40 protein-coding genes, 1 tRNA gene and 1 riboswitch (1 of these 42 running past the window's edge) are annotated in these 57,671 nt (G+C 45.6%); of the genes, 20 read left to right on the top strand and 21 right to left on the bottom strand.

The annotated features are described in order from the left end of the window. Nucleotides 1–115, top strand: partial view of an HhoA/HhoB/HtrA family serine endopeptidase gene (locus tag QUB26_RS10480; protein ID WP_333241550.1) — the end only. The gene continues 1,175 nt to the left of window position 1, outside the view; 115 of the gene's 1,290 nt are visible here — the last part of the coding sequence; the start codon falls outside the window, past its left edge; it ends in the stop codon at nt 113–115. A gap of 206 nt (nt 116–321) precedes the next feature. Beyond that, nucleotides 322–1,194, top strand: coding sequence for an MBL fold metallo-hydrolase (locus QUB26_RS10475; RefSeq protein WP_333317820.1), 873 nt, complete (start codon nt 322–324; stop codon nt 1,192–1,194). A gap of 110 nt (nt 1,195–1,304) precedes the next feature. On the opposite strand, the gene QUB26_RS10470 is transcribed toward QUB26_RS10475, so the two are convergent. Both QUB26_RS10470 and QUB26_RS10465 read right to left on the bottom strand, forming a co-directional pair. After that, the gene (locus QUB26_RS10470; protein WP_333241546.1) at nt 1,305–1,541 is read right to left on the bottom strand and encodes a hypothetical protein; all 237 of its coding nucleotides are present in this window, start codon (nt 1,539–1,541) and stop codon (nt 1,305–1,307) included. Nucleotides 1,542–1,545: 4 nt separating this feature from the next. Then, nucleotides 1,546–2,907: a protein kinase domain-containing protein gene (locus tag QUB26_RS10465; RefSeq protein WP_333317818.1), complete on the bottom strand. Its 1,362-nt coding sequence runs from the start codon at nt 2,905–2,907 to the stop codon at nt 1,546–1,548. A 187-nt stretch (nt 2,908–3,094) separates the two neighbouring features. Between QUB26_RS10465 and QUB26_RS10460 the strand changes: the two genes are divergently transcribed. Beyond that, nucleotides 3,095–4,462 carry an IS4 family transposase gene (locus QUB26_RS10460; protein ID WP_333240266.1) on the top strand — a complete coding sequence of 456 codons (1,368 nt, stop codon included), beginning with the start codon at nt 3,095–3,097 and terminating at the stop codon, nt 4,460–4,462. Between the two features lie 650 nt (nt 4,463–5,112). Here the strand turns inward: QUB26_RS10460 and QUB26_RS10455 are convergent. From QUB26_RS10455 to gcvH, 4 genes are all read right to left on the bottom strand, one after another. Then, on the bottom strand, nt 5,113–5,514 hold the full coding sequence (locus tag QUB26_RS10455; protein WP_333317816.1) for an endonuclease domain-containing protein: 402 nt from the start codon (nt 5,512–5,514) through the stop codon (nt 5,113–5,115). Between the two features lie 509 nt (nt 5,515–6,023). Beyond that, nucleotides 6,024–7,397, bottom strand: a complete 1,374-nt coding sequence (locus tag QUB26_RS10450; protein ID WP_333317814.1) for a serine/threonine-protein kinase — start codon at nt 7,395–7,397, stop codon at nt 6,024–6,026. 357 nt (nt 7,398–7,754) lie between these two features. Then, entirely contained in the window at nt 7,755–10,700 is a 2,946-nt protein-coding gene (gcvP, locus tag QUB26_RS10445) for an aminomethyl-transferring glycine dehydrogenase (protein ID WP_333317812.1), read from the bottom strand. Between the two features lie 565 nt (nt 10,701–11,265). Next, nucleotides 11,266–11,655 (bottom strand): glycine cleavage system protein GcvH, encoded by a 390-nt coding sequence (gene gcvH / locus QUB26_RS10440; RefSeq protein WP_333241536.1) that lies wholly within the window; start codon nt 11,653–11,655, stop codon nt 11,266–11,268. Nucleotides 11,656–11,715: 60 nt separating this feature from the next. On the opposite strand from gcvH, the gene QUB26_RS10435 reads away from it, so the two are divergent. Then, nucleotides 11,716–12,549, top strand: a complete 834-nt coding sequence (locus QUB26_RS10435; RefSeq protein WP_333241534.1) for an alpha/beta hydrolase — start codon at nt 11,716–11,718, stop codon at nt 12,547–12,549. 179 nt (nt 12,550–12,728) lie between these two features. Here QUB26_RS10435 and gcvT read toward each other — a convergent pair whose 3' ends face one another. Further along, on the bottom strand, nt 12,729–13,880 hold the full coding sequence (gcvT, locus tag QUB26_RS10430) for a glycine cleavage system aminomethyltransferase GcvT (protein WP_333241532.1): 1,152 nt from the start codon (nt 13,878–13,880) through the stop codon (nt 12,729–12,731). Here gcvT and QUB26_RS10425 point away from each other — a divergent pair. After that, nucleotides 13,805–14,050: a hypothetical protein gene (locus QUB26_RS10425; RefSeq protein WP_333241575.1), complete on the top strand. Its 246-nt coding sequence runs from the start codon at nt 13,805–13,807 to the stop codon at nt 14,048–14,050. The two genes, gcvT and QUB26_RS10425, sit on opposite strands and share 76 nt — an antisense overlap. A 67-nt stretch (nt 14,051–14,117) precedes the next feature. Here the strand turns inward: QUB26_RS10425 and QUB26_RS10420 are convergent. Beyond that, nucleotides 14,118–14,190: transfer RNA gene (locus tag QUB26_RS10420), tRNA-Ala, on the bottom strand. A gap of 153 nt (nt 14,191–14,343) precedes the next feature. Further along, nucleotides 14,344–14,547, bottom strand: a complete 204-nt coding sequence (locus QUB26_RS10415; protein ID WP_333085722.1) for a hypothetical protein — start codon at nt 14,545–14,547, stop codon at nt 14,344–14,346. Nucleotides 14,548–14,927: 380 nt separating this feature from the next. On the opposite strand from QUB26_RS10415, the gene QUB26_RS10410 reads away from it, so the two are divergent. Next, nucleotides 14,928–18,311, top strand: a complete 3,384-nt coding sequence (locus QUB26_RS10410; RefSeq protein WP_333317810.1) for an Eco57I restriction-modification methylase domain-containing protein — start codon at nt 14,928–14,930, stop codon at nt 18,309–18,311. A gap of 303 nt (nt 18,312–18,614) precedes the next feature. On the opposite strand, the gene QUB26_RS10405 is transcribed toward QUB26_RS10410, so the two are convergent. Both QUB26_RS10405 and QUB26_RS10400 read right to left on the bottom strand, forming a co-directional pair. Continuing rightward, the gene (locus QUB26_RS10405) at nt 18,615–19,016 is read right to left on the bottom strand and encodes an endonuclease domain-containing protein (RefSeq protein WP_333241528.1); all 402 of its coding nucleotides are present in this window, start codon (nt 19,014–19,016) and stop codon (nt 18,615–18,617) included. Nucleotides 19,017–19,447: 431 nt separating this feature from the next. Then, entirely contained in the window at nt 19,448–24,175 is a 4,728-nt protein-coding gene (locus QUB26_RS10400; RefSeq protein WP_333317808.1) for a glutamate synthase-related protein, read from the bottom strand. A gap of 1,274 nt (nt 24,176–25,449) precedes the next feature. Between QUB26_RS10400 and QUB26_RS10395 the strand changes: the two genes are divergently transcribed. The 4 genes from QUB26_RS10395 to QUB26_RS10380 all read left to right on the top strand — a co-directional run bounded on the left by QUB26_RS10395 (nt 25,450) and on the right by QUB26_RS10380 (nt 35,219). Then, entirely contained in the window at nt 25,450–30,933 is a 5,484-nt protein-coding gene (locus QUB26_RS10395; protein WP_333317806.1) for an AAA family ATPase, read from the top strand. A 115-nt stretch (nt 30,934–31,048) separates the two neighbouring features. Continuing rightward, on the top strand, nt 31,049–33,310 hold the full coding sequence (locus QUB26_RS10390) for a phosphodiester glycosidase family protein (protein WP_333317804.1): 2,262 nt from the start codon (nt 31,049–31,051) through the stop codon (nt 33,308–33,310). 546 nt (nt 33,311–33,856) lie between these two features. Beyond that, nucleotides 33,857–34,717 carry a 3-deoxy-7-phosphoheptulonate synthase gene (gene aroF, locus QUB26_RS10385; RefSeq protein ID WP_333317802.1) on the top strand — a complete coding sequence of 287 codons (861 nt, stop codon included), beginning with the start codon at nt 33,857–33,859 and terminating at the stop codon, nt 34,715–34,717. Between the two features lie 304 nt (nt 34,718–35,021). Continuing rightward, nucleotides 35,022–35,219 carry a heavy-metal-associated domain-containing protein gene (locus QUB26_RS10380; protein ID WP_333107044.1) on the top strand — a complete coding sequence of 66 codons (198 nt, stop codon included), beginning with the start codon at nt 35,022–35,024 and terminating at the stop codon, nt 35,217–35,219. Nucleotides 35,220–35,347: 128 nt separating this feature from the next. On the opposite strand, the gene QUB26_RS10375 is transcribed toward QUB26_RS10380, so the two are convergent. Then, nucleotides 35,348–35,758 carry a metalloregulator ArsR/SmtB family transcription factor gene (locus tag QUB26_RS10375; RefSeq protein WP_333317800.1) on the bottom strand — a complete coding sequence of 137 codons (411 nt, stop codon included), beginning with the start codon at nt 35,756–35,758 and terminating at the stop codon, nt 35,348–35,350. 146 nt (nt 35,759–35,904) lie between these two features. Here QUB26_RS10375 and QUB26_RS10370 point away from each other — a divergent pair, with 146 nt between their 5' ends. Next, nucleotides 35,905–36,072, top strand: coding sequence for a metallothionein (locus tag QUB26_RS10370; RefSeq protein WP_333241518.1), 168 nt, complete (start codon nt 35,905–35,907; stop codon nt 36,070–36,072). A gap of 289 nt (nt 36,073–36,361) precedes the next feature. Beyond that, nucleotides 36,362–36,622, top strand: coding sequence for a DUF7219 family protein (locus QUB26_RS10365; protein WP_333241516.1), 261 nt, complete (start codon nt 36,362–36,364; stop codon nt 36,620–36,622). A 113-nt stretch (nt 36,623–36,735) separates the two neighbouring features. On the opposite strand, the gene QUB26_RS10360 is transcribed toward QUB26_RS10365, so the two are convergent. Continuing rightward, on the bottom strand, nt 36,736–37,836 hold the full coding sequence (locus QUB26_RS10360) for a metal ABC transporter solute-binding protein, Zn/Mn family (RefSeq protein ID WP_333317798.1): 1,101 nt from the start codon (nt 37,834–37,836) through the stop codon (nt 36,736–36,738). Nucleotides 37,837–37,902: 66 nt separating this feature from the next. Between QUB26_RS10360 and QUB26_RS10355 the strand changes: the two genes are divergently transcribed. Next, entirely contained in the window at nt 37,903–38,622 is a 720-nt protein-coding gene (locus QUB26_RS10355) for a metal ABC transporter ATP-binding protein (RefSeq protein ID WP_333241512.1), read from the top strand. Between the two features lie 288 nt (nt 38,623–38,910). Then, nucleotides 38,911–39,747 (top strand): metal ABC transporter permease, encoded by an 837-nt coding sequence (locus tag QUB26_RS10350; RefSeq protein ID WP_333317796.1) that lies wholly within the window; start codon nt 38,911–38,913, stop codon nt 39,745–39,747. A 158-nt stretch (nt 39,748–39,905) separates the two neighbouring features. Here the strand turns inward: QUB26_RS10350 and QUB26_RS10345 are convergent, their stop codons facing one another. The 5 genes from QUB26_RS10345 to QUB26_RS10325 all read right to left on the bottom strand — a co-directional run bounded on the left by QUB26_RS10345 (nt 39,906) and on the right by QUB26_RS10325 (nt 44,360). After that, nucleotides 39,906–41,012, bottom strand: a complete 1,107-nt coding sequence (locus QUB26_RS10345) for a WD40 repeat domain-containing protein (RefSeq protein WP_333241509.1) — start codon at nt 41,010–41,012, stop codon at nt 39,906–39,908. Beyond that, nucleotides 40,987–41,241: a hypothetical protein gene (locus QUB26_RS10340; RefSeq protein ID WP_333302635.1), complete on the bottom strand. Its 255-nt coding sequence runs from the start codon at nt 41,239–41,241 to the stop codon at nt 40,987–40,989. The genes QUB26_RS10345 and QUB26_RS10340 overlap by 26 nt, the downstream gene beginning before the upstream one ends. Before the next feature lie 98 nt (nt 41,242–41,339). Continuing rightward, nucleotides 41,340–42,311, bottom strand: a complete 972-nt coding sequence (locus QUB26_RS10335) for a GTP-binding protein (protein WP_333241507.1) — start codon at nt 42,309–42,311, stop codon at nt 41,340–41,342. A gap of 238 nt (nt 42,312–42,549) precedes the next feature. Next, on the bottom strand, nt 42,550–43,584 hold the full coding sequence (cobW, locus tag QUB26_RS10330) for a cobalamin biosynthesis protein CobW (RefSeq protein ID WP_333241505.1): 1,035 nt from the start codon (nt 43,582–43,584) through the stop codon (nt 42,550–42,552). Nucleotides 43,585–43,949: 365 nt separating this feature from the next. Next, complete coding sequence (locus tag QUB26_RS10325; RefSeq protein ID WP_333241503.1) at nt 43,950–44,360, bottom strand: DUF1636 domain-containing protein; 411 nt, start codon at nt 44,358–44,360, stop codon at nt 43,950–43,952. A gap of 22 nt (nt 44,361–44,382) precedes the next feature. Next, nucleotides 44,383–44,529, bottom strand: a riboswitch (cobalamin riboswitch). Between the two features lie 91 nt (nt 44,530–44,620). Here QUB26_RS10325 and QUB26_RS10320 point away from each other — a divergent pair. Together QUB26_RS10320 and QUB26_RS10315 are read left to right on the top strand one after the other, a co-directional pair. Continuing rightward, complete coding sequence (locus tag QUB26_RS10320; protein WP_333317794.1) at nt 44,621–46,534, top strand: serine/threonine-protein kinase; 1,914 nt, start codon at nt 44,621–44,623, stop codon at nt 46,532–46,534. A 135-nt stretch (nt 46,535–46,669) separates the two neighbouring features. Further along, nucleotides 46,670–48,013, top strand: a complete 1,344-nt coding sequence (locus tag QUB26_RS10315) for a serine/threonine-protein kinase (RefSeq protein WP_333317791.1) — start codon at nt 46,670–46,672, stop codon at nt 48,011–48,013. Here QUB26_RS10315 and QUB26_RS10310 read toward each other — a convergent pair. From QUB26_RS10310 to cynS, 3 genes are all read right to left on the bottom strand, one after another. Further along, a complete protein-coding gene (locus tag QUB26_RS10310; protein ID WP_333241497.1) occupies nt 48,005–48,589 on the bottom strand; it encodes a type IV pilin-like G/H family protein in 585 nt (194 codons plus the stop codon). The two genes, QUB26_RS10315 and QUB26_RS10310, sit on opposite strands and share 9 nt — an antisense overlap. A gap of 180 nt (nt 48,590–48,769) precedes the next feature. After that, complete coding sequence (gene clpX, locus QUB26_RS10305) at nt 48,770–50,149, bottom strand: ATP-dependent protease ATP-binding subunit ClpX (RefSeq protein WP_333241495.1); 1,380 nt, start codon at nt 50,147–50,149, stop codon at nt 48,770–48,772. A 359-nt stretch (nt 50,150–50,508) separates the two neighbouring features. Further along, nucleotides 50,509–50,952: a cyanase gene (cynS, locus tag QUB26_RS10300; RefSeq protein WP_333241493.1), complete on the bottom strand. Its 444-nt coding sequence runs from the start codon at nt 50,950–50,952 to the stop codon at nt 50,509–50,511. A gap of 455 nt (nt 50,953–51,407) precedes the next feature. Between cynS and QUB26_RS10295 the strand changes: the two genes are divergently transcribed. The 4 genes from QUB26_RS10295 (at nt 51,408) to QUB26_RS10280 (ending at nt 57,572) form a co-directional block, all read left to right on the top strand. Beyond that, on the top strand, nt 51,408–51,752 hold the full coding sequence (locus QUB26_RS10295) for a slr1659 superfamily regulator (protein WP_333241491.1): 345 nt from the start codon (nt 51,408–51,410) through the stop codon (nt 51,750–51,752). Nucleotides 51,753–51,899: 147 nt separating this feature from the next. After that, the gene (locus tag QUB26_RS10290) at nt 51,900–54,035 is read left to right on the top strand and encodes an ATP-binding protein (RefSeq protein WP_333317789.1); all 2,136 of its coding nucleotides are present in this window, start codon (nt 51,900–51,902) and stop codon (nt 54,033–54,035) included. A gap of 544 nt (nt 54,036–54,579) precedes the next feature. Further along, on the top strand, nt 54,580–54,855 hold the full coding sequence (locus tag QUB26_RS10285; RefSeq protein WP_333081403.1) for a hypothetical protein: 276 nt from the start codon (nt 54,580–54,582) through the stop codon (nt 54,853–54,855). Nucleotides 54,856–54,986: 131 nt separating this feature from the next. Next, nucleotides 54,987–57,572 (top strand): PAS domain S-box protein, encoded by a 2,586-nt coding sequence (locus QUB26_RS10280; RefSeq protein WP_333317786.1) that lies wholly within the window; start codon nt 54,987–54,989, stop codon nt 57,570–57,572. Nucleotides 57,573–57,671 lie beyond the last annotated feature (99 nt).

The following is a 57,671-nucleotide window of genomic DNA, read 5'->3' as shown; positions in this document are numbered from 1 at the left end:
AATTGTCGAGAAAAGTACAGTGGGCAGCGATCTGCAGCTTGAATTAAGCCGCGGCGGACAACCTGTTACTGTGGCGGTGAAAGCGGGTGCTTTTCCAGCGGATCAGCAGCGGTAGTAACACCTAAAAAAATAGAATGCCCAGAGCCCAGACTTCTTTAAGAATTCTGGGTTCTAACATTTCAAAACCTCTTTGATACTCGGCGGTTGAAACCGCTACTACACAAACAAAGTCCGCCTACGCGGACTAAGAAATAAAAGGAGATTTAAGCCAAATTTGGTATAATTTACAATTATTTCTATTGGTTATTAAAAGGTAGAAAAATGGCTCACATCAATCTGCGGCGTACTGAAAATATCAGCGGTAATTTTTATGTAGACAGTAGCTGCATTGACTGCGATACTTGTCGGTGGATGGCACCGGAAGTATTTGGTCAAGCGGGAGAACAGTCGGCGGTTTACCAGCAGCCAACAAACGAGACTGAAGAAATGCGATCGCTCGCGGCTCTTTTGTCTTGTCCCACAAGTTCGATCGGCACTGTAGAAAAACCCAAAAGGATCAAAGAAGCCCAGCAACTGTTACCCGCACTCGTAGCAGAAAATGTCTATCACTGCGGCTACCACTCAGAGACATCCTACGCCGCAGCCAGCTATTTAATTGTCCGTCCCGAAGGCAATATTTTAGTTGATTCTCCCCGTTTTGTGCCGCCGCTAGTTAAAAATATCGAAGCAATGGGCGGCATTCGCTATATGTACTTGACTCACGGCGATGATGTGGCAGATCATCAACTATACCACGACCATTTTGGGTGCGATCGCATCATTCATTATGACGAAATTAACGCTGATACTTGCCGTGTAGAAATGCAATTGTCGCCCACAGAACCGTATCAACTAGCAGATGATTTGTGGATTATATCGGTGCCAGGTCACACGAAAGGTCACACAGTTTTGCTTTACAATAACAAGTTTTTGTTCACCGGCGATCATCTTGCTTGGTCGGAAAGTTTGCAGCAGCTAGTTGCCTTTCGCGAAGTCTGTTGGTATTCTTGGCCCGAACAAATCAAATCTATGCAGAATTTGGCTAATTACTCGTTTGAATGGGTGTTGCCGGGACACGGCCGCAGGTATAATGCCGATCGACAAACAATGAGCAATCAAATGCAAAAGTGTATTGCTTGGATGGTCGATGCTTAATAGCTTAAAACCCCTTTTATACTGAAACCAATCCTACACACACTTTCGTCCGATAACCAGTTGTAGCGGCTGGTGTGATGAGCCCCCCAGCGTTCCACCGGAATTGGCAACTATTTGGCGAGGGCGGCTTCTAGTCCATCATCGTTCATACCGTAGATATCGGGACTTATCGGATGTCGATCGGCTTTAACGTCTACACATAAGGTGGGATTGGCTGTTTGGGCGATGCCATTTGTGATGTAAGCTGTTGTTGTGGCGATTGCCAAAGTCGTGATTAAACCCAATAAAAATAGGACAAGCCAACGAGGTTTATTTTCGAGAGACTGCAATAAAAATCGTGGATTCATTAATTTATGATATAGTGTTTAATAAGGCTTCTTTAAAATCTGCTGCACTTTTATAATAAATTTCAGGATTGTCAACTAAAGCGCGATCGATCACGGTGGCTAGCGGTTGAGGGATGGACGAAGTGCGATCGCGAATAGGAACTGCATCATTATCCAAAACAGCACGAAACGGGTCTAATCCTGCAAAATTGCGAGGCGAATATCCCGTAATCATCACGTACAAACAAGCCGCCGCCGCCCACACATCAACCTCCGGTTTCGCATACTTATAATCAAGCACTTGCTGTCGCGGCATAAAATACGGCGTACCGACAGCATTACCAGTCATCGTTTGGCCACTTAAACCTGCTTGGTCAAAAGCCTTGGCTAACCCATAATCCCCAATTTTGGCAACTTGTTTCCCACCCACATTCGCCAGAAAAATATTCCCCGGCTTCAAATCCCGGTGAATCAAACCCCGTCCCTTGGCAAAACTACCATCAGCCAATCTTACATTCGGAATTTCCGCATTATGTGTATAAGTCAAACCATCTAAAACTTGCACAATAATAGCTACAGATTCAGCGATCGGCAAAGTGCTGACAGCGCGTTTTGCCATCAAATCAACAACACTACCACCCTCACAGAATTCCATCGTGAAAAAGAAAGTATCATCAGCATAACCAGACTCTTTAAATCCTACCACATGAGGATGTTTCAAACATTTAGTATTATCAACTTCCCGCAAAAACCAATTCACAGCCCGCTGATTCGCAGCAACTTTTGGTAACATCACTTTCAGGGCGACTTCTTCATTTGTTTGTTTATGTCGCGCCAAATAAACCAAACTAAAACCACCCTTACCCAACTCTTTTAGTAAAACATAATCACCGAGAACTCCGATATTATTTTTACCACCGACAGCTTTGAACAGAAAAGCTTTCAGCATCTCCCACAAATTCTCTTGATTTGAGGGAATAATTGGGGGTGATTGTTGTTTGAGATTTTTCGCAATTTCCGGGTCAAGAGCAACAGCAACTCGAAAAGAAGTATCGCTGAGTGTAAATTCATCTCCCCCCTGCAAGTCGTATTCTGGGAATTGAATTTGAGCCGCGTCTTCGGGAGTTTGATGTGGTTCTCGCTGACCGATTTTTTCGCCATTAACAAAAGTGCCATTTTTGCTACCGAAATCGCGCACCCGGATATCGGGAGGATTGATATCCAGCAAGCAGTGATAGCGGGAGATGGTGCGGTGTTTTTCGTCGTCGGGAATATTGGGATAGCAATCTTTAGCGCGGCCGATAATACAAGTAGTGCGGGTATCAAAGGTGAATTCTTTGCCTTTGAGATTACCTGCGGTGATAGTGAGGGTAACTTTTGAAGTCATATAAATTGTAAATTATGAATTTTGGATTATAGACACTTTTGCACCCACCCTTAGTAAAATGCTAACTCTTGCTCCCCCCCTTAGCAAGCTATGCTTTATAAGGATCTTTCTTAACAAGAAAGTTGACAAAAATAAACATCTATGCTGTTAAACGATCGGGTGATTGCCCAGGAGTCAGGTTAAAATGATCGAGCAATGGGTAAGACAAGAATTAGAAAAAACTGACTTAGGAGATCCAAGAAGGACAAATAGATTCATGAAAATTGTCTCTAATTTAAGCAATAAACCAGAATCTAGTGTACCTGAAGCGAGTGGTACATGGGCGGAAACTAAGGCTACTTACGATTTCTGGGATTCACCATACATCAAACCAGCTCAGCTTAGGAAAGGACACGTAGATGCGACAGTAGAAAGAATCAAAAATCATCAAATTGTCTTGGCAATACAAGATACAACCGAATTAAATTACACTACTCATAAAGCAGTTAAAGGAGTCGGATATCTTGATAGTAAATATGCCAGTGGATTGAAAGTACATTCAACTTTGGCCGCCACAACAGAAGGGCTACCATTAGGAATTATCGACCAATATGTCTGGGCAAGAGCGCCAAAATATTTAGGTAAAGCTGCTAAACGTTCTCAAAAATCAACTGAAGAAAAAGAAAGTCAAAGATGGCTTGATGCTTTAAAAAACACGTTATATATCATCCCTAATTCGCAAAAAGTAGTCACAATTGCCGATCGAGAAGCAGACTTTTATGACTTATTTGCCTGCGCCAACCGTGACAAAGCAGATTTTTTGATTCGAGCTACTCAAAACAGATGTTTAGAGTTTTCATCCAACCATCTTAAAGCAGAGATGGAGTTAGTCGAACCGCAAGCCACGATGACTGTTGAATTAAAGCGCAACCCGACTCGACCATCACGAGTAGCAACTTTAACTATTCGGTATAAAACCTTAACTATTCAACCCCCTAAAAATCGGGCTAAACAAGAGAAATTAAGTCCGCTCGAACTGCAAGTTATTTTAGTAAGAGAATCATCAGCACCATCGGAGGCAGAAGCAATTGAGTGGTGGCTGTTAACAACTTTACCTATTACTTGTATTGAGGATGTGACTACTTATGTGAGGTGGTATAGTTATCGTTGGTTGATTGAGCGTTATCATTATGTATTAAAAAGTGGTTGTGGAATTGAGAAGCTGCAATTAGAAACAGCAGAGAGGTTGGAAATGGCTCTAGCTACTTATTCGATAGTAGCTTGGCGTTTGCTTTATATTACTCATCTGGCTCGCAGCGCGCCTGATGCCAGTTGTGAAACTATGTTATCACATCGAGAATGGCAGGCTCTTTATGCAACAATTTATCACAAAAGTTATCCTCATTCTTCCCCGCCAACTTTAGGGGAAGCTGTTGGTTGGATTGCCAAATTGGGAGGTTTTTTAGGACGAAAACATGATGGTTTTCCAGGAGTTAAGACTTTGTGGCGTGGCTTGAGAAGATTGGATGATATTATGACGGGTTGGCTACTATTTAATCAACTGAAAACAACTTGAATTTGTATGTTTTCAGGGTGAAATAGCTGCGCTCGCAAATTGTGTCGCTCCTATCAACGATAATTTTGGTAAACCGCCGTGAGCCAATGGCAGAAAAACATTTTATTCTATTGGTTCAAAATGTGCGATCGGGAAAAACCCCGAACGCACTTGAGCCAACTCATTGAAAGACGGAGATATCAATGAAAACTCGAATCAGGATAATTCGTATTCGATCGTCCGCGAGCGCCCCCATATCCGCTACACAAGTAGTTACTTTTGTCAACTTTCTTGTTAAGAAAGATGTTTATAAAGCATAGCTTAGCAAGGGGGGGCTGGGGGGGGTTAAATACCAGATATTCTCAACGAACTAATCTCATGTACCCTCCAAACTCTTACTCCCCCCCTTAGCAAGGGGGGGCTGGGGGGGGTAAAAGAGTAGATGCAATAAACGATTAAATCTAATCTACATTTCTAACTCTTGCTCCCCACCCTCAACAAAGGGCTAACTCTTGCTCCCCCCCTTACCAAGGGGGGGCTGGGGGGGTAAAAGAGTTAATGCAATAAACGATTAAATCTCATGTACATTTCTAACCATTACTCCCCACCCTTAACAAAGAGCTAACTCTTGCTCCCCACCCTCAACAAGGGGCTAACTCTTGCTCCCCCCCTTACCAAGGGGGGGCTGGGGGGGGTAAAACACCCGATGTTCTCAACGATTTAATCCCCTCCACAATCACCTCTAAAACCCCATCCAAATTATGATAAACATCATCATTAGTAAACCTCAAAAAATGAATCCTAGCCGACTCAATAAACTCTTGCCTTTCTGCATCATATTCTACAGCGCCATCCACAAAATGGCTGTCACCATCAACTTCCAGTGCTAACTTGATTTCTGGTGAATAAAAATCTAGCGCAAATGCTGCTACACTGTATTGTCTGCGAAATTTACAATTCTCAAGCTGTCTGTTTCTGATACGTTTCCATAGCTCCTTTTCCGCTTCTGTCATTTCTCTGCGAAGCTGCTGTCGCTTGAATTTTTCTGAGCTTCTGTTGTAGAGTTTTGTCATTGTTGTATAGGATTTAACCCCCCCAGCCCCCCCTTGGTAAGGGGGGGAGTAAGAGTTATTTGAGTTTTTTAGTTGGTTGTTTGATATTTTAACCCCCCCCAGCCCCCCCTTGGTAAGGGGGGGAGCAAGAGTTGTTTAAGTTTTATTGTTGGTTGCTTAGTCTTGGTTGTTAATGCAAACTACAAATTTTGTTTCTAAGTTATGGAGTTTAGAGGCTGTTGGTGGGGAGGTAGAAACCGGGTTTCTTCCTGAATCTGGGTGATGATGCGTAAATTATCCCAGAAACCCGGTTTCTTGAATTTGCGGAAAATCCAGAAATTTTAGCGGTGGCTGAAAAGTTTGTTTTTGCTAATTGTTACAACCCGCAAATAGCGGGGCAGATACTACAAAAAACTACGGAAAACGAGCCGGAAACTGATGATAGCGAGTGCCAGGTATCGGAAACGTAGAACTGGCGTGGCTTCGTACAAAAAGTCTAGTTCACAAGTCTTAATAAAAATCTGTAACGCTTAGATGTTACAGTCTACAAGTCTCGACGCGAGAGAAGACCCCTCCCACCTCACCCAACCCAACACCATAATACCCCCATTTTCTTCCTCCCCATTCTCATCACAAGGTCCCCATTCTACGACATGCGGCAACAACGGGAGGTGAGCTTCTGGTGCTTTTTCTGAAAAAGTGATGTCTTTGTAGTACACCCATGAGTTATTTTTTCTCCAACCTATCTTGTCGCCAAACGCTTCCCATACTTTTTCATCATATTGACTGGTTCCTCCCAGACTTTGATAGATGCGCTTCTGCACGCTAAAGCCGAAGTGCCCATTGCTGTATTTTACCCAAAGTTGGTCAATAGTTCGCAAGTCCTCGCAGGGAAATTTTTCAATATTTTCTGTATCCAGCCATCCCTCTTCCTCCCTACCCGCCACCTTCAACATCACTCTCGCCGTTTCCTCATCCGCCTCTTTCCACTTTTTAGCCGCCAATAAATTCCGCAAGTTTATATAATCCATTCCCACGGCTGAAACTACCCGTGTAGTCTCAGCAGCCACAGGTTTCGGTATCAGCAAATCCAACCATTCCTGCACCGACTGCGGGCGACTTTGCGGTTCCAACTCCATTCCTTTCATAATCGCCGCATTCACCCTGTCGCTAATCTCTGAATTGAATTGCTTTGGCGGAGTTAAAGGAATATTTTGCTTCCTGAATTGCGACGGAAACGGCAACTCACCAGTCAACATGACATAAAGCGTTGCTGCTAGGGAATAAACATCAGTATAAGCACCAAGTTCGGCGCGTTTTTCTAATAATTCAATGGGTGCGTAACACTCAGTACCGGAATTACTATTTGTCCTCAATTTTCCCGGTGCTGTCACCTGTCGCGCCAATCCGAAATCAATCAAAACTGCTTCAAAACCCCGCTGTCTGAGCATAAGATTTTGGGGTTTAACATCGAGGTGAGTAAATTTTTGCTGGTGGACAAAACTCAGGGCGCTTCCGACTTGTTGAATCATTGGCAAAGCTTTCGCTTCCGACAAAATGCCGTTATCTTCGAGATATTCTGCTAAGTTAGTGCCGTCGATTAATTCCATTACCATGCACCACAATTCGATATTTCCTGCCATTTCGGGAAATACTTCGTAAACTTGGACGACGTGGGGATGGCTGCATCGGGCTAAAGATAATGCTTCGTTGACAAATTTGGTTTGGTATTCGCGAAAGTTTGGTTTACCTTGAACGTTGGCATTTAGGGTTTTGATGGCGACTGCTTTGCCTTCTTTGGGGTTTTGGGCGCGGTAGGTGACACCGAATCCGCCGCCCCCCAGGATTTCTTCGATGATGTATTTGCCGTTGTGTAGTTGTTGTCCGGGGGGCCAGTGCCTCATGGCGGGTTTGTGGGGGTGGAGAGGATGGTTTTGATTGTAGCTGAGATGGGGGAATTTTGGTTGAGGCTTTGGATGATATCGTTTACGGTTGTTTCGGAATGATTTAACCGCAGAGGCCACAGAGGGCACAGAGGAAGAGAAGAGAGAGGTGAGGTTGAGAAACCGGGTTTTTTTACCTAGATATTCGGCATCTATCAAACCCGGAGATCCCCCCTAGCCAAGAGGGCGGGCACGGGGGCACCGCCCCTACAAGGGGGGACTGGAAGCGTTCTCAAAGTCAACCCCTACTCCCCTTTTGAAGGGGGATTTAGGGGGATCTAGACTCAGATATAAACGAGATTTACATGGATTACAATCTTAATTGTAAGCCTCCATTGGTAAACAAGAACAGACAAAATTACGATCGCCAAACGCATTATCTATTCTACCCACCGCCGGCCAAAACTTATGTTCGCGAGTCCAAGAGGTTGGATAAGCCGCTTGCGATCGAGTATAAGGACGATTCCACTCATCAACCATCAGAGATTCTGCGGTGTGCGGCGCATTTTTTAACACATTATTTTGCGGGTCAACATTACCTTTTTCAATCTCCGCAATTTCCGCTCGAATTGCAATCATTGCATCGCAAAAACGGTCTAATTCCTGCTTGGATTCGCTTTCCGTCGGTTCCACCATTACCGTACCAGCGACCGGCCAAGAAACCGTCGGCGCGTGATAGCCGTAATCCATCAACCGTTTAGCGATATCTTCGACTTCAATAGTCGCAGATTTTTTGAGCGATCGCAAATCCAGAATGCACTCGTGCGCCACTAAACCAGCTTTCCCTTTGTACAAAACCGGATAATAAGATTCTAACCGTTTTGCCATGTAATTAGCATTAAGAATTGCTACTTTTGTCGCCTCAGTTAAACCCACTCCTCCCATCATCCGAATGTACATCCAAGAAATAGGCAAAATGCTAGCACTTCCCCAAGGCGCGGCGGAAACAGCACCAACTGATATTTGTTGACTGTTAACTGTTGACTGTTGACTGTTAAGAATAGAATGACTGGGCAAAAATTCTACTAAATGAGACATTACCCCAATCGGCCCCATTCCCGGCCCGCCGCCACCGTGAGGAATACAGAAAGTTTTGTGCAAATTCAAGTGGCAAACATCAGCACCAAAATCACCGGGGCGGCACAAACCAACTTGAGCATTCATATTCGCGCCGTCCATATAAACTTGTCCGCCGCAGTTGTGAACTATCTCGCAAATCTCTTTAATTTCTTCCTCAAAAACGCCGTGCGTTGATGGATAGGTCACCATCAAAGCCGCCAGTTCATTTTTGTGCTTTTCGGCTTTTTTATGTAAATCTGCAACATCAATATTACCCTGGGAATCGCACTCGACAGCTACTACTTTCATCCCCGCCATCACGGCGCTAGCCGGATTTGTACCATGGGCTGACTGGGGAATTAAACAGATATTTCGGTGAGATTCGCCTCGGTGTTCGTGGTATTGGCGAATAACTAACAAGCCCGCGTATTCGCCCTGAGAACCAGCGTTTGGCTGCAAAGAAATTCCCGCAAAACCGGTGATTTCTGCCAGCCACTGTTCTAGTTGCACGAACATCATTTGATAGCCGCGAGTTTGATCGCGGGGTGCAAAGGGATGTATCTTGCCAAATTCCGCCCAAGTCACCGGCATCATCTCTGCTGTTGCATTCAATTTCATTGTGCAAGAACCCAAGGGAATCATCGATGTATTTAGCGATAAATCCTTGGCTTCTAAACGGTGCAAATACCGCAAAAGTTCAGTTTCTGAATGGTAGCTGTTGAAAACTGGGTGGGCGAGATAGCTGCTGGTGCGATCGCAAAAATCTGGTAAGGTCAAATAGGAATTCAATGCGTCTGCATCCAGCGGAATGTTGAGAGCATTCTGCCCGTCTGCCCTGATATAATCTTTATTCTGTGCAAAAATTTCCCACAACTCTTGCACATCTTCAACGCTGACAGTTTCATCTAAAGTGATTCCCACTGTCGAATCATCGAAAACTCGGAGATTAATTTTGCGAACTTTAACAGCTTCTAGAAGTTCTGACAGCGGTTTGTCTCCCAATTCTACCCGCAAAGTATCGAAGAAAGGTTGAGAACCAATTTTGTATCCGAAACTTCTTAAACCGGATGCCAAAAGCGCAGTTAAAGTCCGTACTTTCTCAGCAATGTCTTTCAGTCCAGACGGGCCGTGATAAACAGCATACATACTCGCCATCACTGCCAGCAAAACTTGAGCAGTACAAATATTGCTGGTTGCTTTTTCGCGGCGGATGTGTTGTTCGCGAGTTTGCAAGGCTAAACGTAAAGCAGATTTGCCGTTGGCATCTTTAGAAACGCCGACGATTCGCCCCGGAACTTGCCGTTTAAACTCTTCTCGCGTGGCGAAATAGGCTGCGTGGGGCCCTCCGAATCCCATCGGTACTCCGAAGCGCTGAGTGCTTCCTACGGCTATATCCGCGCCGAATTCGCCGGGGGGTGTGAGTAAGCAAAGGCTCAAAATGTCGGCGGCTACTGTGACTAATGCGCCGACTTCGTGTGCCGATCGAATAAAATCGGTATAGTCGTATATTGCGCCGTCTGTGGCGGGGTATTGCACGAGAGCGCCGAAGATTGTACGATCGAACTCAAAGCTGTGATGGTCGCCGACAATTACCTCAATTCCCAACGGCTTAGCGCGAGTTTGCACCACTTCCACAGTTTGAGGGTGGCAATCTTGGGAAACAAAAAACGCTTTTGCCCCCTTTTTGCTGGCGCCGTAACTCACCGCCATCGCTTCCGCCGCCGCAGTCCCTTCATCCAGCAAAGAAGCGTTGGCAATTTCCAAACCCGTGAGGTCAATTATCATGGTTTGGAAGTTCAGCAAAGCTTCCAATCGCCCTTGAGCAATTTCGGCTTGGTAGGGAGTGTAAGCTGTATACCAGCCGGGATTTTCTAGGATATTCCGCTGAATGACGGGGGGAGTTATGCAGTCGTGATATCCAGTGCCGATGTACGATCGAAATACCTGATTTTTTGCAGCAATTTCTTTCAATTCTGCCAAAGCGCTGTACTCGCTTTGCGCTGCGGGAAGTTGTAAGGGTTGAGAAATGCGAATCGCCGCTGGAACCGTTTTGTCAATCAACTCATCGAGGCTGGAAATGCCCAAAACATTGAGCATTTGCTGGATTTCGCTGGGTGTCGGGCCAATGTGCCGGCCCGCAAAACCATTGATGGGGGAAAGGTTTTGCTGCTGGTTGGGTTCAAGTTGAGGGCTGTAGAGTACCAAGGCGGATTCTCCTGAATAGACTTTTGCTTCTTTGTTTGTAACATTTTGCTAAGAAAACCAGGAAGATTTTCTGCGTCTATCCAAGTCCGAGAGTCCGATAGTCCGATAGTCCGACAGTCCGACAGTCCGACAGTCCGACAGTCCGACAGTCCGACAGTCCGACAGTCCGACAGTCCGACAGTCCGACAGGGGTTGAAACCCCTGTCTCATAGCTAAAGTCGTCTGAAGACGACTAAGGAAGATTTTTTGCGTGTATCAAAGTCCGACAGTCCGACAGTCCGACAGTCCGACAGTCCGACAGTCCGACAGTCCGACAGGGGTTGAAACCCCTGTCTCATAGCTAAAGTCGTCTGAAGACGACTGTAGATTAAGGTCGATGGTTGAAACCGCTGTCGATAGTCAAACGAAGTCTGCCTTAGCGGACAAGCGAGATAAAGGGGGTATTTAAGCCGGATTTGGTATCAGTCGTCTTTAGACGACTTGTGCTATTAGCCAGGGGTTTCAACCCCTGGCGGATTGTGGAATTATCAACGAGCCCTATGCCCTATGCCCCATGCCCTATGCCCTATTCCCCTTCGACCATTTTGCGATACTCCGGGGCCGAGAAAGCGTCGTCTGCTTCGCTGGTGTTGTCTACGCGCACTTTCAGCAGCCACCCAGCGCCATAGGGGTCTTCCGCCAAATTTTCGGGAGCCTCTATAATGTCATCATTGCGTTCTACGACGATACCGGTAACTGGTGCTTTCAAGTCTTCAACCGCTTTCACTGACTCGACTGTACCGAAAGCTTCGCCCTTTTCCAACCCAGCACCGACTTCTGGTAAATCTAGAAACACGATATCGCCGAGTTGGTCAACTGCAAAGGCACTAATGCCGATGGTGGCAATTTCGCCTTCGAGTCGGATGTATTCGTGGGTGTCTAAGTATTTCAAGTCATCGGGGTATTTTAGTGCCATGTCTTTTCTCGCAATAAACCAAGTATCAAGTAAATCTTAGTGAACTATGGGCATTTAGTGATGGCTAACGGGAACAAAAAAAATATTAAACGCTTGCTTTTTGGAGAATTTTCTGTCAAACGACTGATGCGATCTATAATTTTTATTTACGCATTTCTGTGTTTATACGGTTTCTTTTTTTCAGAACGACTAATTTTTCAACCTCCGCCATCTAGCCAGAGTGATACCAGGGAATTTATCAAAGTTAGCTCAGCTAATGGCGTGAAAATTTCTGCTGTTCATTTTCCTAACCCGCAAGCTAAATATACCATACTTTACAGTCACGGGAATGCCGAAGACTTGGGCGGCATTTTGTGGCTACTCAGAGAGATTCGAGATAGCGGGTTTGCTGTGTTTGCCTATGATTATCAAGGTTACGGCACGAGTCAGGGAAATCCTTCTGAGTATAATACTTATCGTGATATTGATGCTGCTTACAATTATTTAACCCAACAGTTGGGAATACCTGCAAACCAAATTATTCTTTATGGCCGTTCTGTGGGCGGTGGGCCGGCAATTGATTTGGCTTCGCGACAAAAAGTCGGCGGTTTGGTGGTGGAAAGTTCCTTTGTTTCGGCTTTTCGGGTGTTGACGCGGATTCCGATTTTACCCTTTGACAAGTTTGTGAATATTGATAAAATTGGCAAAGTTCGATCGCCTGTTTTGGTGATTCATGGTAAGGCTGATGAGGTGGTGCATTTTTGGCATGGAGAACAGTTGTTTGCAGTGGCCAACGAGCCGAAATTAAATTTTTGGGTTGATGGGGCAGGTCATAATGATTTGATGGATGTGGCGGGCGATCGCTATGCTGCAACTTTGCGAAAATTTGCTAAGCTAGTAGATGAATCTTCTTGACCAATATGAGCAACGGGCTAGAAGCCCGTTCCACAAGAACTCAATCAGTCCTGGACGCACTCCTACTAAAGAAACCGGGTTTTTTACCGAATCTGCGGTCTACAACGAACTATTTTCGTAAAAAAACCCGGTTTCTGGACCCAGGAGGTAAGTCCTGAATTAAGGCTTACCTACTTAATCTAACTAGGGCGGTTTTGCGATTTATAAAATGGTTTTTTCACCACACTAGCCGGATAGTTTTTCCCGCGAATCTCGATTTCTAATTGCTGACCGATTTTCGCTAATTTTGCGGGAACAAATGCGAGGGCTACTGCCCGATTCAATGTAGGCGATAATGTACCGCTAGTAACTTCTCCTACTGTTTCGCCTTCAAATATTACCGGATAGCCGTGGCGCGCAATGTGCCGCCCCTGCATTTCTAGCCCTACCAACCGCTTTGATACTCCACTCGCTTTCTGCTGTTCCAAAACCTCGCGACCAATAAAATCGCCTTTGGTGTCGAGGTGAACAACCCAACCCAATCCAGCCTCTAAAGGCGTGATATTGTCGTCGATATCTTGACCGTAAAGAGCCATTGCTGCTTCTAAACGCAAGGTATCTCTCGCACCCAAACCGCACGGTACAACGCCAGCAGCTAACAATTTTTGCCACAGTTCTTTTCCTACTTCGGCATCCACCATGATTTCAAACCCATCTTCGCCGGTGTAACCTGTTCGGGCGATAAAACTAGGCTGTCCCAACAGATTTGTTTCTAAGTGACCAAATGCCTTAATTGGTGCGAGGTTGTCTTCTACAAAAGGCTGGAGATAGTTAACAGCTTCTGGCCCTTGAATGGCAATTAAAACTTTATCTTCTGAAATGTCTGTAAAACAGAGTTCGCTCAATTCTAAGTGAGTGGTGATCCATGTTTTGTCTGCGATCCGAGTGGCGGCGTTGACAATGATTACTGCACGTTCTTCGTTAGTGATAGGGTCTGGTTCTTGGCAGTAGAAAATAATGTCGTCTAAGATGCAGCCTTTGGCATTTAGCAAGACTGTATATTGAGCTTGACCGGGTTGCAGGCGGCTCAAGTCTGAGGGTACTAAGGGTTGAAATTTTTCTATTACTTGTTTCCCTGTCAAACAGAATTTTCCCATGTGGGAAATGTCGAACATTCCTGCTTGCTGGCGCACTGCTTGGTGTTCGCTGCTGATGCCTGCGTACTGTACTGCCATCTCCCACCCGGAAAAGGGCACCATTCGGGCTTTGAGTTCTAATGATAGGTCGTACAGAGGCGATCGGGCAAGTTGGCTCGGACTCTCTGGATTGTTGGGTTCAGTTGACTTTGCCACAGGTAGCGCTTTGGTTGCGGGTAGACTGTTTTGATTTTACGGGAAAATTGGTTTTCGCGGTGTGCGGCCCGATCGAATTTAAGGACACGGCTATGCTGTTTCGGTACAAGTCGCGATCGAATTTAAGGACACGCCAATACTGTTTAGGTACAAGTCGCGATCGCATTTAAGCACGCGCTGGTAAGGTTTTGGTACAAATTAGGACACAGCAGTGCCGTTTCCCTACTCTAATGTTTATGGAGAATAGCGGGCTCGAACCGCTGACCCCTACAATGCCATTGTAGTGCTCTACCAACTGAGCTAATTCCCCTTTCTTTTCGCGCTCTCAATCATGCCTTAACTGACCAATATTTGTCAAGCTTTTTGGGGAAATTAGTTTTGAGCCTTCGGCTGGCAAGGCTTTCGGCTTTTTTTTCACAAAACTCTCCTCGCTTCTGGACAACGGTCAATCGCCTACTATCATTTAGTAAGTGTGTTGGGATATTTCGGTTAAATGGCTCAAACAAGACCCCATGAGGAAGTAGACGACTAGCAGGGCGGCGGCTGATACCGCAACTAGAGTGCCGGCTAGCATTAGTGAAAATTCCCGTTGCGCGATCGCCTCTTGCATCAAGTGCAAAGACCAGGCAACGAGGGCAACGTCAATTATTAAAATAGGAACCAGCATAAGTTACGATTTGTAACAGCTCACCTATTGTAACAAAACTTTTGGTTAAGTGCAGATAAGCTCACCTGTATTTAACTTTTGCTGTAAAACCCGGAGGGAGCAGCGGAAAGCGAGTGAGAAAAAATTATAGCTTTTGGTGATAATTACAATATGCAAAGTTAATGAGAGCTAGCTCAGCTTTAGGGGGCGGTTGTGCGATCGAAGCGGGCGATTCGCGGACTTTTTTGAGGGGGTAGGGTGCGTTAGCGAAGCCCGCCCCTACGGGGGCTACGCCAACGAAGAGGCTCGGCCTTTGAGTATAACTGATTTGATAGCAGAAGGTCTGAGCCTCTGTTGCACTTGGATGCTGTAAAATTAACTTGATTAACCTGCTTGAAAAGATGACAAATCGCTCTACTCGCGCCCTTTTTCACAGCAAAACACTCAACACTGCTTTGCGTGCTTTTAGCTTTCCGCAAGATATGGAAGTGCGCCACCAAAAATTGGGAACCTGGATTGCTGCACTTAAAACGGGTACGTTAGACGAAGTTAAAGAAGTTTCGCTGCACGGCAGTTTTATTAATGATATTTTTCAGGATATTTTGGGATATTGCTCGGTAATTCAAGGTGCGGGGAAAGCTTGGGAAATTAACGCCGAACAAACGATATCTGATGGTGGCGGTTCTGCTGACGGGGCGATCGGCTTTTTTACTGCTGCTGGCAATCCTAAAGGCACAGCCGTGTCCCTGCAAGGTAAAGTGATTGCTCCGATCGAACTCAAGGGAGCGAAAAATGATTTAGACCGTCCGGCATCCGGGCGATCGGAATCAGCAGTTGACCAAGGTTGGCGCTACGCTAATTATACACCCGATTGTCGCTGGATTATTGTCTCGAATTATCGAGAGTTGCGACTTTATCATACCAATAAAACTCCCGCTTATTACGAACAATTTTTTCTAACTGACTTGGCGGATATTGCAGCTTTTAAGCGGTTTTACTTTCTGCTGTGTCGCCGCAATTTTTTGCCTCCCAACCAAGCTCAAACAGGTTCTGTTATTGACAGACTGTTAAAAGACTCTGACGAAGCTCAAGAGGAAATTACCAATAAATTATATCAAGAGTACAAAGCAATTCGACTCGCTCTCGTCAAACATTTTCGCTTTTCTGGGCCGCAGGATATCCCCAACCGCGATCGCGTACTCATCGAAAAAGCTCAAAAGACTTTAGACCGCGTTTTATTCATTGCTTTTTGTGAAGATAAAGGGTTGCTGCCGCCAAAAACACTCAGCAACGCTCACGACCACCAAGACCAATACAATCCTAGATTAATTTGGGAAAATTATCAATCTGTATTTCGCTGGGTTGATGTGGGAAATGATGACCCTCCTGTACCGGGATACAACGGCGGTTTATTTAAATTCGATCCGGTTTTAGACGCACAATTGACTGTGCCAAATCCCTTATGCAGTCTGCTTAATAAGCTGACCAGATTTGATTTTGATACCGAAGTTTCCGTCGATATTTTGGGGCATATTTTCGAGCAGTCTGTTACAGATTTGGAAGAATTAAATGCTGAAACTACCGGACAGGAATACAATCAGAAAAAAGGCAAGCGAAAAACTCAAGGTGTGTTTTACACGCCAGCTTTTATTACTCAGTATATTGTCGAGGTTTCTCTCGGTGGCTATTTGCAGCGGCGAGAGCAAGAATTGCGCGATTTATTCCTAATTGGCGAAGTTGCTGAAGTGTCGGTGCAGCCACCAAAGAAAACTGCAATTAAGTTTTGGAAAGCGTATCGAGACGAGGTGCTGCAAAAAACGCGCGTCATCGATCCGGCGTGCGGTTCGGGTGCTTTTTTGATTGCGGCTTTTGATTATTTGATGCAGCAGTACGAAAGAGTCGATCGCGAATTGAATGCTTTGGGGTATAAGCCAAAAAACGGCAACTCGCTGGAATTTGACCGAAGCATTTTAAGTAACAACCTGTACGGCGTAGATTTGCTGCCGGAATCGGCGGAAATTACGAAGCTTTCGCTGTGGTTGAAGACAGCGGAACCCGGTAAAACGCTGACTTATTTGGATGATAACATTAAAGCGGGAAACTCGATCGTCGCTGACAGTAATGTAGCAGATACAGCGTTTGATTGGAAAGCTGAATTTCCCCTGATTTTTGCTGAGGGCGGTTTTGATGTTGTCCTTGGCAATCCGCCTTACGTGCGCCAAAAGTTGTTTTCCTCGCTTAAGCCTTACCTACAAGCTAATTACGAGTCTTATCATGGAATGGCGGATATGTATACTTATTTCTATGAGAAAGGATTTAAACTTCTTAAGCCAGGGGGGATTCTTTCTTATATTGTAACTAATAAATGGCTGAGATCAGGTTATGGCGAACCGCTTCGCAAGTTTTTTGCTTATCATGCCGTGTTTGAGCAGATTATTGATTTTGGACACGCTCCAATTTTTGAAGATGCTGATACTTTTCCTTGTATTGTAGCAGTACGAAAACCTGATCCATTTTCCTCTACATCTGAAACAAAGAAGGAAATTGAGGAGAAAAAACCACAACCTAATTTGCCTGTGATTATTTGTCCGGTTCCCCGTGAGGAACTTGCTAATATCAATCTCACCCAATACGTACAACAAAACGGTTATGACATTCCTTGGTCGCGCTTTAAGGGTGAGGCATGGAGTTTAGAAATACCAAATGTTGATGAGTTGATGCAAAAAATTCAGCAAGCAGGCATTGCACTCAAGGAGTTTGCTGAAATTAAGCCTTATTGGGGAATATTAACTGGATTAAATGAAGCATTTTTAATTGATGAAGCTACCAAAAATAGTTTGATTCAATCCGACCCAAAATCTGCTGAAGTTATCAAACCATATCTCAGAGGTCAAGATATAAAACGTTGGTATTCCCAATGGCCAAACCTCTGGATGATTTTTGCTCGCCGAGGAATTGAAATTGATAATTACCCAGCTATTAAGTTTTATTTAAATCAGTATCGAAAACAATTAGAACCCCGTCCCAAAGAATGGAATGACACTAGAGATGGTGATTGGGGAGGACGCAAAGCTGGGAATTATAAGTGGTATGAAATTCAAGATACTATTGACTACTGGCAGCTATTCGAGAAACCAAAAATTATATATCAAGAAATTCAATTCCATCCTTCGTATAGCTATGAGACAAATGGTTATTTGACAAATAATAAAGTTTTTATCCTCCCCAAAGACGATTTATATATATTAGCAGTTCTCAACTCACCCCTCATCTGGTGGCACAATTGGCGGTATTTACAGCACATGAAAGATGATGCCCTAAACCCTGCTGGTTACTTGATGGAAAAGCTTCCGATCGCACCACCAACTGACTCAATTCGTGCCGAAGTCGAATTAATTGTCAGCCGTTTAATTGAAATCACCAAAACTAATCAAGAAACTCACCGGGATGTTTTGCAATGGCTGGAAATCACTTATTTAATTGATAAAGTCGGACAAAAACTCGAAGATTTTTCTGCCCTTTCCTTTGCAGAGTTTGTAGCAGAAATCAGAAAGCGAATGCCGAAAACTAAATCCTCCGATCCTCTCGGCGTTGCTGGACTAAAAGCCGTCCGCGAAACTTATAATGAATATGCACCGGCCATTCAATCTCGCAAAGCTGAGGCGTTGAGACTCGAACACCGTTTATCCGACTTAGTTAATCAAGCTTATGGATTGACACCGGAAGAAATAGATTTGATGTGGAAAACAGCGCCGCCGCGAATGCCGATCGCCCGACAGATTTGATCTAATATTTAGAGCAGTGTTTATCGTCTTTAGCAATGTTGGGATCACAATTTTTGCGCGGCAAATTCTGCAATTTGTGCAGAATTTAAAGATGCTCTCAGCGATGTAATCCCCTGTTATCCGCTCTTGCTCCCCCCCTTAGCAAGGGGGGGCTGGGGGGGGTAAAACACCTAATACTCTCAGCGATTTAATCCCCTGTTATCCCATCTTGCTCCCCCCCTTAGCAAGGGGGGGCTGGGGGGGGGTAAAACACCTAATGCTCTCAGCGATTTAATCCCCTGTTATCCCATCTTGCTCCCCCCCTTAGCAAGGGGGGGCTGGGGGGGGTAAAACACCTAATGCTCTCAGCGATTTAATCCCATCTACAATCACATCTAGCACCCCATCCAAATTATGATAAACATCATCATTTGTAAACCTCAAAAAATTAATTCTTGCTGATTCAATAAATTCTTGCCTTTCCGCATCATATTCTACAGCACCTTCTTGAAAATGACTATCACCGTCAACTTCTAGTGCTAGCTTGATTTCCGGCGAGTAGAAATCTATCACAAATTCTGCTACGCTGTACTGTCTGCGAAATTTACAATTCTCAAGCTGTCTGTTTTTGATTCTGTCCCAGAGACGTTTTTCAGCTTTTGTCATTTCTCTGCGGAGCCGCTGTCGCTTGAGTTTTTCTGAGGTTTTGTTGTAAAGTTTTGTCATTTTTTTATTTGGGTTTTTTCGTTGCTTGCTTGGCTTTTCTTACCCCCCCCAGCCCCCCCTTGCTAAGGGGGGGAGTAAGAGGGGTTTTTTCGTTGTTGCTTGGCTTTTTAACCCCCCCCAGCCCCCCCCTTGGTAAGGGGGGGAGCAAGAGGGGTTTTTTCGTTGTTGCTTGGCTTTTTAACCCCCCCCAGCCCCCCCTTGGTAAGGGGGGGAGCAAGAGGGTTTTTTCGTTGTTGCTTGGCTTTTTTTACCCCCGTTGCTAATACCAATTTTTAAAAAAAATGCAACAGTATTCTTGTTCCCCCCCTTAGCAAGGGGGGGCTAGGGGGGGTCGAAGAGTGTTGCACGATTTTAGAGAAATGGTATAAGTCCGGTAGATGCAAAAAAGGGGCAACTCGCGTCGCCCCTCATCTATTTAACCAATTGGAAAATTACACTTCCACAGCAATCTTTTGTTCCGAAGCCTCCGGCGAATTCGCTTCACTCGGCGGCACAACTTGCCAGAACTTAGGCAAATATTCCGACCAATTTGCTAAAATCTTCTCAGCTTTTTTGCTACCGGTTCGATCGCACTGAGCCTCAATCAACTCCTTCAATTGCGCCTCTCCAGCCGCCGTACAAACCCGCTGCATCTTCACAATCTCCCCGTTGACATGAGCCGGGAAAGTCCCATCTTCATCGAGGAAATAAGCCAAGCCGCCAGTCATTCCAGCGCCGACGTTGCGGCCGACTTTTCCTAACACGACGATCGCGCCGCCAGTCATGTACTCGCAGCAGTGATCGCCCGCACCTTCAATGACTGCTTTCGCCATCGAGTTACGCACCGCAAACCTTTCGCCAGCTTTGCCCGCAGCCAACAGAGTTCCGCCCGTCGCACCATACAAACAAGTGTTACCGACGATCGCATTTTCGGAAGCATCATAAGTCGCACCAGCCGGCGGTGCGATCGCGATTTCGCCACCGTGCATCCCTTTACCAACGTAGTCATTGGCTTGGCCTGACAGTACCAGCGTCATCCCCGGCAAATTGAACGCGCCGAAGCTTTGGCCCGCGCTACCAGTGAAGTTGAGGGTGATTTGACCGCTAAAGCCGGTGTTACCGTGTTGCTGTGCGATCGCACCTGCTAAACGCGCTCCCACAGTGCGATCGGTATTCACCAATTTTACATTTTTGCTAACAGTGCCGTGATTGGCGATCGCACTTTGAATCTCTGCATCCGCCAGCAAATCGTCATCTAACACAGGCCCGTTGGTGTGTACGTCGCCGTGGATCAAGAAAGATCGATCGCTCTTAGTATCCGGTAACTTGGTCAAACAATCCAAATTAATCGCTTGAGTTTTAGTTAGTTGCACCCCATCGCGCATTTTCAGCAAATCCGCGCGGCCGATGATATCTGCGATCGACTTATAACCCAATTTCGCCAGCAAACTCCGCACTTCTTGTGCTACGAAATAGAAGAAATTAACAACGTGTTCCGGTGTTCCGGGGAACCGTTTCCGCAAGTGTTCTTGTTGAGTTGTCACGCCCACCGGACAACTATTCATGTGGCAAACGCGAGCCATAATACAGCCTTCTGCAATCATTGCCACCGTGCCGAAACCGTACTCTTCGCCGCCCATCAAAGCGCCTACAATCACGTCCCAGCCGCTTTTAAAGCCACCGTCAACGCGCAGCAAAACTCGATCGCGCAATTTATTTTCCATTAGCACCCGGTGAACTTCTGTCAATCCGAGTTCCCACGGAGAACCTGCGTGCTTAATCGAACTCAGTGGCGAAGCACCGGTGCCGCCATCGTGGCCGGAAATTTGAATCACATCAGCATTTGCCTTGGCGACACCCGCGGCTACAGTCCCGATGCCGACTTCCGACACCAACTTCACCGAAACTCCTGCTTTCGGATTGATTTGGTGCAAGTCAAAAATCAACTGCGCCAAATCCTCGATCGAATAAATATCGTGGTGAGGAGGAGGCGAAATCAGCGTGACACCCGGTTTCGATCGGCGCAAATAAGCAATGTACTCGCTCACTTTCGCCCCTGGCAATTGACCGCCTTCACCCGGTTTCGCACCTTGTGCGATTTTAATTTCGATTTGTTGGGCGTTCATCAGGTACTCAGGAGTCACCCCGAAACGCCCGGAAGCTACCTGTTTGATGGATGAAGAAGCTGTATCGCCGTTCTGCAAACCTTTTAAGTGAGGTAGCGTTTGTGAGAAACCGGCCTCGCTCACATCGTTTAGCACTTTGTAGCGCACCGGATCTTCGCCCCCTTCGCCGGAGTTGGATTTGCCGCCGATGCGGTTCATCGCAATCGCTAGCGTTTCGTGGGCTTCCGGGGACAAAGCGCCGAGGGACATTCCGCCCGTGGCGAAGCGTTTGACAATATCTGCTACAGATTCTACTTCTTCGAGAGGAATCGGAGGACGATCGCTCGCAAAATCCAGCAAATCCCGCAAAGCAGTTACCGGGCGGTTTTCTAGCTGTTGCTTGTAAACCTCGTAGTGATCGTAGGCACTTTCACCATTTTTGTCACCAATTGGTGTCATTTTTGGTTCGGCCCCGTTGCCATTACTGTTAGTTTGAGCCTTAAAAGTAGTCACAGCCTTGTGCAAAGCCTTCGCCATTTCCGGGCTGTTCATGTGATATTCACCGCCCCGGCGGTACTGCACAAAGCCGTAATTTTCCAGCTTTTTGAGGTGCAATTCTGGGAAAGCCTGACTGTGGAAAGACATTACCTCGTTAGCCAGTTCCGCCACACTCAAACCGCCGATGCGGGAAACAGTGCCTTTGAAACCCAAATCGAGCAAATCACCGCCAATGCCGATCGCCTCAAAGATTTGCGCCCCCTGATAGCTAGCCAGCAGCGAAATCCCCATTTTCGACAGAATCTTCAGCAGCCCATTTTCCACCGCTGTGCGGTATCTAGCTTGAGCCTGTGTCACGGTAATATTGGGAACTTTGCCGTGCTGCATCAAATTTTGAGTCTTGCTGTCAGACCACCAGGCGCGCACGCTTTCCAAGGCTAGGTAAGGACAAATAGCGATCGCACCGTAACCGATCAAACAAGCAAAGTGGTGAGTGCTCCAACATTGGGCGGTATCTACAACTAGGGAAGTTTGCATCCGCAGGCCGACGCTAATTAAGTGGTGGTGAACCGCACCAACTGCCAGGAAGGGCGGAATATAAGTGCATTCTGCACTCAATCCCACAGAAGATTCGCCTTCTTCCTTCGATGGTCGATCGCTCAAAATCAGAATCCTCGCACCCTCGCGCACCGAAGCAGCCGCCTCTTGACAAAGTTCCTCGACTGCGCTTTTGAGACCTCCTGGCCCGGCCGCAATTTTGTAAAGCGTTGACAATTCGGTTGCTGTGAAAGACTTTTGCTCTTTCAAGAAAGACAGTTCAGCGTCGTTGAGTACGGGGGAATCAATTTTTAGCAGCTTGGCATTTTCCGGCACTGCTTGCAGCAAATTGCCCCGCAGACCCATATTCATCGTCAGCGACATCACCATCCCCTCGCGCAGGGGGTCGATCGGCGGATTTGTCACTTGAGCGAACCGCTGTTTGAAATAGTTGTACAGCAACTGAGGCTTTTCTGACAATACAGCTAAGGGAGCGTCGTCGCCCATGCAGAAAGTCGGTTCCTTCCCAGAGCTCGCCATCTCGACAATCACCATGTCCAAATCTTCTGCTGTGTAGCCAAAAGCAGTTTGGGTTGCTAACAGCGTTTGCGAGTCGAGGGTTGCTGTTTCCGCAAAAGGCTGCGGTTGCAAGATTTCGCGGTTTTGTTGCAGCCATTCGCCGTAGGGGTGCCGCTTAGCAATGCGCTGCTTGAGTTGCCAATTTTTGAGAATTTCCTTGGTTTGCAGGTCAACTGCAATCATTTGTCCGGGCCCCAAACGGCCTTTTTCGACAATATCTGCTTCGGGAATATCGACAACTCCGGCTTCGGAAGCGACAATTACCAAACCGTCTTTAGTAATGCAGTAGCGGGCCGGCCGCAAACCGTTGCGATCGAGCGTAGCACCTACTTGTTTGCCGTCGCTGAACACGAGCAGTGCGGGGCCGTCCCAAGGTTCTTGAATGCCGCTGTAATACTCGTAAAAATCGACAATTTCTGGATAGGGAGCCAAATCCGGCTGATTTTTGTAGGCTTCGGGTACCAGAATTGTCAGGGATTCTAGGGGCGTGCGGCCGGAGTGCACCAACAATTCCATCACGTTGTCCAAGTTGGCCGAATCGCTGCTTTCGGGATTGACAATTGGGTTGAACGTGTCGATATCAGCTTGAGTCCAATTCGGGTGAGCTAAATTCGCTTGCCGCGCCTTCATCCAGGTAATATTGCCCAACAGCGTGTTAATTTCCCCGTTGTGTCCCAGCAAGCGCATGGGCTGGGCTAAGTGCCAGCGGGGCATGGTGTTGGTGCTGAAGCGTCGGTGATAGACGGCAAAGGAGCTTTTATAAGCGGGATTTTTCAGATCTGGGTAAAATTCTGCCAGTACGGCCGATCGCACCATGCCTTTATAGACGATCGTGCGACAGGAGAAAGAGCAAGTATAAAAGTCTCGGCGGGTGAAGTTGGGGCGATTTGACAGCGCGTGTCCGATGGTGCGGCGCGCCAAAAATAGATGTTTGTCGAGTTCGTCTCCGGCTAAGTGCGGTGAACTGACAATTACTTGTTCGATTTGAGGTTGATTTTCTAGCGCTTGCTCGCCCAAAACCGATGGTACAATGGGAACTTTGCGCCATCCCAAAAGTTTCAGTCCGCGATCGGTCAGAACTTGCTCAACCACCTGCCGCGCTATAGTCGCTTGAAATTTATCTTGAGACAGAAACAGCATTCCCACGCCACAGTTTTCTCGTGGGGGAGGCACAATTCCCTGTTCGGCGAACCAAGTATCCAGCAATTCCCAAGGAATCGCGGTCATCAAACCCGCACCGTCGCCGGAATCTGAGTCGGCGCTGCAACCGCCGCGATGTTCCAGACAAGTTAAAGCTGGCAGCGCTTTTTCAATAATCGAGTGCGTAGCTTCGCCGCTTTGGTTGGCAATAAACCCCACACCGCAGGCATCTCTTTCTTCCACTAACCAGCTTTGGCCGGCGAATGGAGTTCCTCGCTCAGTTTGATGCACGTTTCTGTTTGGATCGATCGTGTTACCCATGTTGATTGAATGTTATTTCCGTGATTGTGTGGTGGATGTGTTTTTATAGCTCGGAGAGAGAAGGCTGCCGAGCGGTGGGAGCCTAGTAAACTTTAAAACAGCACATTGGAAGCTGATTTGATAAAAATTTACGTCGATGCTGCCTGTACTTAGGACTGAAACCCTGTTTGGAGATTTTAAATTATCTCGCTCGCATCGCTTCGGAGATGTCTCCTAGAATACGCTGCTGTTAAAAAGCAGTGATTCTTTGGGAAATCGCCGCCCTGCAATCTAGATACATTGCAGGCGATTCCCTACGGGATAGCTGCGCTTCACGAGTTTTTTGGGTGTTTTTTTCCTGAGTCCGCAAGGGTAGCCTTGCAGCGAACACAGGTAGATAGTAACTTTAGCGTTATTTTGCCTGCTGCGCTGTGGAGTTGCTTAAGTCAGCGCCTGCAGACACAAAAGCCACCTGCCCGCTCAGTCGGTAGGTGCAATGTAGCAGCGCGGTTCACAACTGGTGAAACCTGTCTTATTGTGAAGTCAACTCTCAAGCCGCGAACATCAAGTTTATCAAAAAATTGATAAAATTTCACCCATTACACTCAGAGTTTGGGCGCAAGTCTTGTCAGCGATGTCCAGAACCCAGGCTAAGATGCCTAGCCGAAAAAGGTTGACCGTTTTCCCTAAGCCTATTTTGTATTTTTTTACCCACAAACTTTTTTGACACTCTCATGTCTAAAGACGCGCTTGATTCTTGATTCGTTGAGGCGATTTGCTGATGCCGGATTTCTAACCGCAACCGTGTCGAAATTAAATACTTTTTCCAAGTATTCAATTTCGACACGGAACTAATACCAAAACACCTCGTTAATTGACTTAGCTATGCCAGGATTTTTTTTCACTACAACAGTTCTCAATCTTGGTGAGGTATGCCCTAGGCTCTATGCCCACGGAGGCCTATGCTCGCTTATCAAGCGTGCACCTCATGTTACTGAGAAAGGCTATATATTTTTCATCCTATTAATTAGCGTCTTAACTTCCTCTTCAATAATTAACTGCTGTCATTCAATCAGCGTTAGCCTCCTTCATTTTCTACTTAGTATCAAAGCCCTTATCAACATTTCTTGCCTCAAATATTAAGTCTTGTTTTTTAAATGGTATTTTCATAATTTGAGCTACAAAGTAGATTACACTAAATATAGTTAATCAATAGCACGGCCGATAGAGCGAAAATAGTAGATAGTAACTCTAAAAAGCTTCAGGCTTGACAGAAGCAGTAGGAATAGGTAGGTATGGCTAGCATAACAAATATTTTGCGAGGATATCAGATTAACGAGCAAATATACGCAGGCAATCGAACTCTAGTTTATCGTGGTCGTCGCTCTTGCGATCGGCAGCCCGTAGTAATCAAACTGCTGCGAAATGACTTTCCCCGCTTCCACGAACTCGTTCACTTCCGCAATCAGTTTGTCATTACTAAAAACTTAGAGATCCCCGGCACTGTCAAGGCATACAGCCTGGAGACATACCATAACCACTATGCTCTGGTGATGGAAGACTTTGGCGGAATTTCCTTAAATAGCTACCTCGCTAGTCTAGTGTTCGCCAGCAAGGAACCTCTGGAAGGGTTGCCTATTAACGAGTTTCTTCCCATTGCCATTCAAATTGCCAACTCGCTGGATGGACTTTATCGCCACCACGTCATCCATAAAGACCTCAAACCTGCCAATATTTTAATTAACCCTGCCAGCAAACAAGTTAAGCTGATTGACTTCAGCATCGCTTCGCTGTTGCCGCGCCAAACCCAAGAAATTCAAAATCCCAATCTCCTGGAAGGCACTTTACCTTACATATCTCCCGAACAAACTGGGCGAATGAACCGAGGCATTGACTACCGCACGGATTTCTACTCTCTGGGAGTTACATTCTACGAACTGCTGACGAGACAGTTGCCTTTCCAAAGCGAAGATCCGATAGAGTTAGTACACTGTCACCTTGCCAAGCAGCCTATCCCACTCCATAACCTTAACAAAAGCGTTCCAGTGGTGCTGTCTGAAATTGTTAGCAAACTGATGGCGAAGAATGCTGAAGATAGGTATCAAAGTGCGATCGGACTCAAGTTTGATTTGGAAACTTGTTTGTACCAGTGGCAAGAAACTGGAGAAATCGCCTCTTTTAAGCTAGGGCAGCGAGATTTGTGCGATCGCTTCATCATTCCCGAAAAATTATATGGTAGAGAGAACGAAGTATTCTCCCTACTGGCAGCCTTCGATCGTGTGAGTGGAGGAAGCGCGGAAATGATGATGGTGGCTGGCTTCTCAGGTATTGGCAAAACCGCCGTCGTCAACGAAGTTCACAAACCGATTGTGGCAGCTAGAGGCTACTTCATCAAAGGCAAATTCGACCAATTTGAACGCAGCCAACCCTTCTCAGCTTTTGTACAAGCTTTTCGCGATTTAATGAAGCAATTGCTGAGCGAAACAGATGCTAAAGTTGAACAATGGAAGACTCAAATTCTGACAGCATTGGGCGAGAATGCTCAGGTAATCGTTGAGGTAATTCCTGAACTAGAACGGATTATCGGAGAGCAACCCCCGGCACCAGAACTTTCGGGCAGTGCTGCCCAAAATCGCTTCAATCGGTTATTAGAGAAGTTCATTCAACTCTTCACAACCAAAGAACATCCCCTCGTCATCTTTTTAGATGACTTGCAATGGGCCGACTCAGCGTCATTAAAGTTGATTCAACTTTTGACGAGCGATCGCGATCGGCAGTATCTCTTGTTAATTGGAGCGTATCGAGATAACGAAGTCAGTCCCATACACCCTTTGGTGGTGACATTATCCGACATTCAACAAACCGGAGCCACAGTCAACACCATTACCCTCGCGCCGCTCGATCGCTCGGAGTTGAATTTTCTGATTGCCGATACCTTAGTTTGTTCTAGAGCATTGGCTCTGCCTTTGACAGAACTCGTTTATCAGAAAACCCAAGGCAATCCCTTTTTTAGCACACAATTCCTCAAATCTTTGCAGGAAGATGGGATAATTGAATTTAATTTTGAAGCTCGGTATTGGCAGTGCGATATCGCTAGAGTGCGAACATTGGCACTAACGGATGATGTAGTAGAATTCATGGCAGTTCAGTTGCGAAAGTTGCCAATCAGGACACAGGAAGTTTTAAAGTTAGCTGCTTGTATTGGCAATCAGTTCGATTTGGCGACGTTAGCAATTGTTGATGAAAATTCGCAAACAGAAACAGCAACCGCTTTGTGGCAAGCATTGCAAGAAGGGTTGATTTTACCAGTTAGCGATGTTTATAAATTTTATCAACAATGTAGTAAAGACTTAGGTGAACCAGCGGGGCGGGAAGACACCGCTGATTTATTAACTAGCAATGAACAATTAGCGAAATACAAGTTTTTGCATGACCGCGTACAACAGGCTGCCTATTCTCTCATTCCCGAAGACCAAAAACGCTCGACCCATTTAAAGATAGGGCAACTGCTGTTTAAGGAAACATCGGAAGTCGAGCGAGAAGAAAGAATTTTTGAAATGGTCAACCACTTGAATATGGCGATTAAGCTGGTTAGCGATCGGGTGGAACGGCAAGAATATGCCCAGTTAAATCTAGTAGCTGGACGAAAAGCAAAAGCCGCAACAGCGTATGCTGCAGCCTTTGAGTGCTTGAGTAACGGAATTGAATTATTAGCAACGGATTGTTGGGACAGCCAGTACCAACTCACCTTAAATCTATACGAGGAAGCAGTTGAAGCGGCATTTCTGAGCGGTGAATTTGAACAAATGGATCGATGGGTGCAAATCGTGTTGCAGCAAGCCCGAACTTCTCTGGATACTGTGAAAGTTTATACAGTGCGAATTCAAAGTTACATCGCTCAGAATAATTTACCCTTAGCAGAACAGACTGCGCTGATTGTTCTCAAACAACTGGGCGTGGAATTTCCCGATAATCCCAGCCCGGAAAAGGTTCAGCAAACCCAGGATGAAACAAAACGCAAGTTCGCCCGCCACACGTTGGAAGAATTGATTAATCTTCCAGAGATGACCGACTCCTATTATCTGGCAGCGCTGCGAATTTTAGGCACGGTTGTGTCGGCTTCTTATCAGTCGGCATCTAAATTATTCCCGCTGATTGTTTGCAAGCCAATAGAACTATCTCTCACTTATGGAAATGCACCTACATCTGCTTTTAGTTATGCTTGGTATGGTTTAATTCATGCAGGAACAGGAGGGGATATTGATATCGGCTATCAATCTGGTGAGGTAGCTTTAGGTCTGCTAGATAATCTGAAAAGCAAAGAGTTAAAAACCAAAACCTACAACCTTGTTTATGGCTATGTCCGGCATTGGAAACGCTATCCTCAAGATTCTTTGCCATTTTTATTAGAAGCCCATCAAATTGCCCTAGAAGCAGGAGAATTAGAATATGCTGCCTATGGACTTTACAATTATACGGCGCTTTCTTTCTCTATGGGCCGAGACTTGGCGGAAATGGAGCGGGAGACAGAAACCTTCGATCGCGCTATTCATCAGATTCGTCAGGGAAACGCACTCAGTTTCGTGAAAATTTTTCGGCAGGCTGTTTTGAACTTGCGAGGCAAAACCGATAACCCCTGCCGTTTGGTTGGGGAAGCTTATGATGAAGACATCATGATACCGCAGCATCAAGCTAATAACGTGCAGTATGCGATTTGCAGCGTTTATCTCAACAAGTTGATTCTCGGTTATTTGTTTGAAAACTATCAACAAGCGCTGGAAAATGCCGTGCTAGCAGAGCAATATTCGGATGCTCTAACCGCAGGGCTTCAGTATTCGCTGATTTATTTCTATGGGTCTCTAACGTACTTAGCGGTGTATGCAGAGGCTGATGCGGAAAAACAAGCTGCACTCCTAGAAAAAGTAGCAGTAAATCAGGCAAAAAGCAAGCGATGGGCGGAGTATGCCCCTATGAATCACTTGCATAAGTTCTATTTGGTCGAGGCAGAGCGATATCGCGTTTTAGGACAGCAAGTTGAGGCGATGGATTTTTACGATCGCGCGATCGCTCTGGCTAAAGAAAACAAATACCTCAATGAAGAAGCTTTGGCAAATGAGCTGGCTGCAAAGTTTTATTTACAATGGGGTAAAGAAAAAATTGCTCAACTTTATCTAATTGATGCCTACTATGCCTACTCTCGTTGGGGAGCTAAAGCGAAGATTGACGACATAGAACAACGCTATTCTCAATTGCTTGCTCCTATTTTGCAACATAATCAAGTTCGTTTGTTCGAGGCGGTGACTACCTCCCATGACACCTCATCTTCTAGCAAAAACCAAACAATTACTGGAAGTACGAGTACCACAGTAATAGATTTACCAACGGTTATCAAAGCTTATCAAGCTTTGTCTAGCGAAATTAAGCTGGAACAATTGCTCACTACCCTGATGGAAGTAGCGATTCAGAATGCAGGCGCTCAAACAGGAGTATTAATTTTGAAAGAAGAGGAAAACTGGAAAATCGCCGTCCACTGTAGCGATCGCCAAGGCTGTCTTCTGCAAGAAACTATTGGGATTGAGGAGAGCCAATCAATTCCGCAGACTGTGATTAATTACGTTAAACGTAGCAATAAAACCCTAGTTTTCGATGATGTCAAGACTGAATTAATATTTAGTTCTGACCCCTATATCAAGCAGCACCAACCTAAGAGCATCCTATGTACTCCGATTATCCATCAAGGCAAAATGATGGCAATCCTGTATTTGGAAAATAATCTGACGACAGGGGCATTCACTGGCGATCGCGTCGCCCTCCTCAACATCCTCTGCTCCCAAGCTGCCATCTCGCTGGAAAACGCCCGCCTATATCAGCAATCTCAACAACTTTATCAACAATCTCAGGATTATGCCCAAAAACTAGAGCAGTCTATCCAGGATCTCAAACAGATGCAGTTGCAGTTGGTACAGGGTGAAAAGATGTCTGCTTTGGGAAATTTAGTCGCAGGGGTAGCCCACGAAATTAACAATCCCGTAGGCTTTATCGCCGGCAACTTGCAACCTGCTCAAGAATACGTGGGGGATTTATTCAATTTGATTGATTTGTATCAAGAAAAATTTCCTAATCCGGGAGGAGAAATTGAAGCAGAAATTGAAGATATGGACTTGGAGTATTTGCGAGAAGATTTGCCAAAATTGATTGGTTCAATGCAGGAGGGAGTCGAGCGCATCCGCAATATCAGTACGAGTCTGAGAACGTTTTCCAGGGCAGATAGCGATCGACCAGTTTTTTGCAATATTCATGATGGACTTGAAAGCACTCTGCTAATTCTCAAGCACCGTTTAAAAGCGAGCGAGTTCCGCCCTGCCATTGAAGTTGTGAAAGAGTATGGTAACTTGCCCCTAGTGAAATGCTTTCCCGGACAGTTGAACCAGGTATTTATGAATGTGCTGGCTAATGCTATTGACGCTCTGGAGGAGTCAAATAAGGGGCGGAGTTTTACTGAAATTAAAGCCCTACCTAATCAAATCACGGTTCAAACTGCTCTGAGCGAAGACAACAATCAGGTTTTGATTCACATTAAGGATAATGGAGTGGGGATGTCAGCCGAAGTCAAGGAAAACATCTTTAACCACTTATTTACAACCAAGGCTGTGGGTCAAGGAACCGGATTAGGATTGTCTATAGCATACCAAATTGTTGTGGAAAAACATGGAGGTACGTTACTCGTGAATTCTTCTCTTGGGCAGGGTTCGGAGTTTGTGATTTCTATTCCGGGGTGAGCAGTTTGTAGTAGGGCTTGAGGGCAATTAGCCCCGTTTAGTAAAAAGAAACATACGGATTTTCCGGGTTTCTAAATCCCCATGCGTTTAGAAGTGAAATTGTGAGTGGTAAGCTGTGAAACGTAATTTTTTCTATGGGCGTCTAATATTGTCAGTTTCGATTTTACCCGTACTGGCGATCGTCCCGTCTTTGCTCTGGAATCAACCCGGAAGAGCACAACCGGGGGAGATGGGTGGGCTGATTGATGCTTCGAGCTCCCGCCAGGGAATGAATTCCCTGGCTGATAGCGAAAGTCGGTTGAAAGTCACATCTTGCACCATTGTCAATAAGCTTTTTATGAACAGGCAAGATGCCTGTTCCACAAGAGATGAATTTTATTGTGGAACAGGCATCTTGCCTGTTCTGGAGAATGGTGCAACATCTCAGTTAAAACCGACTGAAATATTGACCGATAGTCCTCTTGAGAGGACTTCAGCTATGAGACAGGGAATTCATTCCCTGTCGGAATATAAGTTTTTGACTCAATCCCTACCGCCAGATTCCAGAATCAAACAAGGCCGCCAAGTGTCTCTAAACGGCCGCATTCTCCCCCTAAGTTGGACTCAGCAGCCGGCAAACAGCACTTCTGGGAATTTCCGAACTTGGATTGCTGATGTTGGATTGATGCAAGGTGCGGGAGTGGATTTGCTTAGCAGCGCCGACAGTACCAAACAACCTGTGCAGTGGTTTTCGGTATCTTTAACGGGGGTTCAAAGCTTAGCAGCGCGGGCAACAGGCCCGTATCGTTACTTAGATGTTACGGATTTTGCTAGACTTGCGGGCTGGGAGATATCTGCTGATGGGAATATTCTCAAAATTACGTCTCAAACTGCAAGTGTTACCGGAATTCGGCAAGCAGAAATAGAATCGGGCGATCGCATTGTAGTAGATATCGATCGACCCGCCCCTTGGCAAGTCAACTTTGTCAATAAACCAATCCCGTCGCCGACACCCACACCCAACCCCCCGGACGACCCCACAAAGCCCGCTATCCCACTGCCAAACCTCCGTGCAGCGCCAAACCTCGAAACACCAGACGACCCTACCAAACCCGCTCTCCCGCTGCCAATAACGCCCGCAGCGCCGATCGCCGGTCAAGAATGGTCGATCGCGATCGATGCCAAAGTCGATCCGGCGTTACTTCAGGAAACTTTTCAAACCAGCCAACAATTGCTATCACTAAAAGTCGAACCTGACGGCGCTCAAACCCAAGTCAAAGTGAAGATTCCTTTAGGTTGGCGGCCGCAAGTTTTCAGCCTGGGAAATCCCAATCGATTAGTTATCGACATTCGGCCTGATTCGTTACTCGAAAAAAACATTGTTTGGGCTCCCGGTGTGCTGTGGCGACAGCAGTATCAAAATTTAGGAACCGATCGTTTTCCGGTAGTTTGGTTAGAAGTTAATCCGCGTCAAGCGGGTGTGAAAATTCGACCAATTCTTAGCAATCCGCCGACAGATCAAGGCACTGCACCTTTATTGCAAACAGCAGAAGTGTCGGGTGCTGCTGCGGCGATTAATGCAGGGTTTTTCAATCGAATTAATCGCTTAGCTTTAGGCGCAATTCGGCGCGACAATAAATGGCTTTCCGGGCCGATATTGAACCGGGGGGCGATCGCGTGGAACGATCGGGGAGAATTTGCGATCGATCGTTTGACTTTGCAAGAAACTGTGATAACTCCGGCAAATCAACTTTTGCCTGTTTCTCATCTAAATAGTGCCTACGTACAACCGGGAATCGGTCGCTACAATTCTGATTGGGGAACAACTTATACTCCGTTGTCTGGCAATGAAATAGTTGTGACAGTTGCTGGCGATAGGGTTGTCAGCCAATCCCCCGGAGGTGCGGCGGGAACAACAACTTTTCCCATTCCAGCTAACGGTTATATTTTGGCTTTGCGTGCCGATTTGTTCCCTGCATCTGAACTCTCTATCGGCACTTTATTGCGTTTAGAAACTAACACTTTTCCTGCTGATTTCAACCGTTTTCCGTACATTCTCGGCGGCGGGCCAGTATTGGTACAAAACAGTCAAGTTGTGCTGGATGCTAAGGCGGAAGGGTTTAGCGATGCGTTTGTTAGACAGACAGCAATTAGAAGTGCGATCGGGCGAAATGCTGCGGGGAATTTGCTGATTGTAGCGGTGCACAATCGCGCGGGCGGGGCGGGGCCAAATTTCGCAGAACTGGCGCAGATTTTGCAGCAAATGGGTGCTGTGGATGCTTTAAATTTGGATGGGGGAAGTTCGACGAGTTTGTATTTGGGAGGTAGTTTGCTCGATCGACCTCCGTCAACTGCTGCTAGAGTTCATAATGCGATCGGTATTTTCATTCAACCATAAGTAGTTAATTTTCGACATTAATTCTCAGCGGTTAGAAACCGCTACTACACAAACAAAGTCCACCTCCGCAGGTTTCGTCTTTGTCGCCGCGGTTTCCAACCGCCGCGGCATCTACAAATCTTTTGCTAAAAATATCTTGACATCCCAGTCTCCCTGTGCTAGCTTGTCGAATAGTATTGTGTTTGATCCACAAATCGCAGCACTTCAACCTATGTTCACAGCCAAGTTCACAGCCAACAGCTATTTTTATTTTTGGTACAGCCAAGTTCGCCCGGAGTGAATTTGCAATTCACTGTGAACATCCGGGCGAACCGCAGATTAACACCTGCGGTTTTGTTTTTTCTAGTTTTTTTCCCAACAACCAATCGAGTACAAGCGAAAACAGCAATGACATTATTCAGTAACTGGTACTACAGCTTTTATTTTTGGCCCAACAAGAGTTCTGGGTAAATTGTCGCGCTGTCTTTTCGCACCAACCCGGAACTCCTAAAAGTTCCGGGTTTTTTGTTGTCAACCACCCACTTAATTTCCCTGGAAAATATCCTCATGTTAGAAGCCAAACTCGTAACCAAATCTCATCCCGAACACCAAACAATTGTCAAACTTTCAGAAACAGTCTCAGTCGGCGGCACAGAATTATTAATCATCGGTGGCCCCTGTACCGTAGAAAGTTCCGCACAAATGGAAACAGTTGCCCGCCAACTATCCCCCGCATCCGTGCAAGCTTTGCGAGGCGGAGTCTACAAACCCCGCACTTCTCCCTATTCTTTCCAAGGGATGGGAATTGAGGGACTGGAAATTTTAGCCGATGTCAGCCGGCGTTACGGTTTGCCCGTGGTGACAGAGGTAATGTCGATCGCCCAAATTGAGCCAGTTGTCACCTATGCTGATATGCTGCAATTAGGCAGTCGGAATATGCAAAACTTCGAGTTACTAAAGGCGATCGGTCAAGCCGGAAAACCAGTTTTGCTAAAACGCGGCTTGTCAGCCACAATCGAAGAATTTGTGATGGCCGCCGAATACATTGTCAGTCACGGAAATCCTCATGTAGTTCTCTGCGAAAGAGGCATCCGCAGCTTCGACAATTACACCCGGAATGTATTAGATTTAGGTGCAGTCGTAGCACTGAAACAGTTAACTCATTTGCCAGTAATTGTAGACCCTTCTCACGCCGTCGGCAAGCGAGAATTAGTCGCACCACTCGCCAAAGCAGCGGTTGCTTGCGGTGCAGACGGATTAATTATTGAATGTCACCCGCAACCAGAAAAATCGGTTTCTGACGCGCGGCAAGCTCTTTCTTTACCAGATATGGTAGATTTAGTTGCGAGTTTACGGCCTGTAGCCGCCGCCGTTGGCCGGTGCATACCGGAGATTAATGTGCCTTCAGAGGTATTAAGTTGGAAGTGATATTGGTAGGAAATAATCTATAACTTTTAACGTCAAACTCTACAGTCGGTTTTCACTGATATCTTGCACCATTGTCAGCAACAGGCTTTCCGGCCTGTTCCACAATAAAATTTATCTTTTGTGGAACAGGCCGGAAAGCCTGTTCATAAAAGGTTAATTGAGAATGGTGCAACATATCAGTTTTAACCGAATTGAGCTTTGAGGCAGGGGTTTAAACCCCTGCCGGAATCGGGGAAAGCGCGTGTTTCACGAATTTAGATTAAAATAAAAAATAATACTGTCATCTACGAAAATTTGCTTAATTATGGCAATACTACTTAACGTTCCCTCGATCGTCTGCTCTGGCTGCGGTGATACAATTACCAAAGCCATCAAAACTGTTGACTCCGAAGCTACTGTCAATGTGGATGTCGCAGCTAAGACTGTTACGGTTGAGGCTCAAGCTTCTGAAGAGTCAATTACACAGGCGGTTGTTGCTACGGGCCACACCGTCCAAGATTAATATCTAGTTGGGTGGGGGCGGGTTTACAAGATTATTGGTCTTAGGTCGAGATTATTCGTAAAAACCGCCCCTACAGAGTTTTAAATCCATTATCAATGCCCAATGCCCAATGCCCAATGCCCAAAAGCTTAATCTGCTTCGTCTAAGTGTTCGGCGACTGCTTGGTAAAGTTCAAAAACGTGGCGATCGAGTAAACTATAAAAAACTTGTCTCCCAACCTTGCGGTAACTTACCAACCGCATCGCCCGCAATGCCCGCAACTGGTGCGATACTGCTGACTCACTCATACTCAACGCCGCAGCTAAGTCACACACGCACAGTTCTTGTTTTGCCAAAACCGACAGTAGCCGCAGGCGATTCGCATCTCCCAAAAGACTGAAAAACTCAGCCATCCGCTGAGCTTTTGCGGTGTTGAGCACTTGTGTTTGGATGTCCCCGGCCCGTACACTGTCAACTAGGTGCGGTCGATCGCACATTGGTGTATCGTTTTGTTCGTGAGACTGACTTATCGCTCCGTTAACAGCAGAGTTGGGTGACATCTTTTCCCGGCTAGTTTTAATTCTCATTTTCATTTTAGTGCGATCGGCAAACCTTTTGTAACAAAACTTTTACATTCCCTTGACTTATATCTGAATATGTGTTCATATATAAGTATAGACAAACAACCCCACCAGGAGAAGCTCAAATGACTACCGCCACCCAAACAAAATGTGCCTGCCCTTCATGTTCGTGCGTTGTCAGCCCCAGCGAAGCCATTGAAAAAGACGGCAAAACATACTGTTCCAGTGCTTGCGCTAACGGACACCCCAACGGCCAAGGCTGCGGCCACACAGGCTGCGAGTGCAACAAATAAATATTCGGCTTCAGAAAAGGTTAATCACCCACTGCCAAATATCTCTAAAGGGAGATGCGAACCGCGCATTTCCCAATTTTTTTGCTTTTAGGTTAAAGAAAAGTTAAAATAAAGCTAACTTAAGGTTAAGACTGCATTAATAGACTAAATACAGAGCGAAAAAGCACAATTGCTACTTACGCAATACAATAGAAGCAAGTTGGCGCCGCGATACAGAGTACAAATAGTGCTATTAACAGCAGAGACCGAACCAAAAGTTGAATACCAAAAGTTAAATTAGGAGGGGGCAATGAAAGAGCGGGAAGATTTTTTACATCCTCGCAATCGCTACTACGGTGATTTCACGCCAGAAAACTTGGCGTTTAATGCCAATTTGCAGGAGTTTGCTCAAAAAATAACTTATATTTGCTCGCTGGAAACAGGGGGGAAAATTAGTGCTGAGAAAGCCTATAAAGATATTAAGATGCTTTGGAAAGACTTAAAATCCTCTAAGAAGCAATTGGGAATTGGCCAAAACCCCCCCACTACCGAGGAGCAAAATTCACCTTAAAGTCATCGCAGCCAACGCAGCGTTTGCAATCGAAAACCCCTGCGATTGCAAACGCTGCGTTTTGCTGCGTATCCAGCAAAGGTAAGGTGCTTGCTAGGCGAACTTTAGAAAGTCTATGGTTTGGGATTTGGTGCAGTTTCTCCTGCAAAGGAAGTACAATTGCCACCGAGGCCAGAAATAATCGTGCAAGTATTAGTTTTCAGCATTCCCTGATAAGTATCAGCACCGGTGCCGGGGCCGCCCAACTCGTCGCTGTAAAGTTCCTTGTCCCAAATTTTGACATTTGCCTCCCTCGCCACAGTCTCCATCAACTTCGGATTAGTTGTGGTTTCGGCAAAAATGGTCGGCACTCCTGTACTCTTAATTTCTGAGGATAATTCGGCAATTCTTGCGGCGGTGGGCTGTTCCTCAGTCGTCACACCCTGTAAAGCTCCAGCCATCTCCAAACCGTAAGCATCGGCATAGTAACTCAGAGCATCGTGAGTTGTTACTAACTTGCGTTTTTGGGCTGGAATAGTCGCAATTTGAGCTTTGATCCAAGTATCTACTTTTTGCAACTCATCTGTTAAGGTGGCTGCATTTTTTGTATAAAGTTGAGCATTGGTGGGAGAAACTTTGATCAATTGGTCGCGAATTGTTTCTACCATACGGATGCCATTTTGAGGGTTATGCCAAACGTGAGGATCAGGGACTTTTTCGCCTTCTGCATGGGCTTCATTTTCCGCTTTCTCTTCGCCGTGTTCGTGCTCGTGTTCGCCTATCAGCGGTTTGGGAACTGCGAGTTCGTGTACGGCGATTTTGGGTGCGGAATTACTGCTAGATTCAATTAACTTAATGATGCTGGGTTCGTGGTTGTAGCCGCCGTATAAAATCAGATTTGCGGTTTCAATCGCTTTGCGGTCTTCCGGCTTAGTTTGATAGGCGTGGGGGTCGTCTCCCGGCTTGATTAGACAGGTGGTGTCGATCGAACTTTGAGCGATTTCTTTAGTTATGTCGCAGATAACGCCAGTCGTGGCCACGACTTTTGGCAAGTTGGCGGCGGGACTGGCTGGAGTTTGAGTTGCGGCGGGACTCTCTGACACCGGATTGGTTGCGTTCTGTCCTCCACTGCAGCCAACCAGCCCGCAGCCAATTGCCAAAACAGTGGCACCGCAAAATCTGCGGGTTTTTCCAGGCAAGTTCTTTAACATTTTCACCTTTGGAACGATAATCATTATTGCTTTTTCGAGTTATCCTATTGTAGTAGCTACGAACAAGAATCGTTCTCAAAATCTCTAATTATGCTAGAAGTGCAAGACTTGGCTGTCAATTATCGCGGAATTGCAGCCCTCAACAGCGTGAATTTCCAGTTAGATCCCGGACAATTAACGGGTGTGTTCGGCCCCAACGGCGCGGGGAAAAGCACGATGGTGAAAGCGATGCTGGGATTGATCCCGGCTTGTCGCGGTTTGGTGAAATATCAGGGGCGGTTGTTGAAGCAGCAGTTATCGCGGGTGGCTTATGTGCCCCAGCGATCGCAAATTGACTGGGATTATCCGATTACGGTGTGGAATGCGGTGATGATGGCGCGAACCGTTAAGACTGGCTGGTTTCGCAGCCCCTCGAAGCAGTCGCAAGAATTGGTGAAAGCTGCTTTACGGAGGGTGGGAATGTGGGATTTGCGCGATCGGCAAATTGGCGAACTTTCCGGCGGACAGCAGCAGCGGATTTTCTTAGCAAGGTCGATCGCCCAACAAGCCGATTTATTCTTCTTCGACGAACCTTTTAACGCGATCGACAAAGCAACCGAAGAAATTATTTTCGATATTTTTGCCGAACTAAAAGCAGAAAATAAAACATTGCTAGTAATCAGCCACGATTTAGGCGAAACGTTAAAACAGTACGACAATTTATTATTGCTCAACAAGCAGTTAATTGCGAGCGGTTCCTGCCAGGAAGTGCTCACCGCAGCCAATATTCAAAAAGCCTATGGATACGATTTAAGTTTAGTGTCAGCGTAAGCCAAAAAAGATTTATCTTTAAAATTGATTGTGGCACAGGCGTCCCGCCTGTGAAGTGGATTGTGGCACAGGCGTCCCGCCTGTGAAGTGGATTGTGGCACAAGCGTCCCGCCTGTGCAATTGATTGTGGCACAAGCGTCCCGCCTGTGAAGTAGATTGTGGCACAAGCGTCCCGCCTGTGCAATTGATTGTGGCACAAGCGTCCCGCCTGTGCAATTGATTGTGGCACGGGCGTCCCGCCTGTGCAATTGATTGTAGTTAAAAAAAACCTATTATTAACCTAATTCAATGTTAAACCTACTAATTGAGCCGCTACAATTCGAGTTCATGCGAAATGCGATCGCCGTCGGCATTTTGCTAGGAATTCTCTGCGCCGTTGTCGGTTCATACCTAATTGTACAGCAAATGGGAATGATGGTTGACATGATTGCCCATTCAGTATTAGCAGGATTGCCTGTGGCTTTTTCGTTAGGTTTCAATATTTCGATCGGCGCGTTTATATCGGGAATTATCAGCGCCGTAATTATGGCGTGGATTCAATCCCAATCGCGCCTAAAAATTGATGCAGTCATGGCATTAATTTTATCGACATTTTTAGCAATTAGCGTCACCTTAATTAGCCTGTTGCGGACAACCAAATTAGACCTTGATGGGTTTTTGTTTGGGAATATATTGTCAGTTGCACCTGCTGACGTGCAGCAGACTTTTGTGATAACTTTGATTATTTTGGCGACTGTTAAAATATTTTATAAAGAACTGCTATTCTATACTTTTGACCCGCAGGGAGCGCAAGCGTGCGGTTTGCCTGTAAACTGGATTTATTTGGGGATGATTTCGGCGATTACGCTGACGATTGTTGCGAGTTTGCAAACTGTGGGGGCGCTGTTAGTAATCTCGCTATTAATCGGGCCGGGAATGACGGCGTATTTGTTGGTAAAAGAGTTACATTTAATGATGGGATTAGGAGCAATTATTGGGATTATGGCTAGCGTGACTGGTATGTATCTCAGCTATTATTGGAATATGCCTTCTGGTGCCGCAATTGTATTAGTTGTTTTTGGGTTATTTTTAGTAGCTTTGCTGTTCAGTCCCAGTCAAGGGATTTTGACAAGAAAGAGAGGATAACACTCCAGGACGCACTTCGACGCTTAGAAACCGGGTTTTTTACTCGATGCGGTATGCAACGAAGTAGACGCTCGAAAAACCCGGTTTCTGGATACCCGTGGGTAAGTCCTAAAGTTTTCAATTGTTTATGTTTTGGTCAAACCGGTGCCTATGCGAACTTAGCGCCCCCCGAAGCCTTTGCCACGCATAGACTTTGACCAAACCAGCAATTCGCCTCCACAGCCGCCAGCCACGAGAAACTGGCCTTCGGGATGCCATGCGAGACAGGAAAAACCGCCCTCTGCACCTTTGAGAATTTGCAGCAATTGTTCTGCTTCATACCACAAACAAACTTGACCATCTGCGGCTGCAGAAGCTAATAAAAATGTGGTAGGTTGAAAGGCGATCGCATTTACAACTTTTTCATGCACTTCTAACGCCCAACCTTCCCAACCGACTCTTTCATCAGCGTCTCTTTCCCAGACAGAAATGCCTTGAGAACTCGAAGCAGCTAACAAAGGTGCACCCAAAGAATTAGTTTTATCCGACCAAGCTAACTGCCGAACTTTCCCCGGAAAACCCTGCATTATCCACGGTTGAGAACTGCCCCATTCATTAACAATTAGGGTGTTGTCAATATTACCGCAAGCTAAATATTTCCCTGACGTATCCCAAGAAATTGCACCTGTTGCAGACGGTACTGACAAGACGTGCGGGTCTTCGTCCCAGTCTTCGCCGTCCCAAACTTTGACACCTTGATAGCCGCTAACTGCCAGATATTTAACAACAGGATGCCATGCTAAATCGAGGATAGATGATGAGTCGAAATTCAGCGTTACTTCAACAACATCATCATCAGCATTCCAAACTTGAACGCAGCGGCCCATACTGAAAGCTAACTGATTGCAGTTCGGACTCCAAACTAACTTGTCCACCCAGACGCGCTGGTTGTCCAAATTAGCAATTAATTCCCCAGAATTAACGCGCCAAATTCGCACTTTTCCATCTTGTCCGCCAGCAGCTAGGAATTGACTGTCGCGTGAAAAAGACAAGCAATCGGCTGATTTACCCGTAGCAGTTTGTAGCGGTTGCAAGGACAATTCATTCATTGCCCCTACAGTCCCTAACATCACTTCGCCCGCAGCGGAACAGACTGCTAAAGTTTTGCCATCCGGCGACCAAGTAACAGCAGTTACGTAGTCAGACAGCATTTTTTTAGCGTGAAATTGCAGGGTTAGTTCACTTTTATTTGTCTTTTTGTTACCCATATTTATTGAATCTGACATATTGTACTATTCTTAAGAACGGGCAAGATGCCCGTTCCACAAAAGATGAATTGTCTTTTTGTGGAACAGGCATCTTGCCTGTTCCCTTCCACAAAAGATGAATTTTCATCTTGTGGAACAGGCATCTTGCCTGTTCCCTTCCACAAGAGATGAATTCTCTTCTTGTGGAACAGGCATCTTGCCTGTTCCCTTCCACAAAAGATGAATTCTCTTCTTGTGGAACAGGCATCTTGCCTGTTCCCTTCCACAAAAGATGAATTCTCTTCTTGTGGAACAGGCATCTTGCCTGTTCCTAAAAGGCTTATTGAAAATGCTTCAATATGTCAGTTAAACCAGACATTTACGAAAATCCTCTCGCAATTGATTTTCGTTTAAATTCCGACCGATAAATACAAGCTCATTTTTCGGAATTTCTGTATCTTTCCAAGGTCGATCCGGTCTGCCATCGAACAACATATGCACTCCTTGAAACACAAATCTGTTGTTTTCTCCAGCCATATTCAAAATGCCTTTTGTCCGAAAGATATTTGTGCCTTGAGTTCGCAACAATTCCTCAATCCAATCGCTAAATTTGTTGCCATCAATAGCACCAGATTCGACTATTGCTACCGAGGTAACTGTTTCGTCGTGTTCGTGAGTATGTTCGCCCAAAAAGTCGGGTTCGATTTCTAATGCGCGGTTTAAATCAAATGCTTTGACACCCAACAAAGCATCCATTTGTAATTCAGCGTTGTGAGTACGGTGAATTTTTGCCATTGCATTCATGGCGCGAATTCGCTTTTCTAATTCTGCCAATTCTTCGTCAGTCACTAAATCAGTTTTGTTGAGCAAAACTACATCGGCGAATGCAATTTGTTCTTGAGCTTCGTCTGACTCCCAGTGCTGCCAGATGTGCTTGGCATCGACTACGGTGACAACTGCATCTAGCAGTAATGTGTCCCGCATATCTTCGTCTACAAAAAAGGTTTGAATTACTGGTGCGGGGTCGGCTAAACCTGTGGTTTCGATGACTATGTGGTCAAATTTGTCTCGCCGCTTCATTAAGTTGCCGATAATCCGAATTAAATCGCCTCGGACTGTACAGCAAATGCAGCCGTTGTTCATCTCGAAAATTTCTTCGTCGGCATCAATTATCAGTTGGTTGTCGATGCCTACTTCGCCGAACTCATTGACGATGACTGCAACTTTTTTGCCGTGTTCCTCTGTTAAAATTCGGTTCAGTAGCGTAGTTTTGCCTGCACCCAGATAGCCTGTGAGAACGGTAACAGGAACTGATTCGATCGCCCCAGCACTCACCATACTTGACCTCGATTAGTGTACAATGATAACCATTATCGTTATTCTACACCAAACTTGCTGGCAGTAGCAAGTTTATTAAAAAATGTTAAGAGTTTTTAACTACAGGAATACGCAGTCTTTGGTTCAGGGCTTACCCATAGGGCTAGAAACCGGGTTTCTACGAGTTTTGGAAGAACGAGAAATATAGGAAGAAACCCGGTTTCTGAGGTCAGCGTGTGTGGCTAATGACTGATGACAATTAATTGTTAATCATAGCTGCAATTCGATCGCGCTCTAACTCTCGACCAATCAGCACTAATTTGGTTTGACGGATCTCGGAAGGTTGCCAAGGGCGATCGTAAAAATATTCTATCCGCGAACCGACACCTTGCAACACCATCCTCATCGGTTTCTTGGGAACCGCCACAAACCCTTTAATCCGATAGATTTCCTCCTGCTGCATCAAGGATTGCAGTTTTTTCACCAAAGCTTCAGGTTCAAATTCGCGATCGGCAATAAAGAAAGTCGAGTTAATATCATCATCGTGCTCGTGTTCCTCCTCAGTGTCGTGGTGACTTGGGCGAGACTCCAAATCATCCTCAACCGCCGCATTAAATCCCATTAACACATCGGGGTTAATTTCGCCACCTTTGCAAGGCACAATTTTCACACTCGGACGTAACTCTTGCTGCAACCAGCTTTGGACTTTCTTGTGAGTTTCCACATCTACGCGATCGACCTTCGTTAAAAGTACCATATCGGCACAGGCTAACTGGTCTTCAAACAATTCCTCGATCGGAGTTTCGTGATCTAAACTATCATCAGCCTGCCGCTGTGCCATCAAAGCATCGATATCACCGACAAAAGAACCGCTAGCAATAGCTTCGCAATCGACAACAGCAACAACACCATCCACAGTAGCACCCGTGCGAATTTCCGGCCAGCGAAAAGCTTGAATCAAAGGTTTAGGAAGTGCGAGGCCCGAAGTCTCAATTAAGATACAATCAATTTGCTCTCTACGCTTCAATAATTCCTGCATAGTCGGCAAGAATTCCTCTTGAACAGTGCAGCAAAGACAACCATTTGTTAGTTCAACAATATTGCTGCTGACATTTTCTTCTTCGTCGCAAACTTGGCAATCGCGCAGCAGTTCTCCATCAATTCCGATTTCGCCAAATTCGTTAACCAGAACAGCAATGCGGCGACCTTGATTATTTTGCAATAAGTGGCGAATTAGGGTAGTTTTGCCGCTACCGAGAAAACCAGTGATGACAGTAACAGGAATTTTGTGCATTGATAATTTTGTGCTTATTTGGTGATGGGATATCTTCCAGGCGCTGCCTGGGAATGCTAATCTAGAGGCTCGGCCTCGCTGGAATAAAGGAGCGCTTTTAATACGAGGCCGAGCCTCTGCGTATGCGTTACCAGGCCGTGATCGTAGGTGACAACTTAATACTGAAACCTACAATAAAAGTCGCTTTTAGGCGAAGTTTAGATCCCCCTAAATCCCCCTTAAGAAGGGGGACGAAAGAGAATATTTCTTGTCCCCCCCTTATTAAGGGGGGTTAGGGGGGATCTAGATTTCGATAAAAACAAGAGAGACGATCGGTTTGACGTTAAGTTGTCACCAATGGGCCGAGCATGGTAAGGAGAAAAACTCTAATTTACCAGCGGAGGAATCTTTGCTAAAACACCTTTTTTCAGAGCTTGAGGACGCTCAGACCAAGGCAACAAACCGTCTGGTTTAGCATAGTATTGACCCGCGCATTCGAGTACAGCCTCGACGCTTTCCGACTCATTGGCTGGTAAATCACCAAACAGATAAGTGTACTTTCCAACAGCAGCAAAAGACACCGCACAAGAGTGACTGCAAGCACTCATGCACTCAACCTCTTGAATCTCAAACTTATCAGAAAACTCCCAATCTTTAGCGAGTTGCGACAAATTTTCCATAAATTGTTGACCGCCGCTTTTACCTTCGCGCTTGCCGTTTTTCCAAACACTAGCGCAAGCAGTGCAAACAAATAGACTGTGCTTTGTGCGTACAGCCGTGTTAATTCCATCCATCATCCGTACCTCGCAGATGCGTTCAAAAGTGAGTTATATATCGGCGGGCATTCTGACTTGAGAAACCACAACGGTTTCATTACAGTTGCGGGACAGCGCCGGACTTGCACCGAACTTTCCCCGTTTCCTCTAACGGCTGCTCCCCGCTAGAACCGATCGCGAAATCAAATCTTATCACAGTTGACGCCTTTTTTGAAAAAAGTTATCTTGGTAATAGCAATTTTTAATATATTCCCAGATAAATTAAACCAGAAGAACTACCTATGACAACTTTTCCCGACTTCTCCACACATGGCTATCAAATCACTCGCGAACTCGGATACAACAGTCTGGGCGGCCGCGTCACGTATCTAGCTACAGAAACTAACACCAATAAATCAGTTGTTATTAAGCAATTTCAATTCGCGCAAGGGTCTAGCTGGGCGAAATACTCCGCTAGCCAACAGGAAACCCAAGTGCTGAAAAAGCTCGATCACCCCGGAATTCCACGCTATCTTGACGATTTTCAAACAGATAGCGGTTTTTGCATTGTTCAGGAATATATCAAGGCCCAATCGGCGGGCGATCGCACTTTTTCGCTGCCTGATCTCAAAAAAATTGCGATCGCCACTTTAGAAATTTTAGCTTACCTGCAATCTCATAAACTGCCTGTAATTCACCGCGATATCAAACCAGAAAACTTATTAATTGACAACCAATTAAATGTTTACTTAGTAGACTTCGGCTTTGCACGAATTGGAGGCGGCTATATTGCAGCCAGCAGCGTTGTCAAAGGTACGATGGGATTCATGCCGCCGGAGCAAATGTTCAACCGAGAATTAACTAAAGCCTCGGATCTTTACGGTTTGGGAATCACCCTCATTTGTTTGTTAACTGGTACAAAATCTGCAGATGTTGGCAATTTGATTGATGCTAATTATGGCATTCATTTTCGGCATTTAGTACCGCCGTTGCAGCAAAGTTGGATGAATTGGTTGGAGAAAATGGTAGCGCCGAGAATTCAAGATAGATATCAGTCAGCGGCTGATGCTTTAGCTGCCCTAGAATCTTTGGATGTTAAACAATTGCCAAAAGTTAGGCTCGCTCTCAATCTGCTGGAACTTACCGCTACAGAATATGGAGAAATTTTAGCGCAAAATATCGCCATTAGCAACCCAATTCCCGATACAATGCTTGGCGGCAGATGGGAAGTCGCGCCACATCCGAATGACCCGCCACACACGCCTTACGACCATTCTTGGATTTCCTTTGTACCGCAGTCTTTTGAAAGCAATAATATTGAATGCCAAATTCGAGTTGATACTCAAAAATTGCTGGCAAGTCAAACTTACAACCGCCAAATCATCTTACACGCCAATTCCGAGCCGGAAACTCATACAATAGAATTGCAAGTCACCACATCTGCCTTGCACGTACCGAAAAAAAATACTTCTTTGTCTGCGCGCAGGCTGGCTTTTATGTGCTGTTTTACCTTAGCAGGTTTTATGATTTCGGAGTTATTAACTAACCTCATCAACTCCAACAACTTGTGGATCCAGATGTTTTCGTGGTGGGTAGCATCGGGCGTATTTTTGGGATTTACTTGGGCTGAAGCCATCATTACAATAAATCAAAATAAACTCAACTGTGATATTAGTGTTAAATGGTTAGATATTTTTAAGCTAATTTTGAAAGTCATTCTCGGTAGTAGTAGTGTAGTAATCATTATTTTTACCCCGATGTTTTTTGCCCTTATGCTTTTTTCAAGCCCGGATATTAAAGAACTACATCTAATGATTAATCTAATAATTAATTTGATTTATACTATAATTTTTGCCGCTGGGGGAATCTTAGTAATGGCGGTGTTAGGGAGAGCTTTAATTCCAACGATCGTAAATGCCAGCGTTAACAAGATAGTTGCCGAGCAAGCAACTAGAAAAATTTTTAAAGCAGATGCTACTAAAATAGCTTTTCTTACTGTCGTATTTTGTACGCTATTGGGAGCAGCTTTTCGATTGTTTTTAAAATTGGGTAATCAGTTGGAATGGGTTGAACCAATCGAAATAATAGCTGCAGGAGGAGTGACACTGCTCCCTCTAGTCGTGATTGCAATTGCGTTAGTTGACACGCTCGTTTTTAACCCAAAAAGAATTATTTCCAACTATCGCAAATCAGAACAAAATTTAATTAGACCGTAGTCATCAGTCCTTAGTCATTAGTCAGCAGTCATTAGATTTGAGATTGTACGATCCGCAGATTGGGAGATTGTACGATTGAGATAATTCCCAATTCCCAATTACAACTGTCAACTGTCAACTGTCAACTATTTAACTATGAATGCTTTTCCTGACTTTTCTAACTACGGCTATCAAATAACTCGCGAACTCGGACACAATCGCGCCGGCGGTAGAGTTACCTATCTCGCTACCGAAATTAATACCCAACGTGCCGTAGCTATCAAACAATTTCAATTTGCCAAAACAGGCGCTAAGTGGTCGGAGTATCAAGCTTACGAAAAAGAAATTCAGATTTTGCGAGAACTGGATCACCCCAGCATTCCTCGGTATTTAGATTCCTTCCAAACAGCATCGGGTTTCTGCATGGTACAGGAATACAAAAATGCCAATTCCCTCGCAACTCTCCGCAAGCTAACGCCACAGCAAATCAAGCAAATTGCTATCTCTGTTTTAGAAATTCTTAAATACTTGCAAAACCGCGTTCCGCCAGTAATTCACCGAGATTTAAAACCGGAGAATATCTTGGTGGACGATCGCCTGAATGTCAGCCTTGTCGATTTTGGATTTGCTAGACTCGGCGGGGGAGAAGTGGCCGCCAGCAGCGTTGTTAAAGGTACTTTGGGCTTTATGCCGCCAGAACAAATGTTCAATCGGCAGCTAACTGTGGCATCGGATTTATACAGTCTCGGCGCGACGCTAATTTGCTTGCTAATTAGGATAAGTTCTCTCGAAATTGGCAGCTTGATGGACGAGACGGGACGGATTAATTTTAAAAGGCAGATTAATTTAAAAAATCGCTTGCAGCAGCTAACTCCAGAATTTCTTGACTGGCTGCAAAAAATGGTGGAACCTAATTTCAAACACCGCTATTCTTCGGCAGATGCGGCCCTCAATGCTTTGATTCCCCTCGAAGTAGTCCAGCAGCGCCACAACTCAAAACTTGCGCTGATATTAGTCGGATTATCAACAGTAACTGGGTTGTTAACAGTAATTGCTCCAATTGCTGCTATGCTTAGCCCCGTCGTCGCTGCTATTTTTAGTCCGTTGTTACTAACTTATCCCCAACCTCAAGCAGTAGTTGACTCCCCACCAATAACTAACAAACAAAATTTAAAAGCTTTAACTCAAGCGAGGTTGACTGACGAGCTAGAAGCTACAAAAACTACAGATGTCTGGTCTTTGAAACAACAAAAGAAAGTCTATTTGACCGTAAGTGCTGCGAACTTGCCAGAGGGAGAATATAGAGGAGATTGTGAGGTGTTTAACCCTCAAGGAAATTTAGTACAGCGGGGTGCATCGAATTTAAAAACGACAGGAGGTAGATTAAATACTTGGTGCTGGTACAATTTTCAAAAAGATGACCAACCTGGCAATTGGTACTTTGAATTTTACTTAAACAATCGAAGAGTGGCGCAAAATAGTTTCAAGGTCTTACCTTAACATATTTGTCCCGGAGGGGCAGTGAATTTCTTTGCCGTCAAAAGTTGGCAGACTCCTGATTGTTTGAGGACGGGCATCGCTCTCACAAACTGCTGCCATAGTTGTTAGTAGATTGCTACCATTTTCTTTGAAAGCAACTACTGCACCCATATACCACCTCTTGATGCTACGATCGCGAGGTTGGGCGAATGCGAGTGTCATTTCAAATGGTGCTGCTTTGCTTTGATTGTGTAAAGTTTGAACCGGACCCATTGATAACCGAGTTCTGTATTTATAATAATGATCGTAGGTTTCTTTTTCACTTTCTAGACCTAATCCTTTTAGGGAAGAACTAAATTGATTATTTTCTGCATAGTAAGCTTGCTGCCTTTGATTGATGAGTAAAATTTCTTTTTCTGCTACTGCCGATCGCGGAATTAAGAATACTGTCGTGTTGTATTTGAAATCGTACCAACACAACATTAGGCTGGCTACCAAACCGCACTGAATTGCCATTGACACTCCGGGAATTCCGTCTAGGAAACTTGGTATTTTAACTCTGGGTTGTTTACTTGCTTTAGCTGCATTTCTTGGCATTTTTTCGACAGTTATTTTTACAGTTATAAGTTTACTCCTTAAGGTCTTACCTTAAGATTGCATTCGCTCGATCGACCTTGAAAAAAGTTTGTAGTGTTCGGCTTGTAGAGGCGGGTTCGCCAAGGGAATTAAAGGTAGCAAATTTGTAGGGTGCCCCACAAGCACCCTACAAATTACAAATTATGCAGTTTCGTGCTGCCGCCATGCGGGATGCCACAGCAATTCAGCAGTCGATCGCTTCTCGACCATTTCAGGAGTAATCATACAATTAGCCACATCCTTGCGAGAAGGCAACTCGTACATCACATCCAGCATTAACTCCTCTAAAATGCTGCGGAGAGCTCTGGCGCCAGTTTTGCGACGATAGGCCTCCTGGGCGATCGCCCGTAGCGCTTCCGGCTGGAATTCCAACTCCACGCTGTCCATCTTCAACAGCTTTTGATACTGCTTCACCAGCGCATTCCGGGGCTCGGTCAATATCTGCATCAAAGCCGCCTCATCCAGCGGCGAAATCACCGTCACCACCGGAATCCGCCCCACAAACTCAGGAATCAAACCAAACTTGACTAAATCGTCCGGCTGTACCTGCTGCAAAATATCAGCGGCCCGCTTGTCTTTCGCCGGCAAAGTTGAGTTGCTGTCGGTTTCTGTTGGCTGAATAAAGCCCAAGGATTTTTTACCCAAACGCTGTTCAACTATTTTTTCCAAACCGACAAAAGCACCGCCACAAATAAATAGAATTTTGCTAGTGTCAACTTGAATAAAATCTTGGTAAGGATGTTTGCGGCCGCCTTGCGGGGGCACGTTAACCACTGTTCCTTCCAACATTTTTAGCAGCGCTTGCTGCACTCCTTCACCCGATACATCCCTGGTGATCGAAGTGTTTTCGCTTTTGCGAGCAATCTTGTCAATTTCATCAATATAAATAATGCCCCGCTGCGCCGCTTCCACATCAAAATCGGACATTTGCAACAGCCGCAGCAAGATATTTTCTACATCGTCGCCGACATATCCAGCTTCTGTCAGTGTCGTCGCATCCGCTACCGCAAACGGGACTTCGAGCATTTGCGCTAAACTTTGTGCTAACAAAGTTTTACCGCAACCTGTGGGCCCGACTAGCAGGATGTTGGATTTTTGCAATTCTACATCGCTGTCAGGGGAAGACTTGTCGCTATCTTTTACTTGGTCAACGCTCAAGCGCTTGTAGTGGTTATAAACTGCTACAGAAAGGACTTTTTTTGCTGAGTGCTGGCCGATGACGTGGTTGTCTAAATGCTGCTTAATCTCTGTTGGTTTCGGAATTTGAGCTAAAACAATTTTCGATTTATTCGATCGACCTGGGCGCCTGGTTCCTTGTCCCTGAGACTCTCGCACCTCTGATTGGGGAATCTGTTGGCCAATTGTTTTACTGGAGTCAAAGAACTCCTCCTCTAAAATTTCATTGCACAGTTCCACGCATTCATCGCAAATGTAGACGCCGGGCCCAGCTATTAACTTGCGGACGTACTCTTGCGACTTGCCGCAAAAGGAGCATCTGAGATGGGAGTCATATTTTGACATATTTGCCTCTTACTTTACGGTTGCGGTTGCTTGTTTCGACTGGGGAAGTTGCCGCGGGAGTTACCTTAGCTGTGCCCTAGAAGGGTTTCCCGATCGGACACCCAAGCCAGTCAGTCGATTTTAGATTTTAGATTTTAGATTTTAGATTTACTCCACAGATGAATTTTGGAGCTGAACTAGGGTCTAAAATTTGGGGCTCTGCACGACTTAAGTCGGGGGCTTGTCTCGGTTTTTTGGCGCAGTCAAGCTTCGCGATCTCTGTTTCTAAGTTAACACTTTTGAGGCTTTAGTGATTAGTCATGAGTCATGGGAGCCAATTTTAATTTTTCATTTTCACTTGAAAATAAAGCCGCACGGGCTTACCATTTTTTGTATTCCAAAAATTTTCCCGACATAATTATTTTCACTCGATCGCCTTTTGGGTCTGCTTCTTTCTCGACATCCAAAGTAAAGTCGATCGCGCTCATAATCCCGTCACCAAATTTTTCGTGAATCACTGCTTTGAGTGGCATCCCGTAAACCTGCATAATTTCATAGAAACGATAAATCAGCGGGTCAACCGGAACCGAGGCCTCCAAAGAACCTTTTAACGGAGGTTCACAGAGAACCGCAGCCGTCTCGCTATCTAGTCCCAAAGCCGAGACAATTTTCTCGGCTTCATCTGCTGATGCGGTAGCTTGACGGTAAATAACCGCGGCAATCCAAACTTCGTCGCGCCCCAAAAGTTTTTCCAAATCTGCAAAACTAATTCCCTTAGCTTTTTTAGCGGCCAAAAGCTTTTCTGTAATTCCTGAAATTGCCATTAAATATTCTCCCCTTCACTTCAGTGTCAGATGTGCAATATTTCTCACACTTTGGCGATTTTGTCAATACCAATTTGAGAAAATAAATCGAATTGATAGCTCGGAACTTCAGCAAAAGTTGGTCTCCTTAACCCCCACAACTCATACAATTTGAGATTTGAGATTTGAGATGTTAGATTGGCAATGACTGATGACTACCAGGGTTGAGAGCTAGTCAACAGTTGCACTCTTTTTGCCAACTGGTATCACAACTGACACAACTGATAAATCCTAAAATAACTCATAACTGCCCTGTGGCAATGGTACAGTTGGCAGTATATGTAATAAAAGTTACACACGCAAAGGCATTCGGCATTCGGCAAACGGCTGAATTTTGATCGTGCTAGCCTGAAGCTCAATCCTCACTCACGCAGCCAAAGCGCCTTTACCACTCAAAATCGGCAACTGACAAAAGTATGGAGATTCAGACCAAAGATTACACGATCCAGTACGATCGCACTACGCAAACAGTCATCTGTAGCGGATCGTTCCGACTCAGCCAGGTGGAAGAATACGCACCGATCGTCGATCTGCTCAACGAAGTGGCTGACTCCTGCCCAAACACGGTGACTCTAGACTTGCGAAAGCTAGAATTTTTAAATAGTTCTGGAATTAATATTGTCTCAAAATTTGTGATCAAAGTGCGCCAGCAAAAAAATATTCAAATCGCCATCAAAGGTTCTAAACAGATCCCCTGGCAGATGAAATCCCTGAAAAACTTGCAGCGGCTGATGCCTTCCTTGCACTTAGAATTGGAATAATAACGAAAAAGGTAAAGATAAATCTCCGGCTAAGTCCGCGAACCAGGATCAGGGTGGCTGAAGTTAATCGGAATAAGTCATAGTTAAACTAGCACAAAACCATAAAAAACTTCAGAACCGACTAAAATTTACCAATTTTCAATTGCTATGCAGGAAGAACCATCGACAGAACAGCTACTTTTCGACGTTCAGCGGCTGAGTGCGGAACTTGAAAACTTGAAGCGCGAAAAGGTTGACCTAGAACTTTTGCTGGAGACAACCACCGAACATTCAGATACGATGGAAGCTCACTTGCTGAGCAAAGCTCAGTTGGCGCTGCGTTCAAGCGAAGAGCAGTTTCGGGCGATCGCCTCGGCAACTCCCGTGCCGATATTAGTTTCTCGCCTCTGTGACGGCTTAATTATGTATGCGAACGCTCAATTGGCTTCTCTCCTGAGCATACCCCTAGAGAAATTGATCGGCTGCAGCACTCCAGACTTTTACTTCAACCCCGCCGATCGCCCAAAGGTACTTGAGGCACTTGCTAAAGAGGGATACCTGCAAAACTACGAACTCCACTGTAAAAAATCAGACGGCACCGCTTTCTGGGCCATGATCTCGGTTCAGTCGCTGGTGTTTAACGGCGAGCCGACGGCATTGTGCGCCTTGTACGACCTCACCCAGCGCAAGGAAGCAGAACAAACCCTCCAAGAGAGCGAAAAGCGCCTCCGCCGCCAGAGTTTGGCTTTGTTGCAGCTAGGTAGGCAGAGGACTCTCAACAGCGGTGCACTGAATGTGGGAATTCGCGAAATTACCGAGGCTGCCGCCCGGACTTTGGATGTGGAAAAAGTCAGCGTCTGGCTTTACAACCATGGAAGATTTGGAAATCGCTACCCCAGCGATCAGCTAAACTTTACTGAGAGAGTGCTCGCTCACAACCAAACAGAGGCAATCGAGACAGATACCGCTGCCCCAGAGCAACACGAGGGGGCTAATCATTCTAAGTTTAAAATCCCCAACCTCAAATTAGTTTGTCTCGACGTGTACGATCGCACCCAAGAGAATCATTTGAGCCGGGAGTCCCTATCGGCAAGCGATTTAAATTTATCAATTTTAGATGTTGAAGGCGACGCACCGGGCGAAGATTTGCGATCGGACAATGGTTTAGAACCTACGACAAAGACTCAAAAGTCCCTACAAACAAATTTGTCCCACTCATCTTCCCTAGCGGAACATTCCGCTGTGTTGCCCAATGCCAGCAAGCCACATTCATCGATATTAAATGTAGCAATTAGGCTCGGCGGCCAGATCGTGGGCATCCTCTCTCTCGAACATATCGGTGCCCCCCGCCAGTGGGCTCTGGAGGAGCGCACCTTCGCCGATTCTTTGGCAAATTTGGTAGCACTGGCGATCGAAGGATTTGAGCGCCAGCGGGCTCAGGAAGCACTCTCCAAAGCCAAAGCGCAGCTAGAAATGACCGTCGATCAGCGCACCGCTCAACTCACCACTGCCAATAAACTGCTCCGCATCGAAATTGCCGAGCGCAAAAGAGCCGAAATAGCCTTGCAAGAAGCCTTACACAAAGCTGAAGCAGCTTCGAGAGCTAAAAGCACTTTTTTAGCCAATATGAGCCACGAGCTGCGGACGCCGCTCAACGCGATTATCGGTTACAGCGAAATGCTACAAGAAGAAGCACGGGAATCGGGACTCGAAGAAATCATTCCCGATACCCAAAAAATTTATAACGCAGGCAAACACTTGCTGACTTTAATTAACGATATTCTAGACCTTTCTAAGATAGAAGCTGGTCGGATGGAGCTTTATTTAGAAAAATTTGACCTCAGTAATTTAATAGAAGAAGTTGTTGCAACTTTGCACCCTTTGGTCGAAAAAAATCACAATCAATTGCAAGTTTCTTGCTCGGAAAATTTGGGAGTGATGTATGCAGATTTGACTAAAGTCCGGCAAATTCTGTTCAATTTGCTCTCGAATGCCCTGAAGTTTACCGAAGGTGGAACGGTGCTGTTGAGTGCGACTCGCGAACCAGCAGGCGATAGCGATTGGGTGTATTTACAGGTATCTGATACGGGGATTGGAATGTCGGCAGAACAGCAGCAGGGTTTGTTTCAACCTTTTATTCAAGGGGACGCTTCGACTACTCGCAAGTACGGCGGCACCGGTTTAGGATTGGCCATTAGTCGCTTGTTTTGCCAGATGATGGGCGGCGATATTACTGTTGAGAGTGAGTTGGATGTTGGCTCTACTTTTACGGTTCATTTAAATGCGAAAGTTGATATTACTTAGAAGCAAGTTGGGCAACTAGCAATGTAGCGGATTTAAGGGATTTAACGGGTGGGGGTTTTTCCAGGAATTGTGTACCGGATTTAACTGATTTAACGGATGCCAAAAGATGGAAGAATTTCCCCATTACCAATTTTCCAATTACCAATTACCCATTACCAATTACCCATTCCCTTTTTAATTGTGACACCGATCGCGATCGACCTCTGTTGTCGATCACACAGTAGCATTTTTTTTCAGCCTAGAATACCTATATTATTCCAAGATTGTCCTGCAGGCACGATCGGGGGCCTCGCTGCATTCACAAGTCCCACCTCAACCTAATTAAGGCGGTGGGGGGTTGCTTCCAGAAAGGCAATTTGGTAAAAGTAATGCTATGGTCGCGAAGCAGTAGAAGGCAAAATTTAACAGGAAATCAGGAAGTTTCAAAAGTCTCTGGACGCAGAAACACAATTCTGCTTTTTGCCTTCATACTGCTTCTACGGGCGAGATAGCATTGCTGCTGAAAGCAATGCACAATTTCTCAGAATCAAAGGAGTGCATCTACATGATTAAACCTTGCAGTCAACCGCTAAAAATAAACCCTTTTACTTGTTATCGCGATCCGGCTACAGGCAGGTGGACTACTGTAGTTACAAGTGTTCCAAACACTGGCGAAACAGACTCTAGTTTAAAAGCAGAAGCCGAAGGCGAAAATGAAGGTAAAGCAGAAACCATTCTTTCTGCTTCGCCTGCTGTCTCGGTGTCGAAAAAAGTCCTTTCTTTCTCCCTGCCTCCGTTTAAACACCGTGCCAAAAAATCTGCTGTTAGTGTCAGCAGGTAGCTATAGCAGGGGTCTAATCTAGTTTCCACGGTTAGTCCCCGGCCATAGTCCAACTAAACAAAACAAACTTATCCATAGCCTAAACTGCCAAAAAGCGATATACTGGCAGCAAACTTTCTCCTTCAATATTCGTGAAGTATTTGCTCGATCGCTGCCTCCACTTTGTATGGACAGACCGACCAATTCGCCAACGGGGAACAATCATCGTTGCTATCCCCATTATTTTTCTGTTTGCTTCGCTGCTAGCAATTGCAGCCCTCCGAGAGATTACCATACAGATAAGAGAGCGAGGAGATACTAATAGGGCAATACTTCAGGAAACTAACCGCTTGTTAACCCTCGTGGTGGATGCGGAAACGGGCATTCGAGGTTACGGGTTGACGAAGCGCCCCGCATTTCTCTCATCCTACTTAGAAGCCAAGAAGAGTTTGCCGCCGCTGCTGGCTAAACTCAAGGTTATGGTTCAAGAAAACAAACTGCAAGCTCAGCGATTTGAAGATATAAAAAAAAGTACCGAACAGCATATAAATTTCTTGCAAAACACTTTGAATAAGCTCGACAGTTCGGCAACAAGCGTGCAGTCGCCGGAAATAATTGAGGTGTTCACTCAAGGCAAAGCGAGGAGGGATAACCTGCGTGCAAAAATTAATGTGTTTGCTAATGCCGGCGAAGCCTACCAGAAAGCTCTAGATCAGCAAAGACGGGGTTTGATAGATTTCACTAATTTTGTGCAAGTTGCTGGTTTGCTTTGCGGCTGTTTTGGCGCCGGGGCTTCCTGGTATTTATTTGATGGTTTAGAGAAGGAATTAAGGAAGCGGGAAGCAGGCTTGGAAGAAAGTAAAAGTCGCATTCAAGCTGTGGTAGACAATGCGGCTGACGGGATTATCACTTTGGACGCACGGGGAAATATTGAGTCTTTTAATAGGGCAGCAGAAAAGATTTTTGGCGAGAAAGCCGATCGAATAATTGGCTCTAACCTGCGGCGACTGATCGCTCAACCGCAGCCGTACAGCACCGTTGGGGATTATTCGGTCGAATATTTTGTGTTACATCCAGATACTACGCTGAAGACTTACCAGCAAGAAACAGTTGGAATTCGCCACGACGGAACTAAGTTTCCGATGGAGTTAGCTATCAGCGAAATGCGTCTGGCAAATCAACACTTGTTTATTGCGATTTGCCGCGATGCCAGAGGACGGAAACAAGCCGAAGAAACTCTGCGAAAGCAAGCGCAAATGCTGGATTTGGCCAACGATACGATCGCGGTACTAGACTTGAATGGGACGATTTCTTATTGGAATTTGGGGGCGAAGTGGCTCTACGGATGGCGGAAGTCGCAAGCAGTAGGAAAAAATATTCACAAGCTTTTACAAACAGAATGGGCTCAACCTTTTGAGGTAATTCAAAAAGTATTTTTCGAGAAGGGTTCTTGGCAAGGAGAACTGGTGCGAACTAAGAAAGACGGGACAAAAATAACGGTGGCAAGCCGATGGACTTTGCAGTACGACGATCAAGATCAACCGGTTGCTATTTTGGAAATCAGCAACGATATTAGCGATCGCAAACGCTCAGAAATTGCTTTAGCCCAAAGCGCCCAGCGGTTTCGCGCTACTTTTGAGCAGGCGGCAGTCGGCATGGTGCAAGCGAGTGTGGAAGGCAAATTTCTGTTAGTCAATCAAAAACTTTGCGATATTTTGGGCTACAGCAGGCAAGAATTGGTTGAGAAAAGATTTCAGGAGATTACTTGGCCTGGAGATTTGGCAAGTGAACTGGAACTTGTGCGCCAATTGTTAGCAGGAGAAATTGAAAATTTCTCTCTGGAAAAGCGCTACATCCGCAAAGACGGAGAGTTGGTGTGGGCAAACTTGACGGTTTCGCTGCTGCGAGAAGAAAATGGCACTCAATTTTTGATGAGTGTGGTTGAAGATATTAGGGATCGCAAACAAGCGCAGGAATCGCTGCGGTTGCGCGCTCAAGAATTGAGGTTAACAGCCCAAAATCTGGCTCAAACGACGAATGTTTTAAGAAAGCGGAATCAAGAATTAGACCAGTTTGCTTATGTAGTTTCTCACGATTTGAAAGCGCCACTCAGGGCGATCGCCAATCTCAGCAGTTGGATAGAAGAAGACCTCAGCGAGTCGATGACAGAGGATACTCTGCACCAAATGAACCTGCTGCGGGGCAGAGTTTACCGCATGGAAGGTTTGATTGAGGGACTGCTGCAATATTCCCGCGTCGGACGGATTCAAGTGCCTTCGGAAATGGTAAAAGTTGAGAATTTATTAGCCGAAATTATTGATTCGTTGGCGCCGCCGTCTGGATTTGAGGTGAAAGTTGAACCGGAAATGCCAACTTTTGTGGCAGAAAGATTGCTGTTGCAGCAGGTTTTTTCTAATTTAATTAGCAACGCAATTAAGCACAACCGAGCTGAATCGGGTCACGTAAACATATCGGTTAAAGAGTTAGATGATTTTTACGAGTTTTCTGTAGAGGATGACGGGCCGGGAATTGATCCTCAATATCACGATAAAGTTTTTGTGATTTTTCAGACCTTGGAAGCTCGTGATAAAGTTGAAAATACTGGGATTGGTTTGTCGCTGGTGAAAAAAATTGTCGAAGGTCAAGGGGGCACTATTTCCCTAGAATCTGCCGAAGGTGAGGGAGCAACTTTTCGGTTTACTTGGCCGAAGCAACCTATTAGCCAAGACGGAAAATAAAACAACTTTAAAGGTAGGATGTTTAGGAATGAGAATTAAATAACTTCCACTCTTGAAAGTGGGATGGGCGTCCCGCCCGTCCAAAAAGGACGGGCGGGA

Source organism: Microcoleus sp. B4-C1 (assembly GCF_036705285.1).
Taxonomy (GTDB): Bacteria; Cyanobacteriota; Cyanobacteriia; order Cyanobacteriales; family Microcoleaceae; genus Microcoleus.
This window is presented reverse-complemented; position numbering and strand designations above follow the sequence as displayed.

Bases quoted from the DNA above. Each gene is read 5' to 3' on its own strand.
- QUB26_RS10325 (WP_333241503.1), bottom strand. From the start codon at position 44,360: ATGATGGATGGAATTAACACGGCTGTACGCACAAAGCACAGTCTATTT.
- QUB26_RS10395 (WP_333317806.1), top strand. From the start codon at position 25,450: ATGGCTAGCATAACAAATATTTTGCGAGGATATCAGATTAACGAGCAA.
- gcvH (WP_333241536.1), bottom strand. From the start codon at position 11,655: ATGGCACTAAAATACCCCGATGACTTGAAATACTTAGACACCCACGAA.
- QUB26_RS10315 (WP_333317791.1), top strand. From the start codon at position 46,670: ATGAATGCTTTTCCTGACTTTTCTAACTACGGCTATCAAATAACTCGC.
- QUB26_RS10410 (WP_333317810.1), top strand. From the start codon at position 14,928: ATGACAAATCGCTCTACTCGCGCCCTTTTTCACAGCAAAACACTCAAC.
- QUB26_RS10310 (WP_333241497.1), bottom strand. From the start codon at position 48,589: ATGCCAAGAAATGCAGCTAAAGCAAGTAAACAACCCAGAGTTAAAATA.
- QUB26_RS10425 (WP_333241575.1), top strand. From the start codon at position 13,805: ATGATAGGTCGTACAGAGGCGATCGGGCAAGTTGGCTCGGACTCTCTG.
- QUB26_RS10450 (WP_333317814.1), bottom strand. From the start codon at position 7,397: ATGAGGCACTGGCCCCCCGGACAACAACTACACAACGGCAAATACATC.
- QUB26_RS10335 (WP_333241507.1), bottom strand. From the start codon at position 42,311: ATGGTGAGTGCTGGGGCGATCGAATCAGTTCCTGTTACCGTTCTCACA.
- QUB26_RS10360 (WP_333317798.1), bottom strand. From the start codon at position 37,836: ATGATTATCGTTCCAAAGGTGAAAATGTTAAAGAACTTGCCTGGAAAA.
- QUB26_RS10405 (WP_333241528.1), bottom strand. From the start codon at position 19,016: ATGACAAAACTTTACAACAAAACCTCAGAAAAACTCAAGCGACAGCGG.
- QUB26_RS10340 (WP_333302635.1), bottom strand. From the start codon at position 41,241: ATGCCTGTTCCACAAGAAGAGAATTCATCTTTTGTGGAAGGGAACAGG.
- QUB26_RS10380 (WP_333107044.1), top strand. From the start codon at position 35,022: ATGGCAATACTACTTAACGTTCCCTCGATCGTCTGCTCTGGCTGCGGT.
- cynS (WP_333241493.1), bottom strand. From the start codon at position 50,952: ATGGCAATTTCAGGAATTACAGAAAAGCTTTTGGCCGCTAAAAAAGCT.
- QUB26_RS10465 (WP_333317818.1), bottom strand. From the start codon at position 2,907: ATGACTTCAAAAGTTACCCTCACTATCACCGCAGGTAATCTCAAAGGC.
- clpX (WP_333241495.1), bottom strand. From the start codon at position 50,149: ATGTCAAAATATGACTCCCATCTCAGATGCTCCTTTTGCGGCAAGTCG.
- QUB26_RS10400 (WP_333317808.1), bottom strand. From the start codon at position 24,175: ATGGGTAACACGATCGATCCAAACAGAAACGTGCATCAAACTGAGCGA.
- QUB26_RS10470 (WP_333241546.1), bottom strand. From the start codon at position 1,541: ATGAATCCACGATTTTTATTGCAGTCTCTCGAAAATAAACCTCGTTGG.
- QUB26_RS10370 (WP_333241518.1), top strand. From the start codon at position 35,905: ATGACTACCGCCACCCAAACAAAATGTGCCTGCCCTTCATGTTCGTGC.
- QUB26_RS10475 (WP_333317820.1), top strand. From the start codon at position 322: ATGGCTCACATCAATCTGCGGCGTACTGAAAATATCAGCGGTAATTTT.
- QUB26_RS10290 (WP_333317789.1), top strand. From the start codon at position 51,900: ATGCAGGAAGAACCATCGACAGAACAGCTACTTTTCGACGTTCAGCGG.
- cobW (WP_333241505.1), bottom strand. From the start codon at position 43,584: ATGCACAAAATTCCTGTTACTGTCATCACTGGTTTTCTCGGTAGCGGC.
- aroF (WP_333317802.1), top strand. From the start codon at position 33,857: ATGTTAGAAGCCAAACTCGTAACCAAATCTCATCCCGAACACCAAACA.
- QUB26_RS10350 (WP_333317796.1), top strand. From the start codon at position 38,911: ATGTTAAACCTACTAATTGAGCCGCTACAATTCGAGTTCATGCGAAAT.
- QUB26_RS10375 (WP_333317800.1), bottom strand. From the start codon at position 35,758: ATGTCACCCAACTCTGCTGTTAACGGAGCGATAAGTCAGTCTCACGAA.
- QUB26_RS10295 (WP_333241491.1), top strand. From the start codon at position 51,408: ATGGAGATTCAGACCAAAGATTACACGATCCAGTACGATCGCACTACG.
- QUB26_RS10455 (WP_333317816.1), bottom strand. From the start codon at position 5,514: ATGACAAAACTCTACAACAGAAGCTCAGAAAAATTCAAGCGACAGCAG.
- QUB26_RS10355 (WP_333241512.1), top strand. From the start codon at position 37,903: ATGCTAGAAGTGCAAGACTTGGCTGTCAATTATCGCGGAATTGCAGCC.
- QUB26_RS10365 (WP_333241516.1), top strand. From the start codon at position 36,362: ATGAAAGAGCGGGAAGATTTTTTACATCCTCGCAATCGCTACTACGGT.
- QUB26_RS10435 (WP_333241534.1), top strand. From the start codon at position 11,716: ATGGCTAACGGGAACAAAAAAAATATTAAACGCTTGCTTTTTGGAGAA.
- QUB26_RS10285 (WP_333081403.1), top strand. From the start codon at position 54,580: ATGATTAAACCTTGCAGTCAACCGCTAAAAATAAACCCTTTTACTTGT.
- QUB26_RS10345 (WP_333241509.1), bottom strand. From the start codon at position 41,012: ATGTCAGATTCAATAAATATGGGTAACAAAAAGACAAATAAAAGTGAA.
- QUB26_RS10320 (WP_333317794.1), top strand. From the start codon at position 44,621: ATGACAACTTTTCCCGACTTCTCCACACATGGCTATCAAATCACTCGC.
- QUB26_RS10415 (WP_333085722.1), bottom strand. From the start codon at position 14,547: ATGCTGGTTCCTATTTTAATAATTGACGTTGCCCTCGTTGCCTGGTCT.